Source organism: Xaviernesmea rhizosphaerae (assembly GCF_001938945.1).
GTDB lineage: Bacteria > Pseudomonadota > Alphaproteobacteria > Rhizobiales > Rhizobiaceae > Xaviernesmea > Xaviernesmea rhizosphaerae.
The window spans coordinates 57672-115342 of sequence record NZ_MKIO01000021.1 but is presented as its reverse complement, the minus strand read 5'-3'; the positions used below and the strand labels follow the sequence as shown (position 1 = coordinate 115342).

Here is a 57671-nt window from a genome sequence, read left to right as displayed (position 1 = left end):
GAAGATCGAGTGCCGGCGGACGAAGTGGAAGCTGTCGAGCCCCAGCCGCTCGGCCACCGCCGGGCTGCCGGCGAAGGAAAGCATGAAGCCGATGCCCATCAGCAGGATGAACAGGGCCAGGAAGAATCGGTCGATCGTCCAGAACCAGTCCGCGACGGCGCCCCTTTGAGCACGGCTTACCATGATGTCATCCTCTTCAAGCCGAAGCGCCCGGCGCGGCGCGCAACCGCGCGTGGCCGTCGACTCGTTCGTTCCTGTCCTCATGCATCACCTCCGCGACCGGATTCGATTGATGCAAAAAATGATGCAGAGGATTGAAAGTGTTACAGGATCGCGCCCTCCATTGAGTGCGCGGTGCCGCAAGATTTCGCGATCGGCAGCCTGCCTGCGAAGGCGCGCCAGATCAGGTCAGCTAAGGTCAGGTCAGATCAGCATGGTCACGCCCTCGAGCGTGGCCACATGCGCGACGAAGGCTTCGCCGCGCAGTTCGAAGTTCTTGTACTGGTCGAAGCTTGCGCAGGCCGGGGAAAGCAGCACGGCAGCTTCCTCGCCCGCAGCCGTCGCATCGGCCGCCGCATGGGCAACAGCCGCTTCCAGCGTGCCGGCCCTGTCGACGGGAATGGCATCGCCGATCGTGGCGGCGAAGGCGTCTGCCGCCTGGCCGATCAGATAGGCCCTGGCAATCCTAGGGAAGAACGCGCGCAGGCTTTCGATCCCGCCCTCTTTCGGTACGCCGCCGGCAATCCAGTAGATGCGGGCAAAGCTCGACAAAGCGGGCGCGGCGGCTTCCGCATTGGTCGCCTTGCTGTCATTGACGAAGACCACGCCGCCGCGCCGGCCGACCGGCTGCATGCGGTGCTTGAGGCCCGGGAAAGAGGCGAGGCCCGCGCGGATCTCGTCGGGCGACACGCCGATAGACAGGCAGGCGGCAATGGCGGCGCAGGCATTCTGGCCATTATGGGTGCCGCGCAGCGTCGAGATCCCGTCGAGATCGACAAAGAGCTGGGGCAGCCCGCCTTCGGCCCTGATGATGCGCGATCCCTCGACATAGAAGCCGTCGCCGATCGGCCGGTGCCGGGCGATGCGAATGACGCTGCGACCCGACAAGGCCACGCGGTCGGCGATCGCCTCGCACCAGGCATCATCAACGCCGATCACCGCCGTGCCGCTGGCGGCCACCAGACGCTCCTTGATCGCCGCATAGTGTTCCATCGAGCCATGACGGTCCAGGTGATCCGGCGTCAGGTTCAAAAGGATGCCGACGGTGGGATTAAGACCGGGCGCGAGGTCGATCTGATAAGAGGAGCACTCCACCACATAGACGCGGCCGGGTGCCGGCGGATCGAGCGTCAGGACGGCGCGGCCGATATTGCCGCCCATCTGCGCATCGCGGCCGGAAGCAGACAGGATATGGGCGATCAGCGCCGTGGTGGTGGACTTGCCATTGGTGCCGGTGATCGCGATCAACGGCGCGTCCGGTGCAACAGACTGGCGCTCGCGGCAGAAGAGCTCGACATCGCCGATGATGGGCACGCCAGCGGCAGAGGCCGCCTCGACGGTCCAGTGGGGCTTGGGATGGGTGAGCGGCACGCCGGGCGAGAGAATCAGGGCGGTGAACCGAGCCCAGTCGGCCCCGCGCAGATCCTGCGTGGCGATCCCCTCGCCGGCTGCCTTGTCGACGCTGACGGGATTGTCGTCCCATGCCACGACATCCGCGCCGCCGGCCTTCAGCACCAGCGCGGTGGCAAGGCCAGACCCGCCGAGGCCGAACAGCGCCACGCGCTGCCCGGCAAAGCTCTTGACCGCGATCATGCCCGCCTCACCGCAGTTTCAGGGTGGACAGGCCGACCAGCGCCAGGATGACAGCGATGATCCAAAAGCGGATCACGACCTGGCTTTCGGTCCAGCCCTTCTTCTCGAAATGATGGTGGATCGGCGCCATCAGGAAGACGCGCCGTCCCGTGCGCTTGAACCAGAACACCTGGATGATGACCGAGAGCGTCTCCATCACGAACAGGCCGCCGATGATCACCATGACGATCTCGTGCTTGGTGGCGACCGCGATGGTGCCGATGAGGCCGCCCAGCGCCAGCGAGCCGGTGTCGCCCATGAAGATGGCGGCCGGCGGCGCGTTGAACCAGAGGAAGCCGAGGCCGGCGCCGATCACCGCGCCGAGGATCACGGCAAGCTCGCCCGTGCCGGGCACGAAATGGATCTGAAGGTAATTGGCGAAGACGGCATTGCCGGCGAGATAGGCGATCAGGCCGAAGGCGGCCGCCGCGATCATCACCGGCACGATAGCCAGCCCGTCGAGCCCGTCCGTCAGGTTCACGGCATTGCCGGCGCCGACGATGACGAAACCGCCGAAGAGGATGAAGAAATAGCCGAGATTGAGGGTGAAGTCCTTGAGGAAGGGGAAGGTAAGCGAGGAGCCGAAGGTGGAGCCGCTGGTGCCGGCCGACTGCGCCGTGCGCATCATGAAATAGACCGCGATCGCGGCGATCATGAATTCGATCGCCAGACGCGCCCGCCCGGAAAAGCCCTTGTCCGACTGTTTGGTGACCTTGAGATAGTCGTCATAAAAGCCGATGGCGCCGAAGCCGAGCGTGACCAGCAGGGTGGAGACGACATAGACGCTGGAGAGATCGGCCCACAGCAGCGAGCTGGCGACGATGCCGGCAAGAATCATCAGCCCGCCCATGGTCGGCGTGCCGGCCTTCTTGAAATGGGTCTGCGGCCCGTCCGCGCGAATCGGCTGGCCCCGGCCCTGGCGCACCCGGAGCGAGGAGATCATGACCGGCCCGAACAGAAAGACGATCATGGCGGAGGTGACGACGGCAGCCCCGGTGCGGAACGTGATGTAGCGGAACAGATTGAAGAATTGGAATTTGTCCGCCAGTTCGACAAGCCAGATCAGCATTCGGGACCTTTCCCCTCAAGGGTTCATCAGAAATCCGCCGCCGGGCTGTCCGGGCGGCGGGTGCCGGCGCCGGATTAAACGGCGCTCTCTGGCTTTTCAACAGGTGGATATTTTTCGAGCAGCGCCGCGACGATGCGCGCGCAGCCCGTGCCCTTGGACGACTTGACCATGACCACATCGCCCGGGCCTACCGCCATCAGCACCTCGCGCAGCAGCGCGTTGACATCCGGGCGGTGCACCACGTCCATTGGGTCGGGCAGCGCATCGCTGAGATGGGCCATGTCCGGTCCGGCGAGATAGACCGCATCGACCCCGGCCTCGACCAGCGGGCCGGCAAGCTCGGCATGCATCTCCGCCGAGGCGACGCCCATTTCCAGCATATCGCCCAGCACGGCAATGCGCCGTCCGCCGGCGTCCGGCTCGGCCGCGGCCAGAAGCGCGATCGCGGCACGCATGGAGGTGGGATTGGCATTGTAGCTTTCGTCGATCAGCGTGATCGCGCCGCCCGGCACGGCCAGCCGATGGCGCGCACCCCGGCCCTTTTCCGCCACCATGGTGGCAAGCGCGGCGGTAAGGCGCTCCAGATTGCCCCCGGCCAGATGCGCGGCGGCCAGCACGGCCAGCGCATTTTCCGCGATGTGGCGGCCGGGCGCGCCCAGCGGCACCTCCCAGGTCCGACCCTCGATCGCGGCCCAGAGCGTGGCGCCTTCCGGCGACGGCGCATATTCGATCAGCCGGTAATCGGCCTTGGCGCTCTCGCCGAAGGTGGTGATGTTGCCGATGCCGAGCAGATCGGCCTTGCGCTTGAGCAGGTCGAACTGGTCGATATCGCGGTTGAGCACCAGATGGCCGCCTTCGGTCAGGCCTTCCATGATCTCGGCCTTGGCGGTGGCGATCTCGTCGAGATCGCGGAAATTGCCGAGATGGGCCGGGGCAATGGTGGTGATCACGGCGACATGCGGCCGCACCATGGCCGTCAGCGGCCGGATCTCGCCCGGATGGTTCATGCCGATTTCAAAGATGCCGTAATCGGTGGCCTCGGGCATACGCGCCAGCGTCAGCGGCACGCCCCAATGATTGTTGAAGGAAGCGTCGGCCGCGTGCACGCGCCCGCAGGCCGAAAGGCTGTGGCGCAGCATTTCCTTGGTCGTGGTCTTGCCGACGGAGCCGGTCACGCCGATGACGCGCGCGCCGGAGCGGTCGCGCGCCGCACAGGCCAGCCGTCCCAGCGCCTCCAGCACGTCGTCGACCACGATCATCGGCGCGATCAGCCGTCCGAGCGCCGGCAGCTTGCCTTCACTGACGACCAGCATGGCCGCGCCATTGGCGATCGCCAGTCCGGCGAAGTCATGGCCGTCGACACGGTCCCCCTTGATGGCGAAGAAGGCCTCGCCCCGGCTGATCGAGCGGCTATCGATCGAGATCCCGGAAATGCCTTGCGGCAGATTGCCGACCGGACGGCCGCGCATGGCGGCAATCATGTCGGCGCATGTCCATAACCAGCTCACGCGACGGCCCCTCCCAGTGCTTTGCGGATTTCGGCATGATCGGAGAAGGGCAAGGTGACGCCCGAAATCGTCTGCCCCTCCTCATGACCCTTGCCGGCGACGATCAGCGTATCGCCGGCTTTCAGTCCGGCCACGGCGGCGCGGATGGCCTCGGCACGATCGGCGATCTCGGTGGCGCCGGGCGCGGCGGCGAGAATCTCGGCGCGGATCGCTTCCGGAATTTCAGAACGCGGATTGTCGTCGGTGACGATCACGCAATCGGCGAGCCGGGTCGCCACCTCGCCCATGATCGGACGCTTGCCCTTGTCGCGGTCGCCGCCGCAGCCGAACACCACGACCACCCGGCCGGTGGTGAACGGCCGGACGGAGGCGAGCACATGCGCGAGCGCATCCGGCTTGTGGGCATAATCGACATAGGCGAGCGCGCCGTCCTTGGTCTGGCCGACCAGCTCCAGCCGACCGGACGCGCCCTGCAGCCGCTCGAGCGCCGCCATGGCGATGGCGGGCGCGGTGCCCGTGGCGATCGCAAGGCCCGCGGCCACCAGCGCATTGGAAATCTGGAAGTCGCCGGCCAGCGGCAGATGCACCTCGAAGATCGCGCCGTCGATATGGATCTCGGCGATCTGCTTGTGGCGGAAATGCTCGACCCGCTTGAGGGTCAGGAAAGACCCGTTGCGCCCGACCGTGCGCACATCGAGCCCGGCCTCTGTCGCGGCCTTGATCGCAGCTTCAGACCAGGCGTCGTCGGCGAAGATCACCGCCGGCGCGCCCTTGGGCGTCAGGCGGTGGAACAGTTCCATCTTGGCGGCGAAATAGGCCTCAACCGTGGGGTGGTAGTCCATATGGTCGCGGCCGAGATTGGTGAAGGCGCTGGCGGCAAGCGTCACGCCATCCAGACGATGCTGGTCGAGCCCGTGGCTAGAGGCTTCCATCGCCGCATGGGTCACGCCCTCGTCGGTGAGTTCGGCGAGAATACGGTGCAGGGTGACGGGATCGGGCGTGGTCAGCGATCCATAGCTGCTGCCGCGCGGCGAGACGATGCCGGTCGTGCCGATCATCGCGCTGGCATGGCCGGCATGCGCCCAGATCTGCCGGGTAAAGGAGGCGACCGAGGTCTTGCCGGCGGTGCCGGTCACCGCCACCATGGTGGCCGGCTGGCGACCATAGAAGCGGGCGGCGGCCAGCGCCAGCACCCGGCGAAGATTGTCCACAGTGATGACCGGCAGCGCGGTGTCGATCGCGGAGCCCGTCTCGGTCAGGATCGCCACGGCGCCGCGGCCCTCGGCATCGCGAATGAAGGTGCGGCCATCCGCCTTGTTCCCGGCCAGCGCCACGAAGAGAAAGCCCGGCTCCACCTTGCGGCTGTCACTCGTCAGACCGGCAATCTCCAGACCATGGGTTGCGGGACCGAGCGCCGCAGCCGGAACGAACGGAGACAGAAGATCATCGAGAATCATGGGGTTTCCTTGGCACTGGAAGGCTTGAGACGGGATAGCCCGCCCTCATCAGCCGTCAATACGACACGAGCATGGCAGAACCATCGCTTCCGAACTTCGGCTCCACACCCAGCAGCGGCGCCGCCCGCGCGATGACGTCATGCACCATGGGTGCCGCGGTCGTGCCGGCAATCGCCGCGCGTCCCGATTCGGAACGCGGATCGTCGATGAAGGTTAGCACCACATATTGCGGATCGTTGATCGGGAAGGCCGCCAGGAAGGCGTTGAAGTTGTGGTCGCTGGAATAGCGGCCCTTCACCACCTTGTCGGCCGTGCCGGTCTTGCCGCCGACATCAAATCCCGGCACGCGCGCGCTCTTGCCCGAGCCGTTGATGCCGTTCCAGCGGAACAGGAAGCGCATGTCGGCGCTGGTCTTCGCCTTCAGCACCTGGACGGAGGACGCTTCCGCCTCTTCGGCGCTGCGCGGCAGGAAGGTCGGCTCGATCAGATGGCCGCCATTGACCAGCGCCGCACCGGCCACCGCCGTCTGCAGCGGCGTGGTGGAGACGCCGTGGCCGAAGGAGATGGTGATCGAGTTGATCTTCTTCCATTCGCGCGGCTGGCTCGGCATCTTCACTTCGGGCAGCTCCGTCGGCACGCGGGTCAGCAGGCCCAGACGGGTGAGGAACTCCTTGTGCGCGGCGATGCCGACGAGGTCGGCCATCTTCGCCGTGCCGATGTTGGACGAATACTGGAAGATCTCGGGCACGCTCAGCACCCGGCCCTTGCCGTGGAAGTCCTTGATGGTGAAGCCGCCGATGCGGATCGGATAGCGCGCGTCGAAGCTGTCCTTCAGCGTCACCTTACCGGAATCGAGCGCCATGGCGATGGTGAAGGACTTGAAGGTGGAGCCCATCTCGAACGTGCCGTTCGACATGCGGTTCATCCAGCCCTCCTCCGCGCCGGCCGCCGGATTGTTCGGGTCGTAATCCGGAATGGAGGCCATGGCGAGGATCTCGCCGGTGTGGACGTTCATGATCACGCCGCCGGCGGCGATCGCCTTGAACTTGCCCTGCGCTTCCACCAGCACGTCACGCAGGATGTTCTGCACGCGCAGGTCGATCGACAGCCGCACCGGCTCCATCTTGGCATCGCTGGTCATGCCGACCGAGGCGAGATCGGCCAGGCCCTGCGCATCGATATAGCGCTCCATGCCGGCAATGCCGCGATTGTCGACATTGACGTGGCCGACAACATGCGAGGCCGTGTGACCGCCGGGATAGAAGCGGCGCTTTTCCGGACGGAAGCCGATGCCGGGAATGCCGAGCGCGAGAATCTGGCTCTGCTGCTTCGGCGTCAGCTGGCGGCGCAGCCACTGGAAGCGCGACTTGGACTTCAGCTTGTTGTAGATGTCGGCGACGTTGAGATTGGGCAGCACGGTGGAGAGCTGCTCCACCGCCTCGTCCGCATCGACGATCTTGTGCGGCTCGGCATAGAGCGAGACCGTGCGGATGTCGGTGGCAAGTACTTCGCCATTGCGGTCGAGAATGTCGGGGCGTGAGGCCATGAGATTGTCGGACCGGCCGATGCTGGCCACGGTCTCGTCATCGATCATCGCATATTGCACGAGCCGGCCGGCAATCACGACATAGGCGGCCGAAAAGGCGCAGATCATGATGACGACGCGGTTGCGCGCCTGGTTGCCGCGCCGTTTGCGCGTGCCCTGAAAGGCGCTGGGCGCACCGGGCGCGCGCCCGTTGGCGCCGGCCGAGAAATGCGCCTTGCTCTTGCCGACCATGATGCGGGACAGGAAAGAAGACATCAGCGCGCCACCGATCCGGTTGCAATCGAATCGGTCGCCGGCTTCTTCTTGGCCTTGGCGGTCTTGTCATCCGGCGCAGGCGGCGGCGGAACGTCGGCCTTGAGCATCGGCAACTCCTGCGGCTGAACGATCTGGGTGGACGGCGTCGGCGCGATCTGCAGATCCTGCTGATAGACGCGCACGAGGCTCTCCAGCCGGCTCGGCTGCGTCACCAGCGCCCAGTCTGCCTTCAAAAGCTCGATCGTGTCCTCTTCCAGCTTGATCTCGGCGTCGAGCTTGTGGATCTCCTCAAGCTTGTTCTCCGCCTTGTGCTTGATCGTGTAGGTCACGGTCGCGGCCGCGGTCATGATCACGACGAGGACGATGTCGAAGGTTCGCAGCATGCTCAGCCTCCCAGCCGTTCGAGATTCGCAAGTGTGGGAAGGTCGAAAATGGACATGTCGCTTGCCGGGGCCGGTTCTGCGCTGCGCTCGCCGGCCCGAAGCTTGGCAGAGCGTGCACGCGGATTGATCGAGGCTTCTTGTTCTGTGGCCGATACCATAGGCTTACCAACTGGTGCGAAGGTTGCCGGACGCTCGACCGCGAGAGGAAGATGGCGCGAGCCTGACGCCTTGCCGGCGCGATCCTGGAAGAATTTCTTGACGATCCGGTCTTCCAGCGAATGAAAGGTGACCACCACGAGCCGCCCGCCGGGCTTTAGCGCCCCCTCGGCGGCAAACAGCGCGCGCGCCAGCTCGCCCAGCTCGTCATTGACGAAGATGCGCAGCGCCTGGAAGACGCGCGTGGCCGGATGAATGCGGTCCTTCGCCTTGCGCGGCGTCACCGTCTCGATCAGCGACGCAAGGTCGCGCGTGGTCTCGAAAGGGTTCTGTTCGCGGCGCTTCTCGATCGCGCGGGCGATGCGGCCTGACTGCGGCTCCTCACCCAGAAAGCCGAAGATGCGGATCAGGTCGCCGACCTTGGCGCGGTTGACCACATCGGCAGCCGAGACACCCGCGGCCGACATGCGCATATCCAGCGGCCCGTTCCTCTGAAAGGAAAAGCCGCGCTCGGCCTCGTCGATCTGCATGGAGGAAACGCCGATATCGAAGACCACGCCATCGAGCCCCTCGGCCGGTGCATGGGCGGCAAGATCGGAAAAGCGGGAATGGACGAGGCGAAGCCTTCCGCCGGCCTCTGCGACCAGCGCCTGTCCGCCGGCGATCGCATTGGGATCGCGGTCGAGCGCGATGACCTCGGCGCCTGCCTCCAGAAAGGCGGTCGTATAGCCGCCGGCGCCGAAGGTGCCGTCAAGCACGATCTTGCCGGGGGCCGGCTGAAGCGCCGTGAGAACCTCGGGCAGAAGAACCGGAATGTGGCGGACCGGTCCGCCGTCAGCGCCGTTCGAGCCGTCGCCTTGATCCGCCACCATTCCGTTTCCCCATGCTATGGCGCGGCAAGCCCTCGCTGCCTGCGCGCGCGACGGGCCGCCTCCTGCGTTTGGGCAAACGCACTCGGCGACCACAACTGAAAATGATCCGCCCGACCGACGAAGGTGACCTCGTCGGTGATGCCGGTGAAGTCGCGAATGAAATCCGTGACCGTCAGCCGGCCCTCGGCGTCCAGCTTCATGAAGACCCCGCCCCCATGAATCAGGAGCGACATCTCGTTGGCCTCTGGCGAGAAGGGATCCGCCTCGGCGATCTGCTTCTCGAAGCGCTCCAGAAGCTCCGGCCCGCCGGCGCTGATGGCCGGATAGACGAAGTCCTGGAAACAATAGAGCTCGCGGATATCCAGCGCGGCCATGACGGAACGAAACGGCGACGGCACGGAAACCCGCCCCTTCGCGTCGATCCGCTGGGTGGCATGCGACAGAAACCGATTCATCGACCTCTCGATCCGAAACCGGTGCCAGCGCAAGCCCGCACGGACTGCCCACCGCCTTGAAAACCATCACTGACAAGCACTGCCGGGCCACATGCCCGTACAAAGCCTCCTGGCGGAGGCACCACCAAACTCGCGGTGATCGGGCCTGTACTCGACCCTGTGCAGTGCGGCATTGGGATACCATGGGACCCTATGGGCGTCAATGGGATGGACCGGGGCGGCGACACCGGTATCACCCTTCATTGATAGTCCGTTAAGTTTAACGAGCGGTTAAGAACGGGACCCAAGCCCCTGGTATCGCCGCGAGAGCGCACGGATCGGCTTTGCCGAAGCGCTGACGGGCGCCGGCTCGAAAATTTATCTCGGAGACTGGAGAAAGAAGCGCGCGGCAGCGGCGCACGGGGCCGAAGCCCGGCCCTGAAGGCGAAGGAAAATTGCCAGTTGGCCTGTAAGCCGGGTTCTGTAAGGCCCGGCTCGAAGAGCCGGACGTGGCAGCCATTCATCTGGGACGACGCTTGCGCGCCGCCTCGTGCAACCTACCCGGATGACTGGCCCGGAAAAGGCTGACGGCGCCCGAAGGCGCCATCGCGTCATCCCTATTCGGTCTTGCTCCCGGTGGGGTTTACCGTGCCGTTCCTGTTGCCAGGCCCGCGGTGGGCTCTTACCCCACCCTTTCACCCTTACCAGCTCCGGCGCGCGGGGCGCGCCGTGCGGCGGTTTGCTTTCTGTGGCACTTTCCCTGGGGTCGCCCCCGCCGGACGTTATCCGGCACCGTCTTTCCGTGGAGCCCGGACTTTCCTCACCCCGCGGCCTTTCGACCCTTGCGAAGCGCGGCTGCCCGGCCAACTGGCGGGCTGTCCTTAGCCCAGGCGGGCGGAAATCCAAACCGAATTTTCAGGAAAGCAGCCGGGACGGCGCGCGATACACATGGATTTGCAGGAAATTGCTGGGGATTTGCAGGGGATTGCGGCGGCGCCTTACGAATCCATGATGCTCTGCACCCGGCCGCAATAGCGGCGCGAAACCGGATTCATGCGCTTTGCACCATGGCCAGCATTGTAGCGCAGGATCGTGCCGCAGGTGAAACCGCCCGAGAGCCTGTGGGCACCCGCCAGATATTTCATGCCGTATTTGATGTTGGTTTCGGGATCGAACAGCCCGCGGGCACCGCCCGAATAGCCCATCATCCGCGCGGTTGCCGGCTTGATCTGCATCAGGCCGATCTCGCCTGCGCTGCCGCGTACCTTGGGATTGTAGTTGCTCTCAACCTTCACGACGGCCTGCGCCAGCTCGAAGGGAACGCCATATTGCCGGGCATAGCTGTGAAGAAGGGCGTTGTAGCGGCCGATTTCGGGAGAGCTCGCTTCCGGCTCCTCGATGGCGGCATCGGTGTCCGGCAGCAGGGGCGCCGGCGCTTCCTGCTTCAGCGCATTGCCGCTTGGAAGGGAGGCGCGAAGGTCGGGCATGATCGACGAGGTCTTGAAACTCTCATCGAGACTTCCAGCAAAAGAGGATGCCGTCCAGAAAATGGGCATGACAAGGCAGGCCGCTGCCGTAGCAACAGTCGATCGTTTCATGAATTTTGCAGTCTCCGTGTCCGGCACATCACGGCACACGGGTGCAAACGCAGCATCGCGCATCGACAAGGACACACGGACATTGCCTGCGTTACTGGAACACGCACCCGGCCGTCTTCAGCCTTTTGGGATGATTAAGGCAGGCCGGATTGTCGCCCCTGTCCTGCACTTGGCACAGGCCGGAAGAAACCGTCGCATCATGGTGATGATGTGGCAATGCAGCGATTTTTTAACCATGGCCCGTCTACACCCCCTTGCCGGTCGGCGATCAGGCCCTAAAACGCGGCAGGGAAGATAGCAGGCGATGCAAGGTGTCGATGGTCGAGATATCGGCAATCCCATCGATCTTTTCCGGGCGGAAATGGCGCTGGAAAGCCGCAACCACGCCCTCGGTGCGCTCGCAAAAATTGCCAGTGACGTCAAGGCCATAGCCATAGAGCGCCAGCATCGACTGCAGGGCCTCGACCGGCTGGCCGGCATCGCCGCGCTGGAAGAAGCGCCCACCGCCGATCGGCGCCGGCTCCACCCAGTGCCCGACCCCGGTCAAGTACAAATTCTTCCAGGGGAATTTTTCGCCGGGATCGACCTTGCGAACAGGGGCGATATCCGAGTGCGCCAGCACCATTTCAGGGGCGATGGACCAGCGCTTGACACAATCCAGACACAATTCGGCGACGGCTGCAATCTGTGCTTCGGGATAATCCGGCAGGCCGCCGGGATGGCCCGCATTGACGATCTCCACGCCGATCGAATGGGAATTGTTGTCCTCCACGCCCTTCCACAGGCTGCGGCCGGCATGCCAGGCGCGGCGCGTCTCGGGCACGAGCTGGTCGATCCGCCCGTCCTCATGCACCAGATAATGGCTGGAGACCTGACTGTCGGGATTGCGCAGCCAGGCCAGGGCGCCCTCGCCCGTCTCCATGCCGGTATAGTGCAGGATCAGCCGGTCGGGCGCATCGGTGCCGATGCGCTCCCCATGGTTCGGCGAGGCAAGGACGCGTGCGCCGACGAAATCGGCTTCAAAACTCGACATAAGGAAACTCTCGTCTGACAGACAGGGACGGGCCGCGCCGGATCTCAGGCTGCCTGAAGATCACGCTCGATCGCCTCGTAAGCCGCATTATAGGCGGCCATCCGGTCATGGGCGAGCCTCTGCATTTCCGCCGGCAGGCCGCGCGCGACGAGCACGTCGGGATGGTGCTCGGAGACCAGCGCGCGATAGCGCCGCTTGATCGTCGGGAAATCATCCTCGCGCGAGACGCCGAGCAGCGCATAGGGATCGCTTTCGCCATCCACATGCCGCGCCATTACGGCCTCGAAACGGGCCTCCGAGAGGCGGAAGATTTCCGCCACCCGCGCAAGGAAGGCCATTTCCTTCTCGTGCAGCGCGCCGTCGGCGGTCGCGATGTGGAAGAGGCCGTCGAGAATGTCCTCCAGCACCGAGCAATCCTGCTCGCAGGTGGCGCAGAGTCGGGCCATCTTCTCGGCATAGGCCTCGAAGCCCGCCACGTCCTGGCGGGCGAGATTGTAGAGCCGGGCGACGTTGCGTGCCTCGGCATCGGGATAGCGGAAAATATGGCGGAAGGCCTCGACCTCGCGCTCCGTCACCACACCGTCGGCCTTGGCCATCTTGGCCGAAAGCGCGATCATCGCCACGGAGAAGGCCACATCGCGGCGCGTGACCGGATCGCCTTCCAGAAAGGTGCGCACAGCCTCGACCATCCCGGCCAGCACATTGCCCGCCGCAGCCACGCTGCTTAAAATCCGCTCCCAGATCGAATGAGACATAGGTTCCTCTAGCATCGTCCCGGTCAGCCGAAAACAGACGGCACCCGGTGTGGGCCCCTGCCCGCCCGGCCTCTCCCTTGCCGCCGGGAGACACCGAAATCATAGTCATTTCATGTCTTTATTACGAATGTCTTCCGGCTTGCGACAGTCTGGCCAAATTGGGGGAGCAAACCGATGTCTCACAGAAGGACTGCGGAATAACGTCCTGCCCGGCCGGGAGTTTCCTTCCTGAGCGTCCCTTGCCCTGGAGCAGCTTACGACGCTTTACGACGGCGCATCAGGCTTTGCCGATCGTTTGCGTCCCCAAACACCGCGCGAAAGCCCGCATGAACGCACAGGCTGACAACGCCCAAATGAGATGGTCCCTCAAGATTACGACGGGCGCGCGGGGCTGGCAAGGGCCGATCGACGCGGCAAGCTGCCTCACCGCCCATGCCAGGGTCGTGCGCCATCCGCTTCTCCATCGCCGCGCCGGCCTGACATGCTATAGAGCGCGCGGGAAACAATCCCGGCATGGCTTGAAGGAGGAATCATGGCCAAGCATAAAGTGGCAATGCTGACGGCGGGCGGGCTCGCGCCCTGCCTGTCCTCGGCGGTGGGCGGCCTGATCGAACGCTACAGTGACATTCTGCCGGAGGCGGAGCTGGTCGCCTACCGGTCCGGCTATCAGGGTCTCTTGACCGCGGACCGCATCGCGATCACGCCGGCCATGCGCGAAAAGGCGGGCATTCTCCACCGGCACGGCGGCTCGCCCATCGGCAACAGCCGGGTGAAGCTCACCAATGTCGCCGATTGCGTCAAGCGCGGTCTGGTCGCTGAAGGCCAGAACCCGCTGCAGGTGGCGGCCGAGCGGCTCGCCTCCGACGGCATCACCATTCTGCACACCATCGGGGGCGACGACACCAACACGACCGCCGCCGACCTTGCCGCCTATCTCGGCGCCAATGGCTATGAGCTGACCGTCGTCGGCCTGCCGAAGACCGTGGACAACGACGTCGTGCCGATCCGCCAGTCGCTCGGCGCCTGGACGGCGGCCGAAGTGGGCGCCCGCTTCTTCGACAATGTCGGCAACGAGCAGAGCGCCGCGCCGAAGACGCTGGTGGTGCACGAGGTCATGGGCCGCCATTCCGGGTGGCTGACCGCCGCCACCGCCCGCGCCTATCTCCAGGGTCTGGACAGCCTGGAAATGGTCGACGGCTTCATGATGGATCGCTCGCTGAAATCGATCGACGGGCTCTATCTGCCGGAAATGCAGTTCGACATGGCAAGCGAGGCCGAGCGGCTGCGCAAGGTGATGGAAAAGACCGGCTTCGTCGCCCTCTTCGTCAGCGAAGGCGCCTGCCTGCACGAGATCGTCGCCGAGCGCGAGGCTGCCGGCGAGACCGTCAAGCGCGACGCCTTCGGCCATGTGAAGATCGATGCGATCAATGTCGGCGCCTGGTTCTCGCGCCAGTTCGCCGCGCTGATCGGCGCAGAGCGGGCCATGGTGCAGAAGTCGGGCTATTTCGCCCGCTCCGCCCCGGCCAATGCGCAAGACCTCAGGCTGATTCAGGGCATGGTCGATCTGGCGGTGGAAAGCGCGCTCAACGGCGTCTCCGGCGTGACCGGCCATGACGAGAATCAGGGCGGCCGCCTGCGCTGCATCGAGTTCCCGCGCATCCGCGGCGGCAAGGCATTCGATACCGCGACCCCCTGGTTCACGACCATGATGGAGACGATTGGTCAGAATTGGCGATCCGCCTGATCTTCAAGACCGGTGGCGAGACCGCAAGCCCTTCGACGCAAGGGCTTGCGCCTTGCGCGCCACACCGCCGTAATCGCCATCCAGAGGGGCTTGACAGACCTTCGAATCGGCCTGTTCTGGCCAAAATCTGGGCATCGGGTTGCGATTGGCGCATGGTTGCGTTAAGGAATTTTCATGTTGAGCGGTTAAGGACGCCCGCTCGATAGGGGCCACGGGGCAACACGGCACGAAAGCGAGAGAATGGCGATTAACCGTTTTTCCTTGAAAAAACCGGCCCTTACGGCCTGCGCAATCCTATCTGCCGGCCTCGCGGCCGGGTGCTCCACCGCCCAGCACACCTCCATGGCGGACTTAACGGCGGTACAGACCGTCACACCAATCGCCAAGCCGGGAACCGAGATGACGGCTTACGCACTGCCCACGCCGGACGGCAAGCCGTCCGCCGCGGTGAGTGCGCTCTCCCAGGAAACGGCGACGCTGAAGCCCGGCCAGTCGGCCTCGGCCGAACAACAGCCACTTTCTGCCACGACGGCGATGCAGCCCGCCGCAACGGCTGCAAGCCAGGCCAGCACGGCGTCTCCGGCCGCGCATAAGGGCGCCCGCGTGGTGACGGAAATGGCCTCCGCCCAGCCCGTCTCTTCTCAGCCTGCATCTTCTCAGTCCGCACAGGGCCAGGCCCTGGCGCCCGAGCAGCGCATGGCCTCGGCCCAGCCGGCCTCAGCCACCAATCCGCTGCTGAACCAGGCATCGCTCGGCTCCAAGCAGGCCGGCGTCACCATTCCCGGCAATGCTGCCGCACTCGTCACCGTCGAGACCGTTTCCCTGAGCAGCCCGGCAGGCGCCGGCCGTCCTCCCGTTGAGAACATGGTATCGATGGCGGTGATGGAATCGACCTTCGACACTGGCGAACCGGTCGGCCTGGAAACGCTCGTCGAAAAGCGGATGATCGTGCCGGTGCCGGTTCCCAAGCCCGGCATCATCAACGAGGCCTATTCCGCCGCCAAATCCACGCTGGCCGAGCTCAACCCGTTCGAGAGCAAACCATCAGGCAATAGCCGCGTAGAAATCGACCGGCTGATCACGGTCTACGCCAAGCAGAACGGCATTCCGGAAGAGCTGGTCCATCGCGTCGTCAGGCGCGAGAGCGGCTATAACCCGAAGGCCTATCATCGCGGCAATTACGGCCTGATGCAGATCCGCTACGCTACCGCGCGCGGTCTCGGCTATAATGGCCCGGCCGAAGGTCTGTTCGACGCCGAAACCAACCTGAAATATGCCACGCGCTATCTGCGCGGCGCCTGGATGGTGGCCGACAACCAGAAGGACGGCGCCGTGCGCCTCTATGCCAGCGGCTATTACAACCACGCCAAGCGCAAGGGCATGCTCGACATGCTGAACATGCGCTGACAGGAGCTACAGACGGCTGGCGCACCGTGCCGGACGTCCACACGAGCCATGTCCAAAACCGGCCCGGGTTTCCCGTTGGCCGGTTTTTTTGCTATTTTCCGGATGATCTCTGCTGAATTTCGCGCGCAGCACAGAGTCGCCTCAGGGGGCGTTGCCGCCCTCGGCCGGCAGGGCTGGAAGACGCTCGAGCACCGCGCGCTCCAGCGGCTCGACCGAATAGCCGCTCGCACGCGGGGTGAGCCCCATGCGCAACACGACCAGCCCGCGCGACGGCACGATCATGATCGACTGGCCGTCATGGCCGCGCATCCAAAAACTGTCCTGTGGATAGGGGCCGACTGTCTCCGGGCCACGCGTCCAGACTTGCCCGCCGCCATAGCGCCCGCCAGAGGCGGCCGTCGGCCGGCGCATCGCCTCGACATAGCCCGGCGGCAGCAGCGCCTCGCCCTTCCACTGTCCGCCCTGCGCCAGGAACTGCGCGAACCGACCCCAGTCGCGGGCGGTGGCATACATGTAGGACGAGCCGACGAAGGTGCCATGCGCATCCGGCTCCAGAACTGCGCTGCTCATGCCGAGCGGCCGGAACAGCTGCGCGCGCGGATAGGTCAGCGCCTCGCGCGCGCTCGGCAGGCTGTCCATCCACAGGCGGCTGAGGATCATGGTGGTGCCGCTGGAATAGCGGAACTGCGCGCCCGGATCGGCCTGCAACGGCTGGGCCGCGGCAAAGCGCGCCATGTCATTTTCTAGGAAGAGCATGCGCGTCACATCCGTGACGCTGCCATAGGATTCGTTGAAGGACAGGCCGCTCTGCATGGCCATGAGATCGGCCAGCGTGATGCGCGCCCGGCCATCGCCGCGCCATTCGGGCAGAAGGCTTGCCTTGTCGAGCGCCATCGCCCCGTCGCGAATGCGCAGGCCGATGAGCGCGGCCGTCACCGTCTTGGCCATGGACCAGCCGAGCAGCGGCGTCGCCGCGCCGAAGCCGTCACCATAACGCTCGGCGACGATCACGCCGTTGCGCAGCACCAGGAGCGCGCGAGCGCCGGGCCCGGCCAGGCGGTCATCCTCCACCAGAGCCTGCAGCATCGGCTCGATGCGCGTGCCGTTGCCATCGGGCCAGGGCTTAGTGTCGTCGAGCTGGGGCGTGCGCCGGCGCAGCGACCGATTGCCAGGGAAGGCGGCGAATTCGCCGGGGCTGACATTGGTGCAGCCGAGCCCCTCGCGATAGATGGCATGGCCGGGCGCAGCAAAGCCGAACATGCGCGCCGTCACGGTCTTGCGCTCGCGATCGACGGTCACCCGCACGAGCCGAAGCAAGGGATTGCCAGGCGCCTGGACATCGTCTGCCAGCACATCACCGGCCTCGCGTCCGGCGAGGAACACGTTGGAGCAGACGATCTTGGCGGCGTAGCCGTCGCCGACGAGAAGAAGTTCAGGCGGAGCGGCGGCGAGCCAGCCTGCCGCACCTGCCAGGATCACCGCCACGCCCGCAGCCAGTGCCGAAAAAATGCCGCGTTTGCGCATCGCCTCTTCCATGCCATTTGCCTGCACGCACCGGCCGACATCGAATGCCCGCTATGATGCGCCGCCGCATCATGGCCGTTTCGCGCGGCAAATCCAAGCCATGGAATGCTGAGGTACCGCAGGCCATGCGGCCAAACGCGGCTGCCGACAGTGCTTGCCGGGGGCGTGTCCGGGCGCCTCCCTCGCGAGGCGGAAACGAAGGGGACGCGGATTGCAGGCGCGTTCGGAACGGGAAGACAGGATGCGGACCGCAGAATCAGGCGCCTGCCGCCGGTCGCGGGCGGGATCGTCCGGGCGCGGGCGGCGGCACGGGTTCATAGACGGGCTGGCCCTGCATTTCGCCGGCCGCGCGCGCAGCACCCCGCTCGGCCCGGGCCAGAACCTCGCGAATATGCTGGTCGTGGCTGCCGATCACCGTCGCGCCGACGGCAAGATCGAGGGAGAATTCGCCATCCGGCAGAACGAAGGGCTCGCGCACCAGCAGGCGCAGGAAATGACAGATATCGGCAACCTTGCCAGCGGAAGGCTGCCCTTCTACCAGAACCGCGAACCGCGTGTCGCTGAGCTGGAACAGCCGGCCGAAGACGCGGCAATTCTGCCCCAGCCTGTCGCACAAGGCCTTAAGCAGCCGCGCCGAGGACTCGCCATTCGCCCGGCCGGCGATCTTCTCGAAGCCGAGGACATCGAGGACGAGGATGGGTTTTCCCCAGTTTTCCGTTCTGGCGCGAACGTCGCGCTCGAGCGCGCGCCGGTCGGCCAGCCCGCTGAGCGCATTGATCAGCCGGCGCTCCTTGAAGCTGGTCGCGGTTTTTGCGGGGCCCGCCGTCTCCTTGATGGCGACAGCAGGTGCGGCGCGCCGGCCTGCGCGCCGAATCAGAAAGGCTGTGCCCGCGAGTGCGCAGAGCAGCCCGGCACCAAGCACGGGCAGGAGGATGCGCGGATCATCGGGCAGGCCGAATCGCGCCAGAAGGAGGCCGGCGGCGAGAATCAATGCCAGCAGGATGAGCCCTGCCAGCGCCATGGTTGCGCCCTTCTCCATCATCGGTATCAGCGCTGTCCTCGACCTCATCGTCTGATCTGGCCGCATGGCCCCTCTCCGGCGGAGACCAAATCGCCTCAGCTCCCGCATTATTGTTGGCGAACGGCACTTACTCAAAGGTGAAAAGCGCGGGCTGCGACAAGCAGAGGCGCAGTCAAGCCGTCCGTGTCATTAAGGCCGGGTAAACACGGGGATACCACCTTCATCAAACTGTCTTGGCGTTTTCATAAAAGCGCTCATCCCTGATCGAACCGAGCGACTTTGATGACCGATCTCGCCTCTACCGAACTGCCCGCCTCCAGCCAGCATCGCGGCAAGAACGCCAAGCTCAAATCGGCCCTTCTGCGCCACCGGGCGCTGAGCCTGCAGGGGCTTTCGGAGCGCACCTTCGGCCTTCTGTTTTCCGGCCTGGTCTACCCGCAGATCTGGGAGGACCCGATCGTCGACATGGCGGCGATGGAGATCGCCCCGCACCACAACATCGTCACGATCGGCTCGGGCGGCTGCAACATGCTGGCCTATCTCTCCGGGGGTCCGCGCCATATCGACGTGGTCGATCTCAACACCCATCACGTCGCGCTGAACCGGCTGAAACTCGCCGCATTCCGCGCGCTGCCGGGGCATGGCGATGTCGTGCGCTTCCTCGCCCGCGACGGCCTGTCCTCCAACATCGCCGCCTATGACCGCTTCATCGCCTCGGCTCTGGATGCGGAGACGCGCGCCTATTGGGAAAAGCGCTCGCCCAGCGGCAAGCGCCGGATTCGCGTCTTCTCACGCAACATCTACAAGACCGGCCTGCTCGGCCGCTTCATCGGCCTCGGCCATCTCGTCGCGCGGCTTCACGGCGTCGACCTTACCGAGCTGACCCAGGCGCGCTCGCTGCGCGACCAGCGGCGCATCTTCGACACGCGCATCGCACCGCTGTTCGACAAGCCTGTCATCCGCTGGATCACCAGCCGCAAGAGCTCGCTCTTCGGCCTGGGCATTCCGCCGCAGCAGTTCGACGAACTTGCCCGCCTGAGCGACAGCCGCTCGGTGGCCGACGTGCTGCGCCAGCGGCTGGAAAAGCTCGCTTGTCACTTCCCCCTGCGCGACAATCCCTTTGCCTGGCAGGCTTTCGCCCGCCGCTATCCAAATGGCGAGGAAGGCGTCCTGCCGCTCTATCTGCGCCCGGAATCCTATGAGGCGATCCGCAACAACACCGATCGCGTCCAGGTGCATCACGCCAGCTTCACCGACCTGCTCGCCACCAAGCAAGCCGGCTCCATGCACCGCTACGTTCTGCTCGACGCGCAGGACTGGATGACCGATGCGCAGCTCAACGCGCTGTGGAGCGAGATCACCCGCACGGCAAGCCCGGATGCGGTCGTCATCTTCCGCACCGCCGGCGAGGACAGCATCGTTGAGGGCCGCCTGGCCAAGGTCGTGCGCGATCAGTGGTTCTACGACACCGCCCGCTCCGCCGAACTCAGCCCGCAGGATCGCTCGGCGATCTACGGCGCCTTCCACATCTACAGGAAGATCGCATGAGCATGATCGCCCATGACCATGCCGACCGCATGGACCGCATGTATCGCTATCAGCGCTATGTCTATGATGCGACACGCAAATACTACCTCTTCGGCCGCGACACCATGATCGGCGGCCTTGGCGTGCAGCCGGGGCAGAGCCTGCTCGAGGTCGGCTGCGGCACGGGCCGCAACCTGGTGCTGATCGGCCGTCGCTATCCCCGCGCCCGGCTCTATGGCTTCGACATCTCCCGCGAGATGCTGGCCACGGCCGAGCGCAATCTCGCCGGTCTGTCGGATCCGGCGCCGGTGCTTCGCCAGGCCGATGCCGGGAACTTCTCCGCCGACAGCTTCGATGTCGACGGCTTCGACCACATCGTCATCTCCTATGCCCTGTCGATGATCCCCACCTGGCAGGCCGCCATCGAATGCTCGCTCGACGCGCTGGCGGCAGGCGGCAGGCTGCATATCGTCGACTTCGGCCAACAGGAACGCCTTCCGCGCGTGGCCGGCACGCTGCTCAAGGCCTGGCTGCAGCGCTTTCACGTCACGCCGCGCGCGGAGCTGTTCCGCCAGCTGGAAGCGGCCTGCGCCGCCCGTGGCATGCAGGTTTCCGCCCGCCGGCTGGGCGGCGGCTATGCCTGGCTCGCCACCTGCCACAAGCCCTAAGCTGAGGCTCCGTCTCAACGTCGCCCCGCATCCGCGGGCAGGCCGCCGCCGTCGTTGGCAAACGATGCGGCGGCCTTTTTGCGTTGAAAGGGCGGTTCGCACGCCGAAGCTTGCGCCGGGCTTTGCCGGCTCGCCAGTTCTCGTGGCGGCCCCTTGAAGTAACCAGTTCTTTACGCTGTTATGGTGAAGATGCCGTTCACGCCTCCTGCAAGAGACGGCCGATCGGCTGTCCGCAGTGCGGCAGGCCCCTGATCCAACGGACTTGAAAGAACCTCATGCGTCGGCTTCTTCTGGCCCTGCTGCCTGTCATGTCGCTGTTGTCGGCCTGCACCGCCACCGACTATGATCTGGTCTCGACCGCGTCGATCACGCCGCGCTTTGACGACAAGAAACCGATGGATTTCGGCGAGCGCACGCCGCACCATCATCCCGTCCACGGCATCGACGTGTCCAAATGGCAGGGCGATATCGACTGGGTCGCCGTGCGCCGCTCGGGCGTGTCCTTCGCCTTCATCAAGGCGACCGAGGGCAAGGATGTGGTGGATACGCGCTTCGATGAATATTGGCGCAAGGCCCGCGCCGCCGGCCTGCCCTATGCGCCCTATCACTTCTATTACTTCTGCTCCACGGCGGACGAACAGGCCGACTGGTTCATCGCCAATGTCCCGCGCGAGGCGGTGCACCTGCCGCCGGTGCTCGATGTCGAGTGGAACGGCGAATCCAAGACCTGCCGCTATCGCCCCTCCCCGCTGACGGTGCAGAGCGAGATGAAGCGGTTCATGGACCGGCTCGAAGCCTATTACGGCAAGCGGCCGATCATCTATACCTCGGTCGATTTCCACCGCGACAATCTCGTGGGCCAGTTCAAGACCCACCATTTCTGGGTTAGGGCTGTCGCCAAGCATCCGAGCGAGGCCTATCCCGAGCGCCGCTGGGCCTTCTGGCAATATACAAGCACCGGCGTCATTCCCGGCATCAAGGGCAATACGGATATCAACGTCTTCGCCGGTTCCGCCAAGAACTGGAAGAAGTGGGTAGAAGCCGTGTCCCAGCCCAATCTGAGCGCGCAGCGCTGATTGCGCGTGTCATCGCGCGCAATTCCTTCAGACATGCGCTGTGCCCCCATGTTTTCGCCCGAAACGGGCGGCAGGGTCGCGGCATCTTGAACTCTTCGAGACAATCCCGCAAAGCGCTGTGCCAAGGGCTCGGCGTCATGCGGCTGAGCTGAATCTCCCGCATTCTGCCGGCAGCGCATCGCGCCGCGCCGGCCGGATGCGTCCTGCTGTTGCCGATCAAAGGACGACCCGATGCCATCTCGCATCCGCCACCTCGCTGCCCTCGCTCTGCTGCTGGCCTCGACCAGCCCGCTCGCCGCCCTGCCCGCCGCAGCCCAGGCCGCTTCGCCGCAAACGCCTGAAACCAACGGGCCCAAGCCGCCCTGCGGCGGCGATCTCGCCACCTTCCTGGCGGGCGTGAAACAGGAGGCCGTGGCCGCCGGCGTGCCCGCATCCGTCGCCGACCAGGCGCTGTCGGGCGCGCGCATTGACGAGAAGGTTCTGGCAAGGGACCGGGCGCAGGGCGTCTTCCGCCAGACCTTCCAGGAATTTTCCAGCCGCACGGTCAGCAAGGCCCGGCTGGAAATCGGCGCGAAGAAGATCAAGGACTATGCCGAGGTCTTCGCCCGGGCGGAGAAGGAGTATGGCGTGCCCGCCCCCGTCATCACCGCCTTCTGGGCGATGGAGACGGATTTCGGCGCGGTGCAGGGCAATTTCAACACGCTGAACGCGCTGGTGACGCTCTCCCATGATTGCCGCCGGCCGGAAATGTTCCGCCCGCAGCTGATCGCCGCCCTGGAAATGGCGCAGCATGGCGATCTCGACCCCGCCACCACCACCGGCGCATGGGCCGGTGAAATCGGCCAGGTGCAGATGCTGCCGAAGGACATCATCGCCCATGGCGTCGATGGCGACGGCGACGGCCATATCAATCTCAAGCAGAGCGCGCCGGATGCGATCATGACGGCGGCCAACTTCATCCAGAGCCTCGGCTTCCGCCGCGGCGAGCCCTGGATCCAGGAAGTGGAAGTGCCAGAGGAGCTGCCCTGGGAAAAGACCGGCCTGCAGCCGGGCCTGAAGGCCAGCGACTGGTTCGGCCTGGGCGTGACCCCGCGCGACGGCGATACCAGCCATGGCGATCTCGATGCCTCGCTGATCCTGCCGCAGGGCCGCAAGGGCGTGGCCTTCCTCACCTATCCGAACTTCAACATCTACCTCGCCTGGAACCAGTCCTTCATCTACACCACCTCCGCGGCCTATTTCGCCACGCGTCTGGCCGGCGCGCCGGCCTACCGTCCGGGCAATCCGGAACAGGGGCTGACGGAGGAAGGCATGAAGGCGCTGCAGATGCGCCTCGATGCGCTCGGGCACGACGTCGGCAAGATCGACGGCATCCTCGGCTCCGGCACGCGCGCAGCACTCCAGAAGGAGCAGCTGCGCTTCGGCCTGCCGGCCGATGGCTGGGCCACCCAGGCCGTTCTCGACGCGCTGAACAAGCAGCCGTAAGCACAACGACACCGAAGCGCGGCGCGATTCTTCGGATCGCTTGCCGCGCTTCACGCCGTTGTTTTGTCGCATATCGTTGCCGCGGAACCGGCAACCACTTTGCGCGACATGGTCCAGCACCAGCATGGGGCCGGCGGCGAACCGCCGCCCCGGTCCCACCTCTGCCGGTTTTGTCGCCGTGACATGTTTCGGGTGGTGATGGCGGCCGGCTCTGCCTAGAGAAGGGCTTCAACAAGTCTGGAGCCTTCGATGTCCGCCACGCCGACCCCGCGCATGACCCCGCTGACCTGGGGCCTTCTCTTCCTGCTCGGCCTTCTGTGGGGCGGCTCCTTCTTCTTCGCGCGCATCGCCGTTCCGCATGTGCCGCCCTTTACCCTTGTCTTTCTGCGCCTGTCGCTCGCAGCACTGGCGCTGCATCTGCTCTTGCGAGGCCAGCATGGGCTCTATGCCGCGCTCAAGGGGCGCTGGCGCGGCTTTCTGCTGCTCGGGCTGATCAACAACGCCATTCCCCATGCCTTCATCTTTCTCGGGCAGACGCAGATCGGCGCAGGGCTCGCCTCGATCCTCAATGCCACGACACCGATCTGGACCGTGCTGATCGGCCATCTGTTGACATCAGACGAGCGCCTGACCGGCGCCAAGCTCGGCGGCTGCCTGCTGGGGCTCATGGGCACGGCCGTGCTGCTCGGTCCGGCCGCGCTCTCCACCATGGTGGCCGGGGACCATGCGGTGCCCTTCTGGGCGCTGCTTCTGCCCCTGCTCGCCGCGCTCAGCTATGGCTTCGCCGCCATCTATGGCAAGAGCTTCAAGGGGCTGAACCCGACCGTGATCGCCACCGGTCAGCTGACCGGCTCCAGCCTGATCATGCTGCCCGTCGCGCTCGCCATCGACCATCCCTGGACGCTGCCGCTGCCGCCGCTCTCCGTGATCCTCGCGATCGCCGCGCTCGCCTTTCTGTCGACGGCGCTCGGCTATATCCTCTTCTTCCGTATCATGGCGCGGGCGGGCGCCACCAACACCTCGCTGGTCACGCTGCTGGTGCCCCCAAGCGCCATCCTTCTCGGCGCGGTCTTCCTCGGCGAGCGGCTGGAAGGGACCGACATTGCCGGCATGGTGCTGATCGGCCTCGGACTGCTGGTGCTGGATGGCCGCGTGCTTGCCCGGCTGCAGCGCAAAGGCAAACCGGCGTGAGTCGGACCACCATGCCTGATACAGCGCACGCTCTGGCCGGTATTTGCCGCTCACGCGCTGTAACGGCGTGAAAAAATTTTGGCGGCAGATCACGCAAGGAAATCTAGCGGTTAGGTCGAGAACCGCTGCATTGCGGCCAAAATGAGACGGCACTGCAGCACAGGATTTCCTTTGCTCTGTGACATTTTTACCCTATCTGTTAACCGTCAACGCCAGGAGGCCAAAATGGAACTGACCCGTTCGCTGAATGTCCTCATGATCGGTGCCGCCTTTACCTTCGTCACGATGATGCTGTTCATCTAATGTGACGACACTGACGCTTCTGATGAGAAGCGTTGGAAAACAAGGGGATAAAGTGTGGATGGAGCTTCGGCTCGAAGATGTGTGGCGGTCCACCGCCGCGTTCCAAGGGGCCGAAGAGCGTCGGGCGTCTGGCAAGAGCCGGAACGCCGTCCGTCCGGGATCGACAGGATCCGGGACCAACAATCATAAGAATTGAATGTTTCAAGCAGGCAGCGCGGCGGCCGGTCGCGTATCGTGCTCAAACAGATGACGCCGCACGGACATCCCGTGCGGCGTTTTTCATGATCTGATTACCTTTGTGGCAAGACTCGGACTGCGAATCACATGCAGTCCACTGCGCCAGACGCGCGGTCTCAAGCAGCCGGCGAGGCCGCGTCCACGCGGGCGAACTGCACCATGTCGCAGACGGCGCTGATCAGCGGCGTGCGGTTCATCGTATAGAGATGGAAGCTGGAAATGCCGCGCTGGGCGAGATCGACGATCTGCTCGGCGGCAATCAGCGTCGCCTCGCGGAACCGCTCCTCCGGCGCCTCCTCGAGCGGCCCGAGCCGGTCGATCAGCACCTGCGGCACGCGCGCGCCGCACAGGCCGGCAAACTTGATCACCTGGTTCAGATTGTTGATCGGCAGGATGCCGGGAATGATCGGAATGGTGATCCCCGCTGCGCGCACACGCTCCAGGTAGCGCTCGAAATCATCATTGTCGAAGAAGAACTGCGTCAGCGCCTGGGTGGCGCCATTGTCGACCTTGCGCTTGAGCATATCGATATCGGCGGCCACATCCGCGCTTTCGGGATGCTTCTCCGGATAGGCGGAGACCGCGATGGAGCGCACGCCGCGCCTGGCCAGCGCGCCGACGAGAGCGGCGGCATTTTCATAGCCTTCCGGATGCGGCTGATAGGCAACCCCTGCGCCGCCGGGCGCATCGCCGCGCAGCGCGACGAAACGGGTGACGCCGGCCGCCATGAACGAGTCGATTACCGAATCGACCTCTGCGCGCGCGGCGCCGACGCAGGTGAGATGCGCGGCGGTGTTCGTCAGCCCGTGATCGGCGATCAGCCTGCGCACGGTGTCGATCGAGCGGGCCTTGGTGGAGCCGCCGGCACCATAGGTGACGCTGACGAACTCGGGCGCATAGACCTTCAGGGCCTCGGCCGTTTCCAGAAGCTGGCGCTCCATCTCCTCGTTCTTCGGCGGGAAGAACTCGAAGGAGAGCGTGAGCGCGGCGCGCCGTGCGGGGTGAAGCGTTTGCGGCGCCATGGTCAGTGTCCTATGGAAGCAAAGACAGGGGAGACAGCGGACCTGGCGCGCTCGCGCGCACGGGCCAGCCAGATGGTGACGGTCAGCTGCCGCTCGCGGCCGTGATCCGGCGAGAGATCGACCGCCTTTTCGAGCGTCAGCCCGACCTGCGACAGCCAGTCGCCCATGGTCTGATGGGCAAAGCCCAGCCGGGCATGTGCATGGTCGTCGCGCAGATATTCCAGCGCATGCGGCGCCAGATCGATGATGATTAGCCGTCCGCCAGGCGCCAGCATCCGGGCGGCTTCGGCGATCGCCCGGTCGGGCTGATCGAGAAAGTGCAGGACCTGGTGGATGGTGACGAGATCGAACTGCCCCGCCTCCAGCGGCAGGTTGAAGATGTCGCCCTGGCGCACCGTCGCCTTGCCGATGCCGGCCCGGTCGAGATTGGCGCGGGCGACCGCCAGCATGTCCCGGCTGGCATCGACGCCGACGGCATGGCGATAGACGGGCTGGAGAAGCTGCAGGATCCGGCCGGTGCCCGTGCCGAGATCCAGCATCTGATCGACCGGCTCGTCGCCGACCAGCGAGACCAGGGCGGCCTCCACCTCGGCCTCGTGCACATGCAGCCGGCGCAGAATGTCCCATTCCTGGGCGTTGCGGCTGAAATAATCGCGCGCCCGCTCGGACCGCGCCTGCTTCAGCGCCGTCAGACGCTCGGCATCGCGGGCAAGCACGGCATCGTCGTCCCGGGCGGCCAGAAGCATGGTGCGCACCAGCTCGACCGCGGCGCCATCCGCACTCAGGCGGAAATAGGCCCAGGCGCCTTCCTGATAGCGATCGATCAGGGCGACCTCGCCCAGAAGCTTGAGATGGCGGGAAATGCGGGGCTGCGACTGGCCGAGAATCTCCGTGAGATCGGTGACCGTCAAATCGCCTGACGACAGAAGCTTCAGCAGCCGGAAGCGCGTCGGCTCACCCGCCGCCTTCAGCACATCCACCAATGTCTCCAATGCCAGCGTCATCCGGCCACAGCCTCCATCAAGATATAAAGATATCTTTATATGACTTCGACAGGCCATGCAAGTGCAGAACGCGTCCCTGTGGACGGCGAAGCCGGCGGCAGGGATGGGCCGCCGGCACCGGCTCGAACCAGGGCTCTCGTCTTACGGTTCAAGCCGAGCCGGGCGCACCAGCCTTGCGCGGCAAGTAGGAGCGGATCAGGCTGCCCGATGACGCAGGGCCGGTTGTGGCTGCGCGCTGGTGCGGAACTGGGCGAGCAGGCTGGCCAGCGTGCCGGCTTCATTGGCGAGCCCTGCCGAGGCCGCGTTCATTTCCTCGACCATGGCCGCGTTCTGCTGCGTCGCATGGTCCATCTGGTTGACGGCCGTATTGACTTCGCTCAAGCCGGAGGCCTGTTCCTGCGCAGCCGAGGCGATGGCGTCCATATGGCCGCTGATCGCCTCCACCACCGCGGCGATCGCCGAGAGGCCGGAGCCGGTATCGCCAACGAGCCGGACACCTTCCGTGACCGCAACCTCGGAATTGCCGATCAGCGCCTTGATCTCCTTGGCCGCCTTGGCCGAGCGCTGGGCAAGCTCTCGCACCTCCTGCGCCACCACCGCGAAGCCCTTGCCGGCCTCGCCGGCGCGGGCTGCCTCGACGCCGGCATTCAGCGCGAGAAGGTTGGTCTGGAAGGCGATTTCGTCGATCACGGTGATGATCTGGCCGATCTGTCCGGAGGCATGTTCGATGCGCTGCATGGCCTCGACGGCAGTGCCGACGACCGTGCCGGACTGGTCGGCCTTGGCGCGCGCATCGCGCACCAGATCCCGCGCATCGACGGTTCGCCGCGAGGTCATCTTCACATTGGTGGTGATCTGTTCCAGCGCGGCGGCCGTCTCCTCGAGCGAGGCAGCCTGCTGTTCCGTGCGTTTGGCCAGATCGTCGGAAGCACCGGAGATTTCCTGGGAACCGCTCTTGACCGCCTGCCCCGCCTCGCCAACCGCCAAGAGAACCTGACGCAACTGCGAGACGGACGCGTTGAAGTCATGGCGCAGGCCCTCGAACTGCGGCGCAAAAGGCTCGGCGATTTCGCAGAGCATGTCGCCAGCAGCAAGGCGCTTGAGACCGCCGGCAAGCGCGCCGGTTGCCCGGTCCAGTCGCTCATTGGCTTCCGCCTCGGCGCGGCGCTGCAGGTCCACCCGCTCGGCTTCGGCGCGGCGTCGATTGTCCTCGGCCTCGGCCTCCAGCTGCGCATTGCGAATGGCCGCCTCGCGGAAGACCTCGACCGCGCGGGCCATCTCGCCGATTTCGTCGCCGCGCTGCGCGCCGGGCACCACGACGTTGCGGTTGCCTTCGGCCAGCGCATTCATGCAGCGCGTCAGAAGGCCGATCGGCCTTGCCACGCGCAGGACGACGATCGCCATGCTGCCGACACCGATGACGGTCGTGACCAGCAGCAGCAGCGACAGGGCGACGAGGTCGAACAGGGCATTGGAGCGGCTGATGGCCGCGCTTTCGTTCAGCTGGTCCATGGCCAGCGACGCGACATCGGCGATCTGGCCGAGCGCTGCGGTGACCTTCGGCCGCCACTCGTCGATGCCAACGGGTGATCCCTCCCCAGCGATCAGCTTGGCGACGATATTCGCCCGCCACGGAGAAAACTCGCCCTTGAAATAGGCCGCATCCGCCTTGCCATAGCGCTCCTTCAGCACCGCCGGCATGCTCGGATGGTTGACCAGCGTTTCCACCGCACGCCAGGCGAAAGCCGCGCCCGAGTCATAGGACATCAGGTTGCTCGCCTCGGTCGCGTCGGGCTTGCGGTTCTGCACGATCAGACCGTTGAGGATGACGGCGGCCGAGCCACCGAGCGACCGCCCGGCCCAGGCATAGGAGCGGATCTGGATCAGCGCGAGCTTGCTCTCATCGAGGCCGCGGATCACACCTTCGACGGCGGTGGAGGTCTTTTCGAGGCTGGCGATCAACTCTCCGCCCTGAGACAGCACCGTCTTGTCCAGGCCGGCCTCACGGCGCTCGAGCGGCAGGTCGACATTGCTGTCGATCTTGGCGCGCAGCCCGTCAAAGCGCGCATAGGCGGAGCGCAGCGACGCCACCTCGCTCGCAAGGCCGGGATCATCGAAACCGGCGGCAATCGCATCGGCCTCGGCCATGGCCGCCTGCACCTTGGCGCGCATGCCCTTGAAGCTGGCAATGGATGCTGCCGCTTTTTCCGGCGCCAACGTCAGCGCCGTCGCGCTGTCGCCCCGCTCGCTGCGCAGGCTTAAAAGCGCCGTGAACAGGGCTTTGTCGTAGAGAACCAGGGTCGCGACCCGGTCCGACGTCTGGAATTGCCTGTAGGCGGCAACCGTATCCTTACCGACCATCACCGCAAGGACGGCACTGACGACAAGCAAGGCCGCGATCAAAATATTTCGAATAGACATGACAAGCCCCTCTGAAGCCTCGGGAAAGCTTGCCGATTTCACTTAAGACACATTTAAGCGCAGAATGCAGGAAGTGGCTCTTGACAATGACATGCGCGGCCGAGGCAAACGCCCTGCACATGCATAATCCACATCCGGCGAAATTCCTGGAGCGCATCGATCCGGGCGGATCGATGCGCTCCAGAATTGTGTTTACGTGCGCTTACCGCGTCAGACGCTTGTAGGACATCCGGCTCGGATTCAGGGCATCGGGGCCGAGACGACGGACCTTGTCCTTTTCATAATCCTCGAAGTTGCCCTCGAACCATTCCACATGGCCGTCGCCTTCATAGGCGAGGATGTGAGTGGCCAGACGGTCGAGGAACATGCGGTCGTGCGAGATGATGACGGCGCAGCCGGCGAAGTTTTCCAGCGCGTCTTCCAGCGCGCCCAGCGTTTCCGTGTCGAGGTCGTTGGTCGGTTCGTCGAGCAGCAGCACATTGTGGCCGCCCTTGAGCATCTTGGCGAGATGGACGCGGTTGCGCTGGCCGCCCGAGAGATTGCCGACCTTCTGCTGCTGGTCGCCACCCTTGAAGTTGAACGAGCCGCAATAGGCGCGGGAGTTCATTTCGAACTTGCCGAGCTTGAGGATGTCGTTGCCCTCGGAAATTTCTTCCCAGACCGTCTTGTTGGCGGCGAGCGTGTCGCGGCTCTGGTCGACATAGCCGAGATCGACCGTATCGCCGATCGTGATCGTGCCGCTATCGGGCTTTTCCTGCCCGGTGATCATGCGGAACAACGTGGTCTTGCCGGCGCCGTTCGGACCGATGATGCCGACGATGCCGCCCGGCGGCAGCTTGAACGACAGATTGTCGATCAGCACACGGTCGCCGAAGGACTTGGTGATGTTCTCCGCCTCGATGACGACGCGGCCGAGACGCTCGCCGATCGGAATGGCGATCTGCGTGTCGGAGGGACGACGCTCTGCGGCCGAGTCCACCAGCTCGTTATAGGCGTTGATACGCGCCTTCGACTTGGCCTGGCGGGCCTTGGGCGAGGAGGCGATCCATTCCTGCTCGCGCGAGATCGCCTTCTGGCGTCCAGCTTCTTCACGGGCTTCCTGCTGCATGCGCTTGGCCTTGGCCTGCAGATAGGCGGAATAGTTGCCCTCATAGGGAATGCCGCGGCCGCGGTCGAGCTCGAGGATCCAGCCGGTAACATTGTCGAGGAAGTAGCGGTCGTGGGTGACCATCAGGATGGCGCCCGGATATTCGCGCAGGTGCTTTTCGAGCCAGGCGATCGTCTCGGCATCGAGATGGTTGGTCGGTTCGTCGAGCAGCAGCAGGTCGGGCTGGCGCAGCAGGAGCTGGCAGAGCGCCACACGGCGCTTTTCACCGCCCGAAAGGCTGGTCACATTGGCGTCGCCGGGCGGGCAGCGCAGCGCGTCCATGGCCATCTCGACCTGGTTTTCCAGGTCCCACAGGTTCTGGCCGTCAATAATGTCCTGAAGCCGTGCGCCCTCGTCCGCCGTCTCGTCGGAATAGTTCATCATCAGCTCGTTGTAACGGTCGACGATCGCCTTCTTATGGGCGACGCCTTCCATCACGTTCTCGAACACGGTCTTGTCCGGATCGAGCTTCGGCTCCTGCGCGAGATAGCCAAGCGTCGCACCCTCGGCCAGCCAGGCCTCGCCCGTCCATTCCTTGTCGAGGCCGGCCATGATCTTCAGCACGGTGGACTTACCCGCGCCGTTCGGGCCGAGAATGCCGATCTTGGCGTCGGGATAGAAAGACAGGTGAACGTTTTCCAGCACCTTCTTGGTGCCGTAGGCCTTGTTCAGACCGGCCATGTGATAAATGAACTGGCGTGCCATGAGATGCTCCGCGGGCGTTTGTTGTGGCGGCTATGTAGGCGAAATCCGCCGGGGCGGCAACGCGCGGATGGGCCTTTTCCGCGCCAGCCGGCCCCGGGTCGACAATTATATGCGGCAGACGGAAAATTGCGCGGCGCATCGCGCGCCATGCCGGCCGGTCCTTCATGCGGTGTTGACACGGCCATGGCAAGAAGACGGCAGCGGCGACGGAGGGGGAGAAAAAACCATGTTTGAAACGGCCTATCGGCTGATGAGCCCCACGGGCGCGGAGCTGTCGATCCGTGCCGAGGCTGCCCTGGGCGAGCCGCGGGCCGTGCTGATCCTCTGCCACGGCATGAGCGAGCATTCGCTGCGCTATCGCCGTTTCGCCGCCGAGATGGCCCGGCGCGACCTGACCGTCTACGCGCTGGACCATCGCGGCCATGGGCTGACGCGGGGACCGAATCATCTTCTCGGCCGCTTTGCCGAGCGCGGCGGGGTAGAGGCCGTTCTCGACGATGTCGCAGCGCTGCGCCGCCATGCGATCGAGCGCCATCCGGACCTGCCCGTGATCCTGTTCGGCCATTCCATGGGCGGGCTAATCGCGCTTAACGCCATCGAGCGTCATCCCGATCTGTTCGATGCCGTGGCGGTCTGGAATTCCAACTTCAATGGCGGCCTTGCCGGACGCGGCGGCCAGGCCCTGCTGGCGGTGGAGCGCTGGCTCAAGGGCTCGGATGTGCCCAGCGCCTGGATCCCGCCGCTGACCTTCGGCAGCTGGGCGCGCGCGATGGACAATCCGCGCACGCCGTCGGACTGGCTGAGCCGCGACCCGGCGGAAGTGGATGCTTACCGGGCCGATCCGCTCTGCGGCTTCGACGTCACCGTCTCGCTCTGGATCGACGTGTTCCGCCTGATCTATGCCGGCGCCGCGCCCGAGCGGCTGAAGCGGCTTCGCGCCGGCTTGCCCGTCCATCTCGTCGGCGGCGGCAAGGATCCGGCCACGCGCGGCGGCAAGGACGTTCTCTGGCTGGCGGAACGCATGCGCCGCGCCGGGCTTGCCCGCGTAACGACGCAGATCTATCCCGGCGCGCGCCACGAGACGCTGAACGATCTCGACCGCGACAGGGCGATCGCCGACCTTTCCCGCTGGATCGATTCGGTGCTGGAGCCCGACCATGCCGGCAGCGACTGGCAGCGGCGCGCGGCGGGCGCCTAGAGGCGGCCGGAATGTGATAGGCCTTACCCGGCGCTTCGCGGTTCGCGCCGCGATAACGGGCGCGAATTCAGCACCTTGAAGCGCCATCCCCGAATCTGAAAGAAGGCGGCACGGGATCGCTCGGGGCAGGCGCCCGCCTGCGGCAATCCGCGTGAAGATGCGCTGAGAAAAGGCATTGCGACATGATGAAAGCCCCTGCCGACGAGCGGCGAGACGACGCCCCGCTCGGGCTCACCTTCATGGTCCTCTCGGTGCTGATCTCGCCCGTGATCGACGTGTTCTCGAAACTGGCGGTGGTGACGGTGCCGGCCGGCGAGATCGCCTTTTCCCGCTTCGTGCTGCAGGCCGGCTTCCTGCTGCCACCCGTGCTGCTGCGCGGGGCGCTGACCGGCATCAGCGCAAGGACCATGGCGCTGCATGCGCTGCGCGGCGGCCTGCTCGTCGTCAGCATGCTGTCCTTCGTCGCCACGCTGAAGGTGATGAAGCTGGCGGACGCCATCGCCATCTTCTTCGTCGAGCCCATCATCCTGACGATCCTCGGCGGCATCTTCCTGAAGGAAACCATCGGCTGGCGACGCTACACCGCCTGTGGCGTCGGCTTTTTCGGCGCCATGCTGGTGATCCAGCCGAGCTTTTCGGAGGTCGGGCCGGTGGCGCTGCTGCCGATGGTCTCGGCGCTGACGATCGCCATTTTCCTGCTCGTCACCCGCAGCGTCGCCAAGGCCGAGGACCCCTGGTCGATGCAGTTCTATGCCGGCCTCTGGGGGGCCATCTTTTCCGGGCTGCTGCTGGTCATCGGCCACGAAACCGGCATTCCCGTGATCGATCCTGTGGTCCCGGATGCGCTGACGGCCGCCTATCTCGTGGGAACCGGTCTTTCCGCTACCATCGCCAGCGTACTCGGCGTCTATGCCTATCGCTCCGCCCCGGCCTCGGTGCTGGCGCCGCTGCAATATCTGGAGATCGTCTCGGCCACGCTGTTCGGCTGGCTGATCTTCAACGAGCTTCCCGACCCGCTGAAATGGCTGGGAATCGCCATCATCATCGGCTCGGGTCTCTACATCATCTGGCGCGAGCGGCGGCTGAAGCGCGCGGCCATGCCGGTGCCGCCGGCGGTCTAGGGTCAGGCATGGCCGGCCGTCATGTCGGCCGACACGCTGCCACCATCAGCCGCGCAGGTGCTGGGTCTGCTGATAGACCGCCGTGGAGCGGGCGCCGGAGCGGCAATAGCCGAGCATCGGGCGCTCGAAACTGTCGAGTGCATCGACCATTTCGCGCACGGCATCCGCCGTCACGCCCATCGGACCGACGGGGATATGGGTGATCTCCAGGCCGAGCGCGCGGGCGCGGGCGGCAATCGTGTCGAATTCGGGCTGGTCCGGCGATTCATGGTCCGGCCGGTGGCAGACGATGGAGCGGAAACCCATCTCCTTGATCGCCGGCAGATCCTCTTCCGTGATCTGCCCGGTGACCGAATATTCCTCGTTGATCTGGCGAATGTCCATCGTCTCGCTCCTGCTTCGCGGGGCGCTTCGGGAGACGGCCTCTGCGCACCCGCAGGCGCGTTGAAGACCGTTCCCAGCCCATGCTCGTGTGGCGCGCGCCGCCACCTACCGAAGGCAGCCGCCGCGCGCCGATACCGCCTGATCTAGGCCCAGCCATCCGGCAACGTCAATCTTCCTCGCCGCATTGTGTAGATCAGGCACGCAGGACGGCGAGACGCAGCGCGAAATTGCGCCGATCGCCGGGCGCGAGATCCACCAACTCCCCTGCCTCCCTCAAGACGGGTCGCCGCGCGATCCGGTGCGAGGCGGGCTCGAGCGCGAAGACATTGGCCACACCGCTCTGGCGGCGCCACATCTGCAGGAAGGGCAGGCCTTCGAGCGCGAAATCGAGCCGCAGCGAAGCACCGCCCGCTCCCGGCAGCGGGCCGAGGCGCACGCTCGCCCAGCCGTCTTGTGCGCCCGATGCGGCCGGCAGGCAGACATGGCTGCTTTCGCCCGCGCCGAAATGCCAGCCGAGACCACCCTCCTCCAGCATCGCGCCCGCCACCCGGGTCTGCGGCCCGAAGAGCCGCGCGCCGAGATTGATGTGATACATCATCATCGGCGCGAAACCGGCAAAGCCGGCATTCTCGAGGCTGTCGCTGAGCGAGAGCGTCCCGTCGGGCGCCAGCTGCCAGCGCCGGTGCAGCCGCGCCAATCCGCCATCGGCGAGCGCGATCTCGGCCATGCCTGAGAGATGAAGCGTGCCATCGGCCGCCTGTGTCCTCTGCGGCGCCGTCACCGGCGTTGCCGAGAGCGAGCCATGCAGGGGATAGCGTGCGCCCGAATCGCCGGCCGAACGACCCTCCACCGGCTCCGGATGGCGGATGTGATCAGGGCCGCAGGTGAAGAGAAGCCCCTGAAGCGCGTGGTCGATCCGCGGATCGCCATCGGAGGGAATGGCGAGACCGGGCGCGAGATCGACACCATCCAGTCGCGCGGGCCCGAGATCGAGCGCCGAGCCCCGGTCGAAGGCCAGGGCAAGATCGATGCCGGTCGCCTGCATGAGCAGGAAACGATCGTCCTGCTCCCTGCCCGCCACTGCCACCTCCGTCATATCCTGCCTCCTCCATCGCCGTCCCGTCGCCACGGGCCATTTTTGCGGATCCTGCCAAGCAGAGTTTAAGAGCCTGTTCATAATGAATTGAGTTTTTCCCTATTAAGGTCCAATTCACGATCTAGAGCGCGAGTCAGACTCCGGCGGGAGAATCGAGCGCGGACCGCGCCTTGCCGGCATCCAGAAGGGCCAAACGAGCCTTTTGCGGATGCAGCGGCGGGCGGCGATCGTCCGTCTCGCCATCCGTTGCGGCACACCGCGCTCCCGGACCACCGAACCAACCATTCGACAGGCACGCCCCTTGACCCTAGCATTGCGATTCTGCCTCCCCCGTCTTGCGGCAGCGCTCGCGCTCGGCCTGACCCTCGGTCTGAGCCCCGCGCTGGCGCAGGACCGCTTCATCCGGATTTCGCCAAATGCCGTTCTGGTGACGCCGCAGGGCGAGATCCTCGACTACATGCCGGAGGCCGGCTCGGTGCGCGCCATGCGCGACGAGCGCGGGCGCACCGTACTGATCGACCACTGGGGCAATGTGGTGGCAACCGTGATGGGCGAGCGCCACCCGCAGGCCAATCAGGCCCGCGGCCAGGGGCGCGTGGCGCCGCCCAATCCGGATGACGAGTTCGGCACCTCGCAGCCGGGCTATTACGGCGATCCGCGCGAGGCCGCCAATGGCATTCCCGATTACCGCGATCCGCGCTACCGCTCGCAGAATTACGGACGCGGCTATGGCGCGACCACCATCCCGCCCGGCGTCGAGCGCGAGCCGCTGCCGGACGCCCTCCCGCCGGCGGACGAGAACCAGCAGGCCGCCCTGCCGCCCAGCGACGAGAACGACCAGCTGGCGCTGCCGCCGGTGGAAGCCGGGCCGCGCAGCGAGCCGATGCCGGCCGCGCAATCGATCGGCAAGAAGAGCAGCGCCGAGATCATGGCCCTGCAGGTCTTTCTCGACCGCGAGGGCTTCTCCCCCGGCGCGATCGACGGCAAGACCGGCTCCAACGTGACCAAGGCCATCGAAGCCTGGCAGAAGGCAACGGGCGAGACGCTCGACCCGAACGACACAGACGGCATCCTCGAACGTCTCAGGCTGAATGGCGGCATGCCGCTGACCAGCTACACGATCACGGCGGCGGATGCGGCCGGCCCCTATGTCGCCGCCATTCCCGAGGATTACGCGCACAAGGCGGCGCTGCCGCATCTCTCCTACACCTCGACGGCGGAAATGCTGGCCGAGAAGTTCCATATGGACGAGGACTATCTGCGCTCGATCAATCTGGGCGTCGATTTCACCGTGCCGGGCACGATCATCAAGGTGGTGGCGCTGGGCGCACCAAGGACCGGCAAGGTCACGCGCGTGGTCGCCGACAAGGCGCGCAAGCAGGTGCTGGCCTATGATGCCGAGGGCAAGCTTCTGGCGGCCTTCCCCGCCTCGATCGGCTCGGCCGACACGCCTTCGCCCTCCGGCACCGTCACGGTCGAACGCATCGCCTTCAATCCGGGCTATACGTACAATCCGAAGATCAACTTCAAGCAGGGCAACAATGACAAGGTCCTGACCCTGCCGCCCGGCCCCAACGGCCCCGTCGGCACCGTCTGGATCGCGCTCTCCAAGCCGACCTACGGCATTCACGGCACGCCGGAGCCCTCCAAGATCGGCAAGACCCAGAGCCATGGCTGCGTGCGCCTGACCAACTGGGACGCCACGATCCTGGCCAAGATGGTCAGCGTCGGCACAACGGTGGAATTCGTCGACTGAGAGGATCCTCGTTTTCGCCTTCGACCGGATGATCAACAAGAAGGGCCGCGGTGCTAAAAGCGCCGCGGCCCTTCTCGATTGTATTCCGGCTTGGAAAGCGGCGATCAGGCGGCCCGGCGCATCTGGCCGCGTGCGCCGCGATAAGGCACCAGCGTGCGGATTTCCTCGGCGAAGAGACGGGCGTTTTCGAGCGCCTTGTCCAGGTTCGACACGCGCTGCGCGTCCATATCCTGAAGCAGGCCGCCACAGTCGAAGATATCGCGGAAGGCCGCGCGCTCGACGATCGGCGTATCGAGAACCCGCACCTGCCGCTCGGCGAGCAGCGTCTTGACCATCTGCAGCGCGCGGGTGGTGACCAGCGAATTGACCCGCGTCAGCAGCACAGAATGCGGAATGCGGATGCCGGCGCTCTTTTCCAGCCGCATCAGCAGTTCCAGCACCTGGGCGCCGCCCTTGGCGTCCATGGCACAGCCCTGGATCGGGATCACGACATGGTCGGAAAAGCCGAGCGCATTGGCCAGCAGCGTGTCGCGCGCGCCCGGCAGGTCGATGATGATGTAGTCGCTCACGCGGCGCGCCTCGGCCAGATGGCCCTGGATCGAGGCGGCGGTGACGGCGGAGACCACCTCGATGTTGCGCGGGGCAGCGCCCGTCTGTGCCCAGCCGGTGATCCAGGCCTGCGGATCGGCGTCCAGCACCGTGACGCGCGCGCCCCCGCGCGCCAGTTCCGTGGCCAGCAACAGCGCGGCCGTCGTCTTGCCCGCGCCACCCTTGGTATTTGCAAATGTAATGACTGGCATGTTGCTTCGTGTCCCGTCCGAAAGCGCACCGAGCCCGCATGGCTCTCCCCCGGACGCTGAAAGTCGATGCATCCTGTAGACCGGAGCTTTTCAAAACACGGTTAACAAAGTCTGAAGAGGCTCGCGGAGGATTAAGGAGTTGGAAACCTTCGCGCCAGCCTCGCCGGCCGCGTCCGCATTTATGGAAGCTGGCCAAGGAAGAACCACGCGTGGGGCGCGGCGGCATCGTCAGAAGGACCCGCCTTGGTCCTGCGCCCGCTGAACCGGCGTGACGACAGCCCGAAAACACGAGATCGCACCCTGATTCATCGAACACTGTGGACCAGTTCGAGGATCACCAAAGCCTGTCACATAAGCTTCACCCACAGTGACTATCAGCACGACGGACGTGGTCGATGATACCAAAGGAGAACATCGTGCTGTCGCAGATCCGAACCCTGCTTTCGCTGTCTACCGCCATGATCATGGCAACGACGGCCGTTGCCAGCGCCGAGCCGAGCGCAGAGCTGATTGCCGCCGCCAAGAAGGAAGGCACGCTGACCACCATCGCTCTGCCCCATGACTGGTGCGGCTATGGCGACGTCATCGCCGGCTTCAAGGCCAAATATGGCCTTCAGGTCAACGAACTGAACCCGAATGCCGGTTCGGGCGACGAAATCGAAGCGATCAAGGCCAACAAGGGCAATACCGGCCCGCAGGCTCCCGACGTGATCGACGTCGGCCTGTCCTTCGGCCCCGCCGCCAAGAAGGAAGGCCTGATCCAGCCCTATAAGGTCTCGACCTGGGACTCGATCCCCGACTCCGCCAAGGATGCCGAAGGCTACTGGTATGGTGACTATTACGGCGTTCTCGCCTTCGGCGTGAACAAGGACATCGTCAAGGACATTCCGACGAGCTTCAAGGATCTCAAGGACGCCAAATATGCCAATTCGGTCGCCATGCCCGGCGATCCGCGCACCGGCAATTCCTCGCTGATGTCGGTCTACACCAGCGGCATGTCGACGGGCGCCAAGACGGCTGAAGAAGCTGCCAAGGCCGGCGTCGAATACTTCAAGGAACTGAAGAAGAGCGGCAACCTCGTCGCCGTCAACGGCTCGGCCCAGGGCATGGCCCAGGGCACCACGCCGATCCTGATGGACTGGGACTACAACGTTCTGGCCATGCGCGACAAGCTGGCCGGCAACCCACCGGTCGAAGTCGTCGTTCCCTCCGACAGCGTCGTCGCCGGCGTCTATGTCCAGGCCATCTCCGCCTTCGCACCGCATCCGAACGCTGCAAAGCTCTGGATGGAATATCTCTATTCCGACGAAGGCCAGATCGGCTGGCTGAAGGGCTATTGCCACCCCATCCGCTTCAACGATCTTGCCAAGAACAAGAAGATCCCGGCCGATATCCTGGCCAAGCTGCCGCCGGCAGCCGCCTATGAAAAGGCCCACTTCCCGACCCTGGAAGACCAGGCCACGGCCAAGAAGGTCATCGGCGAAGCCTGGCCGAGCGTGATGAGCGCCCAGTAAGACCCGTTCAAACGGCTCTTACCGCCACGAAGTCGGACTGCGGATGGACGGGGGCGTCCATCCGCAGTCCGGTTGTTTTCTCGCAAACGATCGGGACGCAAGATGACGGTCGCCAACGATATCCTGTCTCCGCCGACACCCGGCGGATCGGCGCGAAGCGCGCCGGCGGGCCTGCCGGGGGCGCAGGTGCCACGCCGCGCCAATTGGGCCTGGCTCGGCCTGCTGCCCTTCGCGTTCTTTGCCGCGCTCTTCCTCATCCTGCCGATCGTCTATCTTGTTACCGGCGCCTTCCAGACGCCGGACGGGGCCTTTACCTTCGACAATCTGATCGCGCTTACCGGATCGGCGATTGCCGCCTCCTACATGCTGTCGATCAAGCTCAGCCTGGTCTCGGCGCTGTTCGGCGCGGTGGCGGGGCTGCTCCTGTCCTGGGCGCTGGTGCTGGGCGGCTTGCCGCGCTGGGTGCGCGGCGCCTTCGTCACCTTCTCCGGCGTCGCCTCGAATTTCGCCGGCATTCCGCTGGCCTTCGCCTTCATCGCCACGCTCGGCCGGCTCGGCATCGTCACCGTGCTGATGCGCGATGTCTTCGGCTTCAATCTCTACGGGGCAGGTTTCAACCTGTTTTCGTTCTGGGGCCTAGCGCTGACCTATCTCTATTTCCAGCTGCCGCTGATGGTGCTGATCATCACCCCGGCGCTCGACGGGCTGAAGAATGAGTGGCGTGAGGCGGCCGAAAGCCTCGGCGCCTCGCACGCGCAATATTGGCGCATGGTGGCGCTGCCGGTCCTGGCGCCCTCCATCCTCGGCTGCTTCCTGCTGCTCTTCGCCAATGCCTTCGGCACGCTGGCCACGGTCTATGCGCTGACCGGCTCACAGTTCGACGTCGTGCCGATCATGCTGTTTGCCCAGATCCGCGGCAACGTGCTCTACAATCCCAATCTCGGCTATGCGCTCGCGCTCGGCATGATCCTGATCGCCGGCTTCTCCAACATCCTCTATCTCGTCCTGCGCAGCCGCGCGGAAAGGTGGCGCGCATGAAGATCTCGCGCATCGTCGCCCTCATCATCGTTCTGATCGCGGCCAGCTTCTTCCTGGTCCCGCTCTACGCCACCTTCCAGTTCTCGCTGCAGATGCTGCGCGGTCAGTGGAGCTTGCAGGCCTATCGCTCGGTCTTTTCCGATCCGCAGTTCCTGTCGACGCTGAGCTATTCGGCGGTGGCCTCGCTGGCGGCCATCGTCATCAGCACGCTGATCATCGTGCCGACCACCTACTGGGTGCGGCTGAAGATGCCGCGGGTGAAGCCCTTCATGGAGTTCATCACCCTCCTGCCGCTGATCATTCCGCCGATCGTCATCGTCTTCGGCTATCTCCGGCTCTACGGCTCGGACTCGATGCTGCCGCTGACGGTCTCGACCGCGGGCACCAATGTCATGCTGGTGATCGGCTATGCCACATTGTCGCTGCCCTATGTGTTCCGCTCCGTCGACAACGGCATGCAGACGCTCGACATCCGCACGCTGACGGAAGCCGCCGAAATCCTCGGCGCCAGCCGGGCGACAATCATCTTCCGGGTGATCCTGCCGAACCTGCGCGCCGCCATCGTCTCCGGCGCCTTCCTGACCTTCTCGATCTCCTTCGGCGAATTCGTCTTCGCCAGCCTGCTCAACCGCCCGGCCTTCGGCCCCTATCTGGTGCAGATCGGTCAGGACCGCGCCTATGAGCCTGCGGCGCTGGCCGTGCTCTCCTTCGCGCTGACCTGGGCCTGCATGGTGCTGATGCAGATCTTCGCCAATGCCAAGCCCGGCACCTCGGCGCGCCGCCGCCCCGCCGCCCTCTTTCCCTTCGCCCGGAGGAAAACCGCATGAGCTTCCTGACCATCACCAAAGCCAGCAAGAGCTATGGCGCCAACACCGTGGTGCGCGAATTCGACCTCTCGGTCGGCAAGGGCGAGTTCATCTCCTTCCTCGGCCCGTCGGGCTGCGGCAAGACCACCGTTCTGCGGATGATCGCCGGCTTCGAGACGCCCTCGGCCGGCCGGATCACCATCGACAATCGCGACGTGACGCTGACGGCGCCGAACCGCCGCCGCATCGGCATGGTGTTCCAGGCCTATGCGCTCTTCCCGAACATGACCGTGGCCGACAATGTTGCCTTCGGCCTGAAGGTGGCCGGCGCGGACCGCGCCACCATCGATGCCCGCGTCAAGGAGATGCTGGCGCTGATCCATCTGGACCATCTGGCCGAGCGCTATCCCTACCAGATGTCGGGCGGCCAGCAGCAGCGCGTGGCGCTGGCCCGGGCGCTCGCGCCCAAGCCGCAGGTTCTCCTGCTCGACGAGCCGCTCTCGGCGCTCGACGCCAAGATCCGCGTGTCGCTGCGCGAGGAAATCCGCGCGATCCAGAAGCAGCTCGGCATCACCACCGTCTTCGTCACCCATGACCAGGAAGAGGCGCTGTCGATCTCCGACCGCATCGTCGTCATGAATGGCGGCCGCGCCGACCAGATCGGCACGCCCTTCGAGATCTACAACCAGCCGGCCACCCGCTTCGTCGCCTCCTTCGTCGGCACGCTGAACCTGATCGACGTCACCGTGGTCGATCCGGCCACCGGCCTGGTGAAGATCGGCGAGCAGACCATCGCGCTGAAGGACGTGCTGGCCGCCTCCGCCGGCCAGACGGTGACGCTGGCGCTGCGCCCGGAATCCGGCTCGATCCTCGACGGCGCGCGCGGCGATACCGCCTTGACCGGCGAGGTCGTCAGCTCGAACTTCCTCGGCTCGGTGGTGCGCACGCGCATGCGCGTGGGCGAAAGCCTGATCTCCTTCGACATGTTCAACAGCCCCGGCTTCGCCCCGCCGGCGCTCGGCGAACGCGTCACCCTGCGCTTCTCCGCCGCCGATCTCCTGGTGATCCGGGACTGAGGCTGCGGTCAGCTCTGGCGCTGGCGGGTCAGCTGCCTTCCCTCAAGGCTGCAGCCGCCGGCGTGTCTCGCGCGGGCTCTCGCGGTAATGCGCGCGGTAGCTGCGGGAGAAGGCGGCGGCGGAGTTGAAGCCGGCAGCGGCAGCGATGTCGGCGAGCGGCGCCGATGTTTCGATCACCCGCCTGCGGGCGGCATTCAGCCGCAGCGCCAGATAATGCGTGTGCGGCGCCACGCCCAGATTCTCCTGAAACAGATCCTGCAGCCTGCGGGCGCTGACGCCGACGCGCCGGGCGATTCGGGCGAGCGGCAGCGGCGTCTCGATCTGCGCGGCCATCAGCGTCAGCGCCGCCTTCACCCTGTCGTCGCGCAGCCGCATCGGCGCCACCAACGGCAGGCCCTCCGCCGAGGGTGACTGGGGCGGCCGGTCCGGCTCGTAGATGAACAGGCGCGAGACTTCGAGCGCCAGGGAATAGCCCTGCTCGCGCCGGATCAGTTCCAGCATCAGGTCGAGCGTCGGCAGCGGTCCACCCGTGGTGATCCGCTTGCCGTCGATGACGAATCTGGGGGAGGCGACCGTAATCTGCGGATAGGCGGCGGCGAAATCCTCGGCATCCTCCCAATGCACCGCGGCCGACGCCCCGTCGAGCAGGCTGGTCTCCGCCATCAGCCAGGAGCCGGATTCGATTCCCGCGATCAGCTGTCGCACGCGGGCGGCCTGCGACAGCTGGCGCCGCAGGGCCGCCGTCAATCCGCGCCGCCAATGATAGCTCGACAGCACGAACAGGGGATCGGCCGAGGACGACGGCGAAAACGCGCCCGAGACCGCGATCGGTACGCCGCTGGTGGTCTCGATCGGCGCGCCATCTGGGCTGTACAGGGTCCAGCGATAAAGGCGGCGGCCGGCAATGCGGTTGGCCGCACGCAGCGGCTCGATCACCGAGGCGACCAGGATCAGATTCGTCTCAGGCATGATCAGCAGGTCGAGATGCCGTTCGGCCGTTTGCGCGCTCAAAAGCCGCCTCTTCGCGTGAGAGATTGCCGATACTGTAAAGAAAACAGCCAAATCTGCAAAGCATGCGCGACCGCTTTGCCGCGTAATCGCTCCAAGGCCGGCAGGCGCGAAAAAGCGCCGCAAAGACGCGCCGGGGAACAGAAAAGAGCGCGGCGCGGCAGACAGACCGGCCCGCCGCGCCGGGAGCAAATTGATGCCGCTCAGCATGAACCGCGATGTTTTCATCACCTGCGCCGTCACGGGCGCCGGCGACACAACAGGAAAATCGGCCCATGTGCCGATCACCCCAAAGCAGATCGCCGAAAGCGCCATCGACGCGGCCAAGGCCGGCGCGGCCGTGGTCCATTGCCATGTGCGCGACCCCGAAACAGGGGCAGCCGCGCGCGGGGTCGATCTCTATCGCGAAGTGACGGACCGCATCCGGGCCGCTGACATCGACGTGGTGCTCAACCTCACCGCCGGCATGGGCGGCGATCTCGTTTTCGGTTCTGAGGAGGCGCCCTTTCCACTGAACGAAAAGGCGACCGATATGGCCGGTGCCACCGAGCGCGTCGCCCATGTTGCCGCCTGCCTGCCGGAGATCTGCACGCTGGACTGCGGCACCATGAACTTCTCGCTCGGCGATTACGTCATGACCAATACGCCCTCGATGCTCAGAGCCATGGCGCGGCAGATGACGGCGCTTGGCGTGCGCCCGGAAATCGAGGCCTTCGACACCGGCCATCTCTGGTTCGCAAAACAGCTGGCGGAGGAAGGGCTGATCGAGGATCCGGTGCTGATCCAGCTCTGCATGGGCATTCCCTGGGGCGCGCCCGACGATCTCAACACCTTCATGGCCATGGTCAACAACGTGCCGCGTGGCTGGACCTTCTCGGCCTTCTCGATCGGGCGCAATGCGCTGGCCTTTCCGGCGGCGGCCGTGCTGGCCGGCGGCAATGTCCGCGTGGGGCTGGAGGACAATCTCTATCTCGGCAAGGGCCGGCTCGCCACCAATGCCGAGCTGGTGGAACGGGCCGTCACCGTGGTGGAGGGCATGGGCGCGCGCATCATCGGCCCGGCCGAGGTGCGCGAGAAGCTGAAGCTCGTCAAGCGCGCGCCGCGCGGCTGACGGTGAGCAAAGCCACGCGCCAAGAGAGGGTTACGAGAATGACCACCATCACCCCAAGCACCATCACCCCAAGCACCATTACCAAAGCCGCCTGCATCGGCGGCGGCGTCATCGGCGGCGCCTGGGCCGCACGCTTCGTGCTCGCCGGCATCGACACCCGCATCTACGATCCGCATCCGGAAGCCGAGCGCATCATCGGCGAGGTCATGGCCAATGCCGAGCGCGCTTATGCCATGCTGACCACCGCGCCCTTGCCGCCGCGCGGCAAGCTCATCTTCTGCAAGAGCCTGAGGGAGGCGGTGGAAGTCGCGGATTGGATTCAGGAAAGCGTTCCCGAGCGGCTGGAGCTGAAGCGCGGCGTGCTGACCGAGATCGATGCCCATGCCCGCCCCGATGCGCTGATCGGCTCCTCCACCTCCGGGCTGCTTCCGAGCGAGTTGCAGCGCGACATGGCCCATCCCGGCCGCTTCTTCGTCGCCCATCCCTATAATCCGGTCTATCTCCTGCCGCTGGTGGAGCTGGTCGGCGGCACCGGGACGACCGCCGACACCATCGCCCGCGCCGAGCGCGCGGCCGAGCAGATCGGCATGAAGGGTGTGGTGATCCACAAGGAGATCGAGGCCTTCGTCGGCGACCGTCTGCTGGAAGCGCTCTGGCGCGAGGCGCTGTGGCTGATCCATGACGGGATCTGCGATACGGAAACGCTCGACAATGTGATCCGCTATTCCTTCGGCCTGCGCTGGGCACAGATGGGCCTGTTCGAGACCTATCGCATCGCCGGCGGCGAAGCCGGCATGCGCCATTTCCTCGCCCAGTTCGGCCCCTGCCTGGCCTGGCCCTGGACCAAGCTCACCGATGTCGTCGATCTTAACGACGCGCTGGTGGAGAAGATCGGCGCCCAGTCGGATGCGCAGGCCAAGGGTCGTTCGATCCGCGAGCTGGAGCGGATCCGCGACGAGAACCTCGTCGGCATCCTCCAGGCGCTGAAGGGCGGCAATGGCGGCGAAGGCTGGGGCGCGGGCCAGTTGCTGGCCAATTTCGAGCAGCGGCTCTGGCGCGAGGCCAAGGCTCCCGGGCGGCCCGACCCGTCTGCGCCGCTGCGTCTGGTCGAGGCCAAGGTCAGTGCCGCCTGGGTGGACTATAATGGCCACATGACCGAGCACCGCTATCTCCAGCTGTTCGGCGACACCGCCGATGCGCTGCTCCGGCTGATCGGCGTGGACATGGCCTATGTCGAGGCGGGCCACAGCTATTACACGGTCGAAACCCATCTGCGCCATCTCGGCGAAGCCCGGCTCGGCCAGCGCCTTTACACGACGCTGCAGCTCCTCTCCCATGACGCGAAACGTCTGCACTTCTTCTCCTGCGTTCACGACGCCGAGACCGGCGCGGTGCTGGCAACGGCCGAGCAGATGATGCTTCACGTCGACAGCGCGGCCGGCAGGGCGTCGCCGGCGCCGCAGGCGGTTCTCGACCGTCTGGCGCCGATCGCCGAGGCCCATGGCGCGCTCGCGCGGCCCGAGGGCGCCGGCCGGTTCGTCGGCCAGCCGCGCTGAGCCTTTGTGCGCCTCCAAGATCAATTGGTTTTGGATAGCGTATTCTTACCGGATCTTTCACGGTGCAGCCGGGGTTGCGCCGATGAAAATCATGTGTTCTTGTGCATATGCCTGTTTTTAGAGCTAGCCTAACTTCTCGGCACCGATAGTCTCACAGCGCCATCTCATGTCGCAAGAAGGGCCTCAAATGTCGGGAAACAGGCTATCGTTGCAAGACAGAGCCGGCACAGCCAGGCCATCGGCAGGGAATGTACCGCTGAGAAGCGGCGGATGGGCCGATGTGACCACGGCCTGACGCTGAAGGGAGACACATCCCTTCGCAGGCCGCCACGCATCACGCGCCACAGCGTTCCGGCAGGGGGAGCAACCGTCGGACTGAAGCGACCGGCCCGAAAGAGGCCGGATTATCATAGAAAAAGCCCGAAGCGGCTGAACGAGGGGAATGCAGATGAACGACTGGACACGCTACCTGAAAAACCAGGTGACGCTCGGCGCGATGAACCGCCGCGAATTCATGGGTCGCGCCGCAGCCGCCGGCCTGGCGGCCACGACGGCAGGCACGCTGTTTTCCACGGCGGCTGAAGCGCAGGAGCCCAAGCGCGGCGGCCACCTGAAGCTCGGCCTGGAAGGCGGCTCGGCCACCGACAGCAAGGACCCGGCGAAATTTCTATCGCAGATCATGTTCTGCGTCGGCCGCTGCTGGGGCGACATGCTGGTGGAGTCCCACCCCACCACGGGTGCGGCCGTGCCCGCGCTCGCCGAAAGCTGGGAGCCCTCCGCTGACGCCGCCACCTGGACCTTCAAGATCCGCAAGGGCGTCACGTTCCACAATGGCAAGGAGCTGACGGTCGAGGACGTGGTCAAGACCCTGCAGCGCCACACCGACGCGAAGTCGGAATCCGGTGCGCTCGGCGTGGTCAAGTCGATCAAGGAGATCAAGGCCGATGGCGACAATGTCGTGCTGACGCTGAGCGAAGGCAATGCCGACATGCCGCTCCTCCTGACCGACTACCATCTCGTGATCCAGCCGAATGGCGGCTATGACGATCCCTTCGCCTCGATCGGCACCGGACCCTACAAGCTCCTGACTTTCGAACCGGGCGTGCGCGCCACCTTCGAGCGCAACAAGGACGACTGGCGCTCAGACCGCGGCTATGTCGACAGCATCGAAATCATCAACATGAACGACGCGACCGCCCGCGTCGCCGCGCTCTCCTCCGGCCAGGTGCATTTCATCAACCGCGTCGATCCCAAGACGGTGAGCCTCCTGAAGCGCGCACCGACGGTCGAGATCCTCTCCACGTCAGGGCGCGGCCATTACGTCTTCATCATGCATTGCGACAAGGCGCCGTTCGACAATAACGACCTGCGCCTGGCGCTGAAATATGCCATGGACCGCGAGACCATGGTGCAGAAGGTGCTCGGCGGCTACGGCAAGGTCGGCAATGATTTCCCGATCAATTCCACCTATGCGCTGTTCCCCGAGGGGATCGAGCAGCGGGTCTATGATCCGGACAAGGCCTCCTTCCACTACAAGAAATCCGGCCATTCCGGCTCGGTGCTGCTGCGCACGTCCGAAGTTGCCTTCCCCGGCGCGGTCGATGCCGCCGTGCTTTATCAGGAAAGCTGCAAGAAGGCCGGCATCGCCATCGACATCAAGCGCGAACCGGGCGACGGCTACTGGTCGAATGTCTGGAACGTCCAGCCCTTCTCCACCTCCTACTGGGGCGGCCGGCCGACGCAGGACCAGATGTATTCCACCGCCTATCTCTCCACGGCCGATTGGAACGACACGCGCTTCAAGCGTCCGGATTTCGACAAGATCCTGCTGGAAGCCCGCGCCGAACTCGACGAGGCCAAGCGCAAGGACATGTACCGCACCATGGCGATGATGGTGCGCGACGAGGGCGGCCTGATCCTGCCGATGTTCAACGACTTCGTGAACGCCTCCTCCAAAAAGGTCAAAGGCTATGTCCACGACATCGGCAACGACATGTCGAACGGCTATGTCGCAACCCGCGTCTGGCTCGACGCCTGATGGCGGCGGCAGGCCAGCCGGCAGCGCCGGTCCATGATGCGGCAACCGGCGGTCTGGCGGCGGGGGGTATCCCGCCCGCCACGCCAGCCGACCCCTCCGCGCCGGTCTCCGGTTCCCCTCTGTCTGGTCCTTCCATGTCTGGTCCCAATGCATGGCGCCGCTTCGTGCGGCGCCATCCGCTGGCCGGGCTGATCCTGCAGCGGCTCGGCCTGTCCGTCGCCCTGCTCTTTGCCGTCTCGGTGATGATCTTCGGCGGGATCGAAGCCCTGCCTGGCGATTTCGCCACCACCTATCTCGGCCAGTCGGCAACGCCGCAGGCCGTCGCCAACATCCGGGCCGATCTCGGCCTCGACCGGCCGGTGACCACCCGCTATTTCGAATGGCTCGGCGGCGCGCTGCAGGGCGATTTCGGCACGTCCTGGGCGAGCCGCAATTCGGTCTCCGAGCAGATCGGCAAGCGGCTGGGCAATTCCCTGTTCCTCGCCTTCTTCGCGGCGCTCGTCTCGATCCCGCTCGCTGTCGGGCTCGGCATGCTTGCCGTGCAATATCGCAACCGGCTGCCGGACAAGATCATCAACATCGTTTCGCTGGCGGCGATCTCGCTGCCCGAATTCTTCGTCGGCTACCTCCTGATCATGGTCTTCGCCGTGCAATATGGCGTGGCGACCTTCCCGGCCACCGTCTATGACGGGATGGGCTTTCTCGACCGTCTCTCGGCCATCGCGCTGCCGGTGGCGACGCTGGTGCTGGTGGTGCTTGCCCATATGATGCGCATGACCCGGGCAGCGATCCTCAACGTCATGTCCTCGGCCTATGTCGAGACGGCGGAGCTTAAGGGTCTGTCCGCCTTCCGCATCATCGCCCGCCATGCCGCGCCCAATGCCGTTGCCCCCGTCGTCAACGTCATCGCGCTCAACCTCGCCTATCTCGTCGTCGGCGTCGTCGTGGTCGAGGTGGTGTTCGTCTATCCCGGCATGGGCCAGTACATGGTGGATGCCGTGACGGTGCGCGACATGCCGGTGGTGCAGGCCTGCGGCCTGATCTTCGCCGCCTTCTACATCTTCCTCAACATGGCGGCCGATATCATCGCCATTCTCGCCAATCCCCGACTGAGGCATCCGCGATGAGGCTTGCCAGCGTTCCCATCAGCGCCTGGATCGGCATGGCCGGCATCGCGCTCGCGCTCGTCTGCGCCCTCTTCGCCCCCTTCATCGCGCCCTATGGCGAGACGCAGGTGGTGGGCGATGTCTGGCTTCCAGCCGGCGGCGACTTCCTGCTCGGCACCGACAATCTCGGCCGCGATCTCCTGTCACGCCTGATCTTCGGCGCGCGCACCACCATTCTGGTGGCGCTGGCGGCCACCGTGCTCTCCTTCTCGCTCGGCATGGCGCTGTCCTTTACCGCCGCCGTCACCGGCGGCCTGATCGACCAGCTCTTCTCCCGCTTCAACGATCTGATGATGGCGATCCCCACGCTGATCTTCGCGCTGGTGGTGCTGGCGGTGCTGCCGCAGCATCTCTGGATCCTGATCCTGGTCATGGCCGTGCTCGACAGCACCCGCGTCTTCCGCATCGGCCGGGCCGTGGCGCTGGATGTCGCGGTGATGGAATTCGTGGAAGCGGCGCGCCTGCGCGGCGAGGGCCACCTCTGGATCATCTTCCGCGAGATCCTGCCCAACACGCTCTCGCCGCTGCTCGCCGAATTCGGCCTGCGCTTCGCCTTCTCGATCCTGTTTTTGTCCACGCTCTCCTTCCTCGGCCTCGGCATCCAGCCGCCGGCCGCCGACTGGGGCGGCATGGTCAAAGACAACAAGGACGGCATCATCTTCGGCATTTCGGCGGCACTGGTGCCGGGCGCGGCCATCGCCGCCCTCGCCGTCTCCGTCAACCTCGTGGTCGACTGGATGATGAAACGCACCTCGAGCCTCAAGGGAGGGCGCGGCGATGCCTGAGCTTCTGAGCGTCAACGGCCTCAGGATCGAGGCCACCAGCTATGCACCCGGCGAGGCGCCGAAGACGGTGACGCTGGTGGATGGCGTGTCCTTCTCCGTCGAAAAGGGCAAGGTGCTCGGCCTGATCGGCGAATCCGGGGCCGGCAAATCCACGATCGGCCTGTCTGCCCTTGCCTATGGCCGCGGCGGCGCACGCATCACCGGCGGCGAGGTGAAGCTCAACGGCACGGATATCCTCGCGCTCGGCCGCGCCGGCATCCGGGGCTTGCGCGGGTCCAAGGTCTGCTATGTCGCGCAATCGGCCGCGGCCGCCTTCAACCCGGCCCACAGGCTGGGCGAACAGGTGATCGAGGCGAGCCTGCGCCACGGCATCATGAGCCGGGCGGAGGCGGAAAAGCGCGCGCTTCATCTCTTCACCATCCTCGGCCTGCCCAATCCCGAAACCTTCGGCAAGCGCTTTCCGCATCAGGTCTCGGGCGGGCAGTTGCAGCGGGCGATGACCGCCATGGCGCTCTGCCCGAACCCGGAGCTGATCGTTTTCGACGAGCCGACCACGGCGCTCGACGTGACCACGCAGATCGACGTGCTGGCCGCGATCAAGCACGCGATCGAGGAAACGCACACCGCCGCGCTCTACATCACCCATGATCTCGCCGTCGTCGCCCAGATCGCCGACGACATCATGGTGCTGCGCCATGGCAAGACTGTCGAATATGGCAGCACCCGCCAGATCATCGAGGCCCCGCGCGAGGACTATACCCGCGCGCTCGTCAGCGTGCGCCAGACGGCGCGGCCGGAAGCAGTCGATCAGTCGAGCCCCGTGCTGACCATCGACCATGTCAGCGCCAGCTACGGCAATGGCTTCAAGGTGCTGCACGACATCTCGCTGACCCTGCCCAAAGGGCAGACACTGGCGATCGTCGGCGAGAGCGGGTCTGGCAAGTCCACGCTTGCCCGCGTCATCACCGGCCTCCTGCCGCCGACCGAGGGCCGCATCCGCTTCGACGGGGCCGAGCTGCCGCGCACGCTCAAGGGCCGCTCCAAGGAACAGCTGCGCCGCATCCAGATGATCTACCAGATGGCCGATACGGCGATGAACCCGCGCCAGACGGTGCGCGAGATCATCGGCCGCCCCATCTCCTTCTATGAAGGCATCCACGGCGCGAAAAAGACCGAGCGCGTGCGCCAGCTTCTCGACCAGATCGAGATGGGCGACCGCTTCCTCGACCGCTATCCGGCCGAACTTTCCGGCGGGCAGAAGCAGCGCGTGGCGATTGCCCGCGCGCTGGCAGCCCGACCGGAGCTGATCCTCTGCGACGAGCCGACCTCGGCACTCGACCCGCTGGTGGCGGAAGGCATTCTGAAGCTGCTTCTGAAGCTGCAGGAAGACACGCATGTCTCCTATGTCTTCATCACCCATGACATCGCCATCGTCCGGGCGATCGCCGATTCGGTGGCGGTGATGCATCGCGGCCGGCTGGTACGCTTCGGCCCGAAATCCACTGCCCTCTCGCCTCCCTTCGACGACTATACCGATCTCCTCTTGAAATCGGTGCCGGAAATGGAAATCGGCTGGCTGGAAAAGGTGCTGGCGACGCGGCGGATGGAGAGCGCGGGGAACTGACAGTCGAGCCGGTCGATGCCGGCCGCTTTCGCATCGATGCGATGCGGGAAAATTTAGCGGATTGGGCGGCCCTGAGGCGGGCTCGGCACAGAGGCTTGTGCGTTTGCCCCCCTCATCTGACCCTTCGGGCCATCTTCTCCCCAACGGGGGTCCGAAGGACGGGACGAGACCCGTGGCTCGTTCCCGGTCGGATGCTGGTAAGCAGATGAGGGGGCCGACGCCACCAAATCCATTGCATCATCGATCATGCCGTTGGCTTTCAACCCGCTGCTCTCAGCGCAATGCGGGCGGCACCGCTCACCTCGGCGCATCCATCACCGAGAGCACGTCGGCCTCCGGCCCGCTCAGGAACTGGCGAACCGTTGGCGGCAGGCTGCGCGCATTCGGCGCCAGTACGCCGCAGCGCGCCAGCATCTGGCGTTTGTCCACCTCCTGGCCCAGCGCCCGCCAGATCATGCGCGAGGCATAGGGCATGTTGCCCTTGCGCCAGGAGACGCCCATGGTCGTGCCGCGCAGATAGACGCGCTGATGCTCCTCGAACGGCACGAGGATGGTCTGCGACAAAAGCGGCTGGCGCCCGACGCTGCGCTCGGCCACGAACAGCCGGTTGCGCCAGCAGGTGACCAGGCCGACATATTTGGAAAACTGGATGATCTCGTTGGCCGGGTCCCGCATACGCTCGATCGACTTGATGCGCACCGAGCCGCGCTCTTCCCACAGGCGCGTGCAGGAGGACACGACCATGCCTGGCCATGACGGCGAGAGGTGGAAGGTCTGGTAATAGCCCAGATGCCGGCGCAGCACCTGGAGGTCGCCGGGAAAACCGTCAAGCAGCAGCCGCGCCTCGGACCGGTCTCGGTCCGGGCTGAGAATGCGCAGCTCGAACTGCCGGGGCTCCAGCGCGAAATCGGCCACCGACACCCCGAAATAGGCGGCGATGCGCGCGAGATTGTGCGGGCTCGGCCGCGACTGGCCGGCAATATAGCGGTTGAACTGCTGCCGGTTGAGCCCGATCGCCCGGCAGATGTCGGAGACGGAGCGCCGGGTGGTGCAGGCAAAGCGCAGATTGACGAGGAACGGATCTGAGGTCATCGGGCCGAAGAATGGTGTTGAAGCAGGCCGGGCTGCTCCAGCTTGCCCCCTAGCGTAAACGCGCGTCAGATCGCGTCAACTCGCGAAATTGTGCGGCCCTCCCAGCCGACTACCTTTTCCGCAACAAAGCGCATCCCGCACGGCTTGAAGGCTGGCGGGCAAGGATGAAGGGAACGATGATGAGCGACTTTCTCAACGGCGTCACGCGCCGCGGTTTTCTCGGCGGCGCGGCGGGCCTTGGCCTGACTGCCACCGCCTCCGGCCTGCTTCTGCCGGGTGCCGCGCGGGCGCAGGAGCCCAAGCGCGGCGGCACGCTGAAGATGGGCCTGAAGGGGGGTGCTGCGACCGACACGCTCGACCCCGCAACCTACAGCGCCTCCGTGCTCTTCGTCGTCGGCCGCCTCTGGGGCGACACGCTGGTCGAAAGCGACCCGAAGACCGGCGCGGCCCTACCCGCGCTCGCCTCCTCCTGGGAATCCTCGCCCGATGCCTCGGTCTGGACCTTCAAGATCCGCAAGGACGTGCGCTTCCATGACGGCGCCACCATGACGGTGGGCGATGTGGTCGCCACCTTGAAGCGCCATGCCGACGAAGGGTCCAAGTCGGGCGCGCTCGGCCTGCTGCGCTCGATCAAGACGATCGAGGAAAAGGCCGGCGATCTCGTGCTGACGCTGGCGGAAGGCAATGCCGACCTGCCGCTAATTCTCACCGACTATCACCTGATCGTCCAGCCCAAGGGCGGCGTCGACAAGCCGACGGCGGCCATCGGCACCGGTCCTTACGTGCTGAAGAGCTTCGAGCCGGGCGTGCGCGCCACGTTCGAGAAGAACAAGGCGGACTGGCGGTCCAATCGCGGTTTCGTCGATGCGGCGGAAATCACCGTGATGAACGATGCCACCGCCCGCATCGCCGCGCTCTCCTCCGGCCAGGTGCACTTCATCAACACGATCGATCCCAAGACCGTGCCGCTGCTCAAGCGCGCGCCGCGCGTGGAAATCCTGCGCTCCCAGGGCAAGGGCTTCTATTGCTTCCTGATGCACTGCGACACCGCGCCCTTCGACAACAAAGACCTGCGCCTGGCGCTGAAATATGCCATCGACCGGCAGCAGATCCTCGACCGCGTGCTCGGCGGCTTCGGCACGCTCGGCAATGACTATCCCGTCAACGGCAATTACGCGCTCGCGCCCGAAGGCATCGAGCAGCGCGCCTATGATCCCGACAAGGCCGCCTTCCACTTCAAGAAGTCGGGCCATTCCGGCCCGATCCTGCTGCGCACTTCGGATGCCGCCTTCCCCGGCGCCGTCGATGCGGCCGTGCTGTTCCAGGAAAGCGCCAAGAAGGCCGGGATCGCGCTCGACATCCGCCGCGAGCCGGAAGACGGCTACTGGACCAATGTCTGGAACGTGCAGCCCTTCAGCGCCTCCTACTGGGGCGGCCGGCCGACGCAGGACAGCCGCTATTCGACCTCCTATCTCTCCACCGCCGAGTGGAACGACACGCATTTCAAGCGGCCGGAGTTCGACAGGATGCTCTTGCAGGCGCGCTCCGAACTGGACGAGGCCAAGCGCAAGGCGCTCTACCACGACATGGCGCTGATGGTGCGCGACGATGGCGGGCTGATCCTGCCCGTCTTCAACGACTACATCATGGCCGCCTCCTCCAAGCTCAAGGGCTTTGTCGATGACATCGGCAACGACCTGTCCAATGGCTATATCGGCAGCCGCTTCTGGTTCGACAGCTGAGTTGATCAAACCTGACGGGGCGGCGACACCAGCCGCCCCGCTCCGACCGTCCGATCGAAAGGAAAGACTGCCTATGTCCGCGCGCGGCTTCACCGTCATCGAGAACGAATGGATCCGGCTGAAGGACGGCACGCGGCTCGCCGCGCGCATCTGGATGCCTGACAATGCCGGGGACGACCCGGTGCCGGCGGTGCTGGAATACCTGCCCTATCGCAAGCAGGGCGGCACCAGCCTGCGCGACGAATCGACCTATCCGGTCTTCGCCGCCGCCGGCATTGCCGGCGTGCGCGTGGACATCAGGGGCTCGGGGGAATCCGAGGGCGTGATCGACGGCGAATATACGCCGCGCGAACTGTCCGATGGCTACGAACTGGTGGAATGGATCGCCGCCCAGCCCTGGTCGAACGGCAGGGTGGGCATGATGGGCATTTCCTGGGGCGGGTTCAACTGCCTGCAGGTGGCCGCGCTGAAGCCGCCGGCGCTGAAAGCCGTGATCTCGATCGCCTCCACCGTCGACCGCTACAATGACGACATCCATTACAAGGACGGCACCCATCTCTCCGCCCAGCTCTCCTGGGCGGCGACCATGCTCGGCTATCAGAGCCGCTCGCCCGATCCGGCGCTTGTGGGCGACGCCTGGAAGGCGATGTGGCTGGAGCGGCTGGAGGGTGAGCCCTTCTTCCTGGAGGAATGGCTGGCCCATCCCCATCGCGACGCCTTCTGGCAGCATGGCTCGATCTGCGAGGATTTCGACGGCTTCCCCGTGCCGGCTCTGGTGATTGCCGGCTGGGCCGATGGCTACCGCAACACGCCGATCAAGGCGGTGGAAGGGCTCGGCCCCAAGGCCAAGGCGATGATCGGCCCCTGGGTGCACAAATATCCGCATTTCGCCTGGCCCAAGCCGCGCGCCGACTTTCATGGCGAGGCGATTGCCTGGTGGAACCGCTGGCTGCGCGACGAGGACAATGGCGCCGAGGCGCTGCCGCAGATGCGCGCCTTCATTCTCGACGGACCGCGTCCGGCGCTGCGCCGCGCGGTGGAGCCCGGCTTCTGGATCGCCAAGCAGGACTGGCAGGCGCCCGAGATGCAGAGCTTCCATGTCGGCCCCTATGGCGCACTGACGCAGGGCCTGCCGGTGCCGCATCCGCAGCCGCATGCGATCTTCCTGCGCTCCCCGCTCGACACCGGCACACAATCGGGCGAGTGGTTCACCCTGAAGCCGGATGCGGAAATGGCCGGCGACCAGCGGCTCGACGATGCCGGCTCGCTGACCTTCGAGACCGAGCCCTTTGCGGAAGGCGAGGCCTATCTCGGCCGTCCCGAGGTGACGCTGACGCTGACGCCGCATGCACCCGTGGCCAATCTCATCGTCCGCCTGGTCGATCTCCATCCCGATGGCGCGGCCACGCGCATCACCTTCGGCGTGCTGAACCTATGCCATCGCGACGGCAATGCCGCGCCGACGCCGCTCGTTCCCGGTGCGCCCATCACCGTGCGGCTGGTGCTGGATGCCTGCGGCTATCGCATCGGCGAGGGCCACAGGCTGCGCATCGCGCTGTCCACCGCCTATTGGCCGATGATCCTGCCGACGCCGGAGGATGCCGGGATCACGATCGACGCCGCAACGCTTGGCCTCGCCATGCCGCTCCTCGGCGACCATGAGCGCATCACCGTGCCGGAGCCGGAAAATCCGGATCCCTTGCCGCATTACACCGAGCTTTCGCCCGGGCGCACCGAGCGCCGCGTCGAGCGGGACTTGGCCACCGGCACCACGCGCTACATCATCGTCGAGGATACCGGCCTGTTCCGCCATCCCGACACGGGGCTTGCCATCCGCGATCTGCGCGAGGAATGCTGGTCGATCACCCAAGGCGACCCGCTGTCGATGACGGGCGTTTCGACCTGGACCTGCGTGACGGAGCGCGAGGGCTGGTCGGCCCGCACGGTCTCCACCTCGCGGCTGGCCTGCACCAGGGACGAATGGCTGACCTCGGCAGAGGTGACAGCCTTCGAGGGCGACAGCGAGATCTTCGCCAAGCGCTTTGAAAAGCGCATCCCCCGGGCGCTGATGTAATACGGTTTCCGGTTGATCAGACCGGAAACCGTATTCGTTCCATCGAAAATCTGGCCTTCCGGCCAGAGATTTTCGTTGGTTCTTGTTTTCGGTTCGCGAAGCGATCAGCCGGAAACCGTATAAGCGGCAAAAAGGGGCGGCGTCAGGCGCCGCCCGCCTCCCCGCGCTGGCAGAGCGCGGCAAGACCTTCGCAGAGGGCCGAGAAGCCGGCCTTCGCGCCCGGGCTCATATGCCGGGCGCGCAGCCAGGCATGCACCATCTGACGCTCTTCGCGGAAGGTGACATCGACGCCATCGGCCGCAAGCCGGCCGGCATAGAGCCGGGCATCGTCGCGCAGCGGGTCGAAATGCGCCGCCGTGATGAAGGCGGGCGGCAGGCCGGCGAGAGATGGCGCCCGCAGCGGCATGGCTGCCGGCAGATCCTCGGGCGCTTTCAGGATCTCGCGATAATAGCGCACATCGGCCGTGGTCAGGCCCGGGGCATCCGCCATCTCGGCATAGGAGCCGGAGACCAGGTCGCCGCCGAGGCCGGGATAGATCAGCGCCTGTCCACAGATGCCGGCCAGGCCACGGTCGCGCGCCGAAATCGCCAGGCCCGCCGCCAGATTGCCGCCGGCACTATCGCCTGCCAGAACCAGCGGCCGCTCTTCCTGGAGAAGGCTCTCCAGCACGGCATGGCAATCCTCGAAACCGGCCGGCCAGACATGCTCCGGCGCCAGGCGATAGGCCACCGCCACCACCTCCCGCCCCGTGCGGTCGGCAAGCTCGGCACAGATCGCATCATGGCTGTCGAGCGATCCGACGACGAATCCGCCCCCATGCAGATAGAGCACCAGCGCCGGACCGCGCACGTTGGCGGGATGATAGCGCCGGATCGGCACGGCGCCGACCGCGCCCTCCTCCCGCCGCAGCCCGGCCGGCGACGGCTGATCGAATCGGGCGCAGAGCGCGTCATAATAACGCCGCTGCGTATCGATCGGCGCGTCAACCGCATCCGGCGGGTAGAAGCCATCGCAAATCGCCTGAAAGGCGAGAATCTCGGCTTCGCTGGGTGACGGGCTGACGGGCATCGACCGATCCTGAAACTGTCATGGGAAGAGGCACGAGCCGACCATCAAACGCCCGGGAAGACAAGAGGCGGCGCGATGGGAGACGCTGAAACAGACCGAAAATTGTCTCGCGGTGCCGGGAAAACAACCAGTGCGAACAAAGCTTTGCGGACGGCCAAAAACTTGACTTAAAAAACCCACAATTCTCTTTCCATTGGCATAAAAGTTGATACATGAAG

47 protein-coding genes and 1 other RNA gene (1 of these 48 only partly in view) are annotated in these 57671 nt (G+C 65.5%); 23 read left to right on the top strand and 25 right to left on the bottom strand.

All coding sequences use genetic code 11. The annotated features are described in order from the left end of the window. The 11 genes from ftsW to BJF92_RS04290 form a co-directional block, all read right to left on the bottom strand. Positions 1 to 183, bottom strand: partial view of a putative lipid II flippase FtsW gene (gene ftsW, locus BJF92_RS04340; RefSeq protein WP_075633547.1) — the start only. It extends 972 nt beyond the left edge of the window; the window shows 183 of its 1155 coding nt (coding positions 1-183); it begins with the start codon at positions 181 to 183; its stop codon lies beyond the left edge, outside the window. A gap of 240 nt (positions 184 to 423) precedes the next feature. After that, positions 424 to 1812 carry a UDP-N-acetylmuramoyl-L-alanine--D-glutamate ligase gene (murD, locus tag BJF92_RS04335; RefSeq protein WP_075633546.1) on the bottom strand — a complete coding sequence of 463 codons (1389 nt, stop codon included), beginning with the start codon at positions 1810 to 1812 and terminating at the stop codon, positions 424 to 426. A 7-nt stretch (positions 1813 to 1819) separates the two neighbouring features. Further along, positions 1820 to 2920, bottom strand: a complete 1101-nt coding sequence (gene mraY, locus BJF92_RS04330) for a phospho-N-acetylmuramoyl-pentapeptide-transferase (protein WP_075633545.1) — start codon at positions 2918 to 2920, stop codon at positions 1820 to 1822. A gap of 74 nt (positions 2921 to 2994) precedes the next feature. Next, positions 2995 to 4428, bottom strand: coding sequence for a UDP-N-acetylmuramoylalanyl-D-glutamyl-2,6-diaminopimelate--D-alanyl-D-alanine ligase (locus BJF92_RS04325; RefSeq protein WP_075633544.1), 1434 nt, complete (start codon positions 4426 to 4428; stop codon positions 2995 to 2997). Next, positions 4425 to 5885: a UDP-N-acetylmuramoyl-L-alanyl-D-glutamate--2,6-diaminopimelate ligase gene (locus BJF92_RS04320; protein WP_075633543.1), complete on the bottom strand. Its 1461-nt coding sequence runs from the start codon at positions 5883 to 5885 to the stop codon at positions 4425 to 4427. The genes BJF92_RS04325 and BJF92_RS04320 overlap by 4 nt, the downstream gene beginning before the upstream one ends. A 55-nt stretch (positions 5886 to 5940) precedes the next feature. Beyond that, entirely contained in the window at positions 5941 to 7686 is a 1746-nt protein-coding gene (locus tag BJF92_RS04315; RefSeq protein WP_075633542.1) for a peptidoglycan D,D-transpeptidase FtsI family protein, read from the bottom strand. Then, entirely contained in the window at positions 7686 to 8069 is a 384-nt protein-coding gene (gene ftsL, locus BJF92_RS04310; RefSeq protein ID WP_075633541.1) for a cell division protein FtsL, read from the bottom strand. Before ftsL ends, BJF92_RS04315 begins: the two co-directional genes overlap by 1 nt. Positions 8070 to 8071: 2 nt before the next feature. After that, positions 8072 to 9097 carry a 16S rRNA (cytosine(1402)-N(4))-methyltransferase RsmH gene (rsmH, locus tag BJF92_RS04305; RefSeq protein WP_075633540.1) on the bottom strand — a complete coding sequence of 342 codons (1026 nt, stop codon included), beginning with the start codon at positions 9095 to 9097 and terminating at the stop codon, positions 8072 to 8074. A 14-nt stretch (positions 9098 to 9111) separates the two neighbouring features. Further along, on the bottom strand, positions 9112 to 9552 hold the full coding sequence (gene mraZ, locus BJF92_RS04300; RefSeq protein WP_075633539.1) for a division/cell wall cluster transcriptional repressor MraZ: 441 nt from the start codon (positions 9550 to 9552) through the stop codon (positions 9112 to 9114). A 433-nt stretch (positions 9553 to 9985) separates the two neighbouring features. After that, an RNA gene (gene rnpB / locus BJF92_RS04295) (RNase P RNA component class A) lies at positions 9986 to 10402 on the bottom strand. 127 nt (positions 10403 to 10529) lie between these two features. Then, entirely contained in the window at positions 10530 to 11129 is a 600-nt protein-coding gene (locus tag BJF92_RS04290) for a lytic transglycosylase domain-containing protein (RefSeq protein WP_075633538.1), read from the bottom strand. Here BJF92_RS04290 and BJF92_RS25700 point away from each other — a divergent pair. Next, positions 11017 to 11427, top strand: a complete 411-nt coding sequence (locus BJF92_RS25700; RefSeq protein WP_198931528.1) for a hypothetical protein — start codon at positions 11017 to 11019, stop codon at positions 11425 to 11427. The two genes, BJF92_RS04290 and BJF92_RS25700, sit on opposite strands and share 113 nt — an antisense overlap. Here BJF92_RS25700 and BJF92_RS04285 read toward each other — a convergent pair. Together BJF92_RS04285 and BJF92_RS04280 are read right to left on the bottom strand one after the other, a co-directional pair. Further along, positions 11398 to 12162: an N-acetylmuramoyl-L-alanine amidase gene (locus BJF92_RS04285; protein ID WP_075633537.1), complete on the bottom strand. Its 765-nt coding sequence runs from the start codon at positions 12160 to 12162 to the stop codon at positions 11398 to 11400. The two genes, BJF92_RS25700 and BJF92_RS04285, sit on opposite strands and share 30 nt — an antisense overlap. Positions 12163 to 12206: 44 nt before the next feature. Continuing rightward, entirely contained in the window at positions 12207 to 12917 is a 711-nt protein-coding gene (locus BJF92_RS04280; RefSeq protein ID WP_075633536.1) for a J domain-containing protein, read from the bottom strand. Between the two features lie 532 nt (positions 12918 to 13449). Between BJF92_RS04280 and BJF92_RS04275 the strand changes: the two genes are divergently transcribed. Continuing rightward, positions 13450 to 14661, top strand: a complete 1212-nt coding sequence (locus tag BJF92_RS04275; RefSeq protein WP_075633535.1) for a pyrophosphate--fructose-6-phosphate 1-phosphotransferase — start codon at positions 13450 to 13452, stop codon at positions 14659 to 14661. Positions 14662 to 15003: 342 nt separating this feature from the next. Continuing rightward, positions 15004 to 16068, top strand: coding sequence for a lytic transglycosylase domain-containing protein (locus BJF92_RS04270; protein WP_245294656.1), 1065 nt, complete (start codon positions 15004 to 15006; stop codon positions 16066 to 16068). A gap of 141 nt (positions 16069 to 16209) precedes the next feature. Here the strand turns inward: BJF92_RS04270 and BJF92_RS04265 are convergent, their stop codons facing one another. Continuing rightward, positions 16210 to 17604 carry a serine hydrolase domain-containing protein gene (locus BJF92_RS04265; RefSeq protein WP_075633533.1) on the bottom strand — a complete coding sequence of 465 codons (1395 nt, stop codon included), beginning with the start codon at positions 17602 to 17604 and terminating at the stop codon, positions 16210 to 16212. A gap of 244 nt (positions 17605 to 17848) precedes the next feature. Next, entirely contained in the window at positions 17849 to 18661 is an 813-nt protein-coding gene (locus tag BJF92_RS04260) for a GGDEF domain-containing protein (protein WP_210187598.1), read from the bottom strand. A 234-nt stretch (positions 18662 to 18895) separates the two neighbouring features. Here BJF92_RS04260 and BJF92_RS04255 point away from each other — a divergent pair, with 234 nt between their 5' ends. The 5 genes from BJF92_RS04255 (at position 18896) to BJF92_RS04235 (ending at position 24560) form a co-directional block, all read left to right on the top strand. After that, on the top strand, positions 18896 to 20161 hold the full coding sequence (locus BJF92_RS04255) for a BtaA family protein (RefSeq protein ID WP_075633531.1): 1266 nt from the start codon (positions 18896 to 18898) through the stop codon (positions 20159 to 20161). Further along, positions 20158 to 20808, top strand: coding sequence for a class I SAM-dependent methyltransferase (locus BJF92_RS04250; protein WP_075633530.1), 651 nt, complete (start codon positions 20158 to 20160; stop codon positions 20806 to 20808). The genes BJF92_RS04255 and BJF92_RS04250 overlap by 4 nt, the downstream gene beginning before the upstream one ends. Before the next feature lie 275 nt (positions 20809 to 21083). Continuing rightward, positions 21084 to 21884 (top strand): glycoside hydrolase family 25 protein, encoded by an 801-nt coding sequence (locus BJF92_RS04245; RefSeq protein WP_075633529.1) that lies wholly within the window; start codon positions 21084 to 21086, stop codon positions 21882 to 21884. Positions 21885 to 22115: 231 nt separating this feature from the next. Next, positions 22116 to 23369 (top strand): lytic murein transglycosylase, encoded by a 1254-nt coding sequence (locus BJF92_RS04240; protein ID WP_075633528.1) that lies wholly within the window; start codon positions 22116 to 22118, stop codon positions 23367 to 23369. 249 nt (positions 23370 to 23618) lie between these two features. Next, a complete protein-coding gene (locus BJF92_RS04235) occupies positions 23619 to 24560 on the top strand; it encodes a DMT family transporter (RefSeq protein WP_075633527.1) in 942 nt (313 codons plus the stop codon). Between the two features lie 656 nt (positions 24561 to 25216). Here BJF92_RS04235 and metF read toward each other — a convergent pair. The 4 genes from metF to ettA all read right to left on the bottom strand — a co-directional run bounded on the left by metF (position 25217) and on the right by ettA (position 31399). After that, positions 25217 to 26122, bottom strand: coding sequence for a methylenetetrahydrofolate reductase [NAD(P)H] (gene metF, locus BJF92_RS04230; protein WP_075633526.1), 906 nt, complete (start codon positions 26120 to 26122; stop codon positions 25217 to 25219). Between the two features lie 2 nt (positions 26123 to 26124). Next, positions 26125 to 27126: an ArsR/SmtB family transcription factor gene (locus BJF92_RS04225; RefSeq protein ID WP_075633525.1), complete on the bottom strand. Its 1002-nt coding sequence runs from the start codon at positions 27124 to 27126 to the stop codon at positions 26125 to 26127. 195 nt (positions 27127 to 27321) lie between these two features. Then, entirely contained in the window at positions 27322 to 29547 is a 2226-nt protein-coding gene (locus BJF92_RS04220) for a methyl-accepting chemotaxis protein (RefSeq protein WP_158032184.1), read from the bottom strand. Positions 29548 to 29749: 202 nt separating this feature from the next. Beyond that, a complete protein-coding gene (gene ettA, locus BJF92_RS04215) occupies positions 29750 to 31399 on the bottom strand; it encodes an energy-dependent translational throttle protein EttA (protein ID WP_075633524.1) in 1650 nt (549 codons plus the stop codon). A 226-nt stretch (positions 31400 to 31625) separates the two neighbouring features. On the opposite strand from ettA, the gene BJF92_RS04210 reads away from it, so the two are divergent. Together BJF92_RS04210 and BJF92_RS04205 are read left to right on the top strand one after the other, a co-directional pair. After that, a complete protein-coding gene (locus tag BJF92_RS04210) occupies positions 31626 to 32597 on the top strand; it encodes an alpha/beta hydrolase (protein WP_078057834.1) in 972 nt (323 codons plus the stop codon). A 182-nt stretch (positions 32598 to 32779) separates the two neighbouring features. Continuing rightward, a complete protein-coding gene (locus tag BJF92_RS04205) occupies positions 32780 to 33718 on the top strand; it encodes a DMT family transporter (protein WP_075633523.1) in 939 nt (312 codons plus the stop codon). A 45-nt stretch (positions 33719 to 33763) separates the two neighbouring features. On the opposite strand, the gene BJF92_RS04200 is transcribed toward BJF92_RS04205, so the two are convergent. Continuing rightward, complete coding sequence (locus BJF92_RS04200) at positions 33764 to 34102, bottom strand: protein tyrosine phosphatase family protein (RefSeq protein ID WP_075633522.1); 339 nt, start codon at positions 34100 to 34102, stop codon at positions 33764 to 33766. Between the two features lie 193 nt (positions 34103 to 34295). Next, positions 34296 to 35198, bottom strand: coding sequence for a DUF4432 family protein (locus tag BJF92_RS04195; RefSeq protein WP_425356445.1), 903 nt, complete (start codon positions 35196 to 35198; stop codon positions 34296 to 34298). A 382-nt stretch (positions 35199 to 35580) separates the two neighbouring features. Between BJF92_RS04195 and BJF92_RS04190 the strand changes: the two genes are divergently transcribed. After that, the gene (locus BJF92_RS04190; RefSeq protein ID WP_425356449.1) at positions 35581 to 36954 is read left to right on the top strand and encodes a L,D-transpeptidase family protein; all 1374 of its coding nucleotides are present in this window, start codon (positions 35581 to 35583) and stop codon (positions 36952 to 36954) included. 104 nt (positions 36955 to 37058) lie between these two features. Here the strand turns inward: BJF92_RS04190 and BJF92_RS04185 are convergent, their stop codons facing one another. After that, positions 37059 to 37754 (bottom strand): ParA family protein, encoded by a 696-nt coding sequence (locus BJF92_RS04185; RefSeq protein ID WP_075633520.1) that lies wholly within the window; start codon positions 37752 to 37754, stop codon positions 37059 to 37061. Between the two features lie 458 nt (positions 37755 to 38212). Between BJF92_RS04185 and BJF92_RS04180 the strand changes: the two genes are divergently transcribed. The 4 genes from BJF92_RS04180 (at position 38213) to BJF92_RS04165 (ending at position 42188) form a co-directional block, all read left to right on the top strand. Then, the gene (locus BJF92_RS04180) at positions 38213 to 39268 is read left to right on the top strand and encodes an ABC transporter substrate-binding protein (RefSeq protein WP_425356383.1); all 1056 of its coding nucleotides are present in this window, start codon (positions 38213 to 38215) and stop codon (positions 39266 to 39268) included. A gap of 102 nt (positions 39269 to 39370) precedes the next feature. Continuing rightward, positions 39371 to 40306, top strand: coding sequence for an ABC transporter permease (locus tag BJF92_RS04175; RefSeq protein ID WP_139790453.1), 936 nt, complete (start codon positions 39371 to 39373; stop codon positions 40304 to 40306). Beyond that, positions 40303 to 41133 carry an ABC transporter permease gene (locus BJF92_RS04170; protein WP_075633519.1) on the top strand — a complete coding sequence of 277 codons (831 nt, stop codon included), beginning with the start codon at positions 40303 to 40305 and terminating at the stop codon, positions 41131 to 41133. Before BJF92_RS04175 ends, BJF92_RS04170 begins: the two co-directional genes overlap by 4 nt. Then, positions 41130 to 42188 carry an ABC transporter ATP-binding protein gene (locus BJF92_RS04165; RefSeq protein WP_075633518.1) on the top strand — a complete coding sequence of 353 codons (1059 nt, stop codon included), beginning with the start codon at positions 41130 to 41132 and terminating at the stop codon, positions 42186 to 42188. Before BJF92_RS04170 ends, BJF92_RS04165 begins: the two co-directional genes overlap by 4 nt. A 42-nt stretch (positions 42189 to 42230) precedes the next feature. Here BJF92_RS04165 and BJF92_RS04160 read toward each other — a convergent pair whose 3' ends face one another. Next, complete coding sequence (locus BJF92_RS04160; protein ID WP_245294665.1) at positions 42231 to 43157, bottom strand: GlxA family transcriptional regulator; 927 nt, start codon at positions 43155 to 43157, stop codon at positions 42231 to 42233. A gap of 235 nt (positions 43158 to 43392) precedes the next feature. Here BJF92_RS04160 and bcoG point away from each other — a divergent pair, with 235 nt between their 5' ends. The 6 genes from bcoG to BJF92_RS04130 all read left to right on the top strand — a co-directional run bounded on the left by bcoG (position 43393) and on the right by BJF92_RS04130 (position 51476). Further along, a complete protein-coding gene (gene bcoG, locus BJF92_RS04155) occupies positions 43393 to 44307 on the top strand; it encodes a 3-dehydrocarnitine:acetyl-CoA trimethylamine transferase BcoG (protein ID WP_075633516.1) in 915 nt (304 codons plus the stop codon). A gap of 38 nt (positions 44308 to 44345) precedes the next feature. Next, complete coding sequence (locus BJF92_RS04150; RefSeq protein ID WP_075633515.1) at positions 44346 to 45863, top strand: carnitine 3-dehydrogenase; 1518 nt, start codon at positions 44346 to 44348, stop codon at positions 45861 to 45863. Between the two features lie 448 nt (positions 45864 to 46311). Continuing rightward, positions 46312 to 47901 (top strand): ABC transporter substrate-binding protein, encoded by a 1590-nt coding sequence (locus tag BJF92_RS04145; RefSeq protein ID WP_075633920.1) that lies wholly within the window; start codon positions 46312 to 46314, stop codon positions 47899 to 47901. Beyond that, positions 47901 to 49028 (top strand): ABC transporter permease, encoded by a 1128-nt coding sequence (locus tag BJF92_RS04140; protein ID WP_198931521.1) that lies wholly within the window; start codon positions 47901 to 47903, stop codon positions 49026 to 49028. The genes BJF92_RS04145 and BJF92_RS04140 overlap by 1 nt, the downstream gene beginning before the upstream one ends. After that, entirely contained in the window at positions 49025 to 49852 is an 828-nt protein-coding gene (locus BJF92_RS04135; protein WP_075633514.1) for an ABC transporter permease, read from the top strand. Before BJF92_RS04140 ends, BJF92_RS04135 begins: the two co-directional genes overlap by 4 nt. Then, positions 49845 to 51476, top strand: coding sequence for an ABC transporter ATP-binding protein (locus tag BJF92_RS04130; RefSeq protein WP_075633513.1), 1632 nt, complete (start codon positions 49845 to 49847; stop codon positions 51474 to 51476). The genes BJF92_RS04135 and BJF92_RS04130 overlap by 8 nt, the downstream gene beginning before the upstream one ends. A 297-nt stretch (positions 51477 to 51773) precedes the next feature. Here the strand turns inward: BJF92_RS04130 and BJF92_RS04125 are convergent, their stop codons facing one another. Next, the gene (locus tag BJF92_RS04125) at positions 51774 to 52568 is read right to left on the bottom strand and encodes a helix-turn-helix domain-containing protein (RefSeq protein WP_075633512.1); all 795 of its coding nucleotides are present in this window, start codon (positions 52566 to 52568) and stop codon (positions 51774 to 51776) included. A gap of 179 nt (positions 52569 to 52747) precedes the next feature. On the opposite strand from BJF92_RS04125, the gene BJF92_RS04120 reads away from it, so the two are divergent. Together BJF92_RS04120 and BJF92_RS04115 are read left to right on the top strand one after the other, a co-directional pair. Beyond that, positions 52748 to 54310 (top strand): ABC transporter substrate-binding protein, encoded by a 1563-nt coding sequence (locus BJF92_RS04120; protein WP_078057870.1) that lies wholly within the window; start codon positions 52748 to 52750, stop codon positions 54308 to 54310. Between the two features lie 73 nt (positions 54311 to 54383). Then, positions 54384 to 56384, top strand: a complete 2001-nt coding sequence (locus tag BJF92_RS04115; RefSeq protein ID WP_075633510.1) for a CocE/NonD family hydrolase — start codon at positions 54384 to 54386, stop codon at positions 56382 to 56384. A gap of 142 nt (positions 56385 to 56526) precedes the next feature. Here BJF92_RS04115 and BJF92_RS04110 read toward each other — a convergent pair whose 3' ends face one another. Continuing rightward, positions 56527 to 57453 (bottom strand): alpha/beta hydrolase, encoded by a 927-nt coding sequence (locus tag BJF92_RS04110; RefSeq protein WP_075633509.1) that lies wholly within the window; start codon positions 57451 to 57453, stop codon positions 56527 to 56529. Positions 57454 to 57671: the final 218 nt, after the last annotated feature.

Excerpts from the sequence above, each read along its gene's own strand:
- murD (WP_075633546.1), bottom strand. The coding sequence starts at position 1,812 with ATGATCGCGGTCAAGAGCTTTGCCGGGCAGCGCGTGGCGCTGTTCGGC.
- mraY (WP_075633545.1), bottom strand. The coding sequence starts at position 2,920 with ATGCTGATCTGGCTTGTCGAACTGGCGGACAAATTCCAATTCTTCAAT.
- BJF92_RS04320 (WP_075633543.1), bottom strand. The coding sequence starts at position 5,885 with ATGATTCTCGATGATCTTCTGTCTCCGTTCGTTCCGGCTGCGGCGCTC.
- BJF92_RS04315 (WP_075633542.1), bottom strand. The coding sequence starts at position 7,686 with ATGTCTTCTTTCCTGTCCCGCATCATGGTCGGCAAGAGCAAGGCGCAT.
- ftsL (WP_075633541.1), bottom strand. The coding sequence starts at position 8,069 with ATGCTGCGAACCTTCGACATCGTCCTCGTCGTGATCATGACCGCGGCC.
- rsmH (WP_075633540.1), bottom strand. The coding sequence starts at position 9,097 with ATGGTGGCGGATCAAGGCGACGGCTCGAACGGCGCTGACGGCGGACCG.
- mraZ (WP_075633539.1), bottom strand. The coding sequence starts at position 9,552 with ATGAATCGGTTTCTGTCGCATGCCACCCAGCGGATCGACGCGAAGGGG.
- BJF92_RS25700 (WP_198931528.1), top strand. The coding sequence starts at position 11,017 with ATGATCGACGAGGTCTTGAAACTCTCATCGAGACTTCCAGCAAAAGAG.
- BJF92_RS04290 (WP_075633538.1), bottom strand. The coding sequence starts at position 11,129 with ATGAAACGATCGACTGTTGCTACGGCAGCGGCCTGCCTTGTCATGCCC.
- BJF92_RS04285 (WP_075633537.1), bottom strand. The coding sequence starts at position 12,162 with ATGTCGAGTTTTGAAGCCGATTTCGTCGGCGCACGCGTCCTTGCCTCG.
- BJF92_RS04280 (WP_075633536.1), bottom strand. The coding sequence starts at position 12,917 with ATGTCTCATTCGATCTGGGAGCGGATTTTAAGCAGCGTGGCTGCGGCG.
- BJF92_RS04275 (WP_075633535.1), top strand. The coding sequence starts at position 13,450 with ATGGCCAAGCATAAAGTGGCAATGCTGACGGCGGGCGGGCTCGCGCCC.
- BJF92_RS04270 (WP_245294656.1), top strand. The coding sequence starts at position 15,004 with ATGGCGGACTTAACGGCGGTACAGACCGTCACACCAATCGCCAAGCCG.
- BJF92_RS04265 (WP_075633533.1), bottom strand. The coding sequence starts at position 17,604 with ATGGAAGAGGCGATGCGCAAACGCGGCATTTTTTCGGCACTGGCTGCG.
- BJF92_RS04260 (WP_210187598.1), bottom strand. The coding sequence starts at position 18,661 with ATGAGGTCGAGGACAGCGCTGATACCGATGATGGAGAAGGGCGCAACC.
- BJF92_RS04255 (WP_075633531.1), top strand. The coding sequence starts at position 18,896 with ATGACCGATCTCGCCTCTACCGAACTGCCCGCCTCCAGCCAGCATCGC.
- BJF92_RS04250 (WP_075633530.1), top strand. The coding sequence starts at position 20,158 with ATGAGCATGATCGCCCATGACCATGCCGACCGCATGGACCGCATGTAT.
- BJF92_RS04245 (WP_075633529.1), top strand. The coding sequence starts at position 21,084 with ATGCGTCGGCTTCTTCTGGCCCTGCTGCCTGTCATGTCGCTGTTGTCG.
- BJF92_RS04240 (WP_075633528.1), top strand. The coding sequence starts at position 22,116 with ATGCCATCTCGCATCCGCCACCTCGCTGCCCTCGCTCTGCTGCTGGCC.
- BJF92_RS04235 (WP_075633527.1), top strand. The coding sequence starts at position 23,619 with ATGTCCGCCACGCCGACCCCGCGCATGACCCCGCTGACCTGGGGCCTT.
- metF (WP_075633526.1), bottom strand. The coding sequence starts at position 26,122 with ATGGCGCCGCAAACGCTTCACCCCGCACGGCGCGCCGCGCTCACGCTC.
- BJF92_RS04225 (WP_075633525.1), bottom strand. The coding sequence starts at position 27,126 with ATGACGCTGGCATTGGAGACATTGGTGGATGTGCTGAAGGCGGCGGGT.
- BJF92_RS04220 (WP_158032184.1), bottom strand. The coding sequence starts at position 29,547 with ATGTCTATTCGAAATATTTTGATCGCGGCCTTGCTTGTCGTCAGTGCC.
- ettA (WP_075633524.1), bottom strand. The coding sequence starts at position 31,399 with ATGGCACGCCAGTTCATTTATCACATGGCCGGTCTGAACAAGGCCTAC.
- BJF92_RS04210 (WP_078057834.1), top strand. The coding sequence starts at position 31,626 with ATGTTTGAAACGGCCTATCGGCTGATGAGCCCCACGGGCGCGGAGCTG.
- BJF92_RS04205 (WP_075633523.1), top strand. The coding sequence starts at position 32,780 with ATGATGAAAGCCCCTGCCGACGAGCGGCGAGACGACGCCCCGCTCGGG.
- BJF92_RS04200 (WP_075633522.1), bottom strand. The coding sequence starts at position 34,102 with ATGGACATTCGCCAGATCAACGAGGAATATTCGGTCACCGGGCAGATC.
- BJF92_RS04195 (WP_425356445.1), bottom strand. The coding sequence starts at position 35,198 with ATGACGGAGGTGGCAGTGGCGGGCAGGGAGCAGGACGATCGTTTCCTG.
- BJF92_RS04185 (WP_075633520.1), bottom strand. The coding sequence starts at position 37,754 with ATGCCAGTCATTACATTTGCAAATACCAAGGGTGGCGCGGGCAAGACG.
- BJF92_RS04180 (WP_425356383.1), top strand. The coding sequence starts at position 38,213 with ATGATCATGGCAACGACGGCCGTTGCCAGCGCCGAGCCGAGCGCAGAG.
- BJF92_RS04175 (WP_139790453.1), top strand. The coding sequence starts at position 39,371 with ATGACGGTCGCCAACGATATCCTGTCTCCGCCGACACCCGGCGGATCG.
- BJF92_RS04170 (WP_075633519.1), top strand. The coding sequence starts at position 40,303 with ATGAAGATCTCGCGCATCGTCGCCCTCATCATCGTTCTGATCGCGGCC.
- BJF92_RS04165 (WP_075633518.1), top strand. The coding sequence starts at position 41,130 with ATGAGCTTCCTGACCATCACCAAAGCCAGCAAGAGCTATGGCGCCAAC.
- BJF92_RS04160 (WP_245294665.1), bottom strand. The coding sequence starts at position 43,157 with ATGCCTGAGACGAATCTGATCCTGGTCGCCTCGGTGATCGAGCCGCTG.
- bcoG (WP_075633516.1), top strand. The coding sequence starts at position 43,393 with ATGCCGCTCAGCATGAACCGCGATGTTTTCATCACCTGCGCCGTCACG.
- BJF92_RS04150 (WP_075633515.1), top strand. The coding sequence starts at position 44,346 with ATGACCACCATCACCCCAAGCACCATCACCCCAAGCACCATTACCAAA.
- BJF92_RS04145 (WP_075633920.1), top strand. The coding sequence starts at position 46,312 with ATGAACGACTGGACACGCTACCTGAAAAACCAGGTGACGCTCGGCGCG.
- BJF92_RS04140 (WP_198931521.1), top strand. The coding sequence starts at position 47,901 with ATGGCGGCGGCAGGCCAGCCGGCAGCGCCGGTCCATGATGCGGCAACC.
- BJF92_RS04135 (WP_075633514.1), top strand. The coding sequence starts at position 49,025 with ATGAGGCTTGCCAGCGTTCCCATCAGCGCCTGGATCGGCATGGCCGGC.
- BJF92_RS04130 (WP_075633513.1), top strand. The coding sequence starts at position 49,845 with ATGCCTGAGCTTCTGAGCGTCAACGGCCTCAGGATCGAGGCCACCAGC.
- BJF92_RS04125 (WP_075633512.1), bottom strand. The coding sequence starts at position 52,568 with ATGACCTCAGATCCGTTCCTCGTCAATCTGCGCTTTGCCTGCACCACC.
- BJF92_RS04120 (WP_078057870.1), top strand. The coding sequence starts at position 52,748 with ATGAGCGACTTTCTCAACGGCGTCACGCGCCGCGGTTTTCTCGGCGGC.
- BJF92_RS04115 (WP_075633510.1), top strand. The coding sequence starts at position 54,384 with ATGTCCGCGCGCGGCTTCACCGTCATCGAGAACGAATGGATCCGGCTG.
- BJF92_RS04110 (WP_075633509.1), bottom strand. The coding sequence starts at position 57,453 with ATGCCCGTCAGCCCGTCACCCAGCGAAGCCGAGATTCTCGCCTTTCAG.